Origin of the sequence: Paenibacillus allorhizoplanae, from assembly GCF_927798215.1 — a bacterium.
In the GTDB taxonomy this organism is placed as follows: domain Bacteria; phylum Bacillota; class Bacilli; order Paenibacillales; family NBRC-103111; genus Paenibacillus_E; species Paenibacillus_E allorhizoplanae.
Genome location: NZ_CAKMMW010000017.1, coordinates 121,375 through 179,045, shown reverse-complemented (window position 1 = coordinate 179,045; position 57,671 = coordinate 121,375). Strand labels below are relative to the sequence as shown.

The following is a 57,671-nucleotide window of genomic DNA, read 5'->3' as shown; positions in this document are numbered from 1 at the left end:
TTGGTCGGGGACGGAAGCGCGAATTCCTTTGAGGCCGGTGATGATCGATTGCAGCTCTTCCAAAGACAGAAACTGACGATCCAGCCGGTATTGGTCCATGATTTCATAACCACCGCTGAGTCCCGCATAGGAAACTACCGGAATGCCAGCTTGGTTAATGGCCTCCACATCTCGATAAATGGTGCGCATAGATACCTCGAACCGCTCGGAAAGCTCTTTAGCACTAATACGGCGACGATTGAGCAGCAGCATGGTGATGGCGAGTAAACGATCTATTTTCAAAAGGAACACCTCATAAATTCTGGTCGTATTCTTCATTCTTTATTCGATTATACAGATGAAAATCCTTTGTTGCCCACTTTGCAGAAAGCTGCAAGGAAATCCCTGTTTTCAAAGAAGGTAAACCCGAAAACCTAGGGAATAAGTGTAACATAATAGTTGAGAGGTGGCGGTTGTTGATGGCGCATATTTCGGACGAATGGATGACAAATGCAGATATTATCACACTTCAACTTGCGATGGAACGGCAGGAAATCAACTCTGTAAATTTGGTTGTTTACTATATGGAGCGAATTAAAACCTATAATGGCCAAATTAATGCGGTGCTGGAGCTGAATCCAGATGCCGTAGAGATCGCGGAATCGTTAGATCGAGAACGTGCAGTAAGTGGGAGTCGGGGTCCTCTGCATGGCATTCCGATTTTGCTCAAAGACAATATTCAGACCGCTGACCGGATGCACACGAGTGCTGGGTCGATTTGTTTGGCGGAGCATGTGGCGACAGAGGACGCGTATATCGCTGCCAAGCTGCGTGACGCTGGTGCGGTGCTGCTTGGCAAGGTGAATATGACAGAGTGGGCCAATTTCATGGCAGTTGCGATGCCATCGGGCTATAGCTCAAGAGGCGGACAGGTGGTAAATCCATATGGACCTGGCATTTATGAAGTTGGAGGCTCCAGTTCGGGATCTGGTGCGGCGGTTGCAGCTCATTTTGCAGTAGGAGCCATTGGTACGGAAACGTCCGGATCTATCGTCAATCCAGCGGGGCATAACAGTCTTGTCGGCTTGAAGCCAACGGTTGGCCTGCTAAGTCGCTCTGGCATTATTCCGCTTGCCAGCAGTCAGGATACACCGGGTCCGATGACTCGCTCCGTGAGTGATGCGGCTGTGTTGCTTGGCGTGATGACGGGTGTAGACGCAGCGGATGCACATAGTATAGCTAGCGACGGTCAGGGCCATCGGGATTATACCCCTTTTCTCAATCGTCGAGGGCTCCATCAAGCCAGAATAGGGATTCCACGTTGGTATTATCAGCAGTTGGATGAGGAAGAACGGCAGCTTGCCGAGCAGGCCATTCAAGTTTTGCGCGACGAAGGTGCGATTGTCATTGATGATGTTGTGCTTCCTTGCCAAGATGCTGTTTGGAACTACGATGTGCTGCTCTACGAATTCAAAAGAGATCTAAACGCCTACCTGGCCAAGCTAGATCCGTCCAAGACACCTGTGCATTCCTTATATGAGATTATTGCATTCAATGAACAGCATGCGGAAAAGGCGCTGGTCTATGGGCAGGACACGCTGATTTGGTCAGAGGATGCGAACGGGACGCTTACGGAAGAGACTTATTTGACGAGTCTACATAGATATCAAGAGCTCACACGAGCACAAGGGATCGATCATGCCCTTCACACGTATCAACTCGATGCGTTGTTTTTTCCCAAAGATGAAGGCGAGGATATTGCCGCCAGGGCAGGCTATCCACTGTTGATTGTACCCGCTGGTTACACAAGCAAAGGGCCAATGGGTGTCATGTTTGCAGCCGGAGCATTCAGTGAACCGACGTTGATTAAGCTTGCGTATGCGTTCGAGCAGGCGACGCTTTATCGCAGACCACCTCTTTTTAGTTATTTTCCGCATACCACAATGGGAAATTTGGAATAATAAACCGAATTCAATTCCATGATGGGAAGTGCGAACAATGTCTCGGTTTAGAAATAGTTTTACAATCCCACTGCGCGCAGCAGCGATGGGTATGCTTTTGAGTGGCGCTTTAAGCTTTGGTGGATCGGCAGAGGCCTTTACACAAGCGGTACCTCCGCCATCCTCACAGCTAGCGCCTCCACAGAGTGGGCAAGGTCAGCTCATCCAGACGCGTGAAATTGATGTCACCGGCGATGGCAAATTAGATATGGTCTCCCTTGTCGGTCTGAAATCAGACCTGAACAGCCCCTATTATGACAAGCTGTTTATCTCCGTCACCGGACAAGGTCAGGCGCAGGTCGTGATTCCGCTAGAAGGCGGCTATAATCCGAAGATGGATTTTTGTGATTTTATCCATGACAAGCTGCCTCAGATCTATGTAACCTCTGATACCGGCGGCAGTGGCGGGTTTACCTCGAATTATATCTATTCGCTCAAAAATAACGTGCCCACCGCAATCCCGATGCCGGAACCGCTGCATGTCAAAGCGACCTTTAAGAATAATTATAAGGTGAAGATGAAAATCGAGGAGACCGGCAAATCCTTCACCCTCGATATTGCGGATCGCAAGGAGGCTTACGAGCAATTTGGCATTTACAATCAAGGGAAAATTGTGAAGCCAATCATTGTTAATGTAGATGCATACAGCCTGTTGAAGCCCGTCGATGTGGATCGGGATGGCTACTGTGAACTGAAAGGTGTTCAGCGCATCACAGGTATCGCGAATGCGGACACACTAGGCTATGTCACTTCGTTGTGGAAATGGCACAAAGGCCAATGGAAGCTGAAGAAAGCGGCTGTTACGCAAACCTTGACAACCAGCATGGTGCGTGCACCGAGTCCAGAAGACGAGGACTAGATGCGAGAAAGACCGCCCATACATGGAAATTAGTTTCCACGTAGGAGCGGTCTTTCATTGTTGTACGGGTCTTATGCCCAGTTCCCATTGCGGAATAGGGGCTCACGCGTACCGTCTGCCAAGATCCCGTCAATCGCCATATCTTTGGAACCAATCATGAAATCCACGTGGATTAAGCTTTTGTTATAGCCATTTGCCTCAAGCTCCTCGGCACTCATCGTTGTTCCCCCCTCAATCGTGAACGGGTAGGAATTGCCGAGTGCGACGTGACAGGAAGCATTTTCATCGAAAAGTGTGTTGTAGTAGATGAGGCCTGATTGTGAAATAGGCGAGTCATAGGGCACGAGTGCCACTTCCCCCAAATAACGAGAGCCTTCATCCATATTCAGCATGTTGTTCAATACTTCTTGCCCCACTTCTGCGGTTGCCTCGACGACGCGGCCATCCTTGAAGGTTAGGGAGAAGCCATCAATCAATGAGCCTTGGTAGCTCAGCGGCAGCGTGCTGCGCACTGTACCGTTCGTGCCGTTACGAGCTGGCATCGTGAACACTTCTTCAGTTGGAATGTTCGGTACGAAGAAAATGCCGCTGTCGGTCTCACTGCCTGCAGCAACCCATTGATGCTTAGGTGCTAGTTCTATGTATAAGTCGGTTCCTGGAGACTGGAAATGAAGCTGCTTATATTTCATCTTGTTCAGCATATTCTGCTTCGCGGTCAATGTAGCAATATGCTCTTTCCATGCCGAAACAGGATCTGCTTTGTCTACACGTGTCAGCTTGAAAATTTGCTCCCACAGCTGCGTAATCCGCTCGGATTCGCTCAAATTCGGGAATACCTTCGCTGACCATTCGGCCGTCGGATAAGAGACCATCAACCAGTTGACCTTGTTGTTGCGCATATAGGAAAGGAAGCCTGCACGTGCAGTTGCTGCTGCTTTACTGGACATTGCGACGCGTTCAGGGGCGACTTCCTTGAACAAGTCCGAGTTAGGCGCATAAATGGACAGGAATGCAGCGCCGTCCTTCGCCATTTCCTCCATGCCAGTTGCCCTCCACATAGGGTAAGTCTGCAGGGTGTCTTCGGAAGCGTTCTTAAGGCGGAGCGCCTTCACTTCATCGTCATCCCAATCGACTACAACGTCTTTAGCGCCTGCTTCATAAGCTTTCTTCGTCAGCTTGCGGACGAAATCGGCACAAGCAATCGGCGTTGTGATGACCACGGTTTGATCCTTTTGTACATTTAATCCGACGCGTATGGCAAGCTCTGCATATTGATCTAAGTAATGCTCGAATGATTCCATCTCTATGTCTCCTTTATATTTGAGTACCATATAGTGTATGATAGAAAATAAAACTTTAACCCGTGGGAGAAAGGCTGGGCACATATGGAAACGAAAAACGCTGAAGCTAACGTAAGCGCAATATCAAATTTCATTAAGAACATTGTAAACGAAGATTTGAAATCAGGCAAAGTCAGTCAGGTCGTGACCCGATTTCCCCCGGAGCCGAACGGTTACCTTCATATAGGACATGCAAAGGCGATATGCACGAACTTTGAAATTGCCGATGATTTCAATGGGTTGACGAACCTTCGATTTGATGATACGAATCCAGTCAAGGAAGATGTTGAATATGTGGAGTCCATTAAAGAAGATGTGGCTTGGCTTGGTTTTCAATGGGACGGGCTGTTCTTTGCTTCTGACTATTTTGAAGAAATGTATAGCCGAGCATTAGTCTTGATTCGTAAAGGACTGGCTTATGTAGACGACCAATCTGCGGATGAAATCCGTGAAACTCGTGGAACATTGACACAGGGAGGAACAAATAGTCCGTATCGTGAACGCACGATAGAGGAAAATTTGTCCCTATTTGAGCGTATGCGTGCTGGTGAGTTCAAAGACGGCGAGCGTGTGCTGCGTGCCAAAATTGATATGTCTTCGCCGAATATTAATCTTAGAGATCCGGTTATCTACCGTATTCTTCACGCACATCACCATAACACAGGAGACGCGTGGTGCATCTATCCGATGTATACGTACGCTCACCCACTGGAAGATGCGATTGAAGGTGTCACGCACTCGCTCTGTTCAAGTGAGTTCGAGGACCAACGTCCGTTCTACGACTGGGTGATTCGTGAGTGCGAGATGCCGAATGTGCCGAGACAATATGAATTCGCTCGTATTTCCTTAATGAATACCGTTACGAGCAAAAGAAAGCTGAAACAACTCGTCGACGAGAAAGCCGTTGACGGTTGGGACGATCCACGAATGCCGACCATATCAGGTCTTCGCCGTAGAGGCTTGACGCCGGAGTCGATTCGCAATTTTGTCCGTGAGCTTGGCGTATCGAAAGGCGGCGGTGGCAGTGTTGTTGACACTCGCATGCTGGATCACTTCATCCGCGAGGATTTGAAGTTGAAGGCGCTGCGCACGATGGGCGTGCTGAATCCGCTCAAAGTCGTCATCACCAACTATCCCGAGGATGGCGTGGAGATGCTGGAAGCGGAGAATAATTCCGAGAACCCGGAAATGGGCAATCGTATGATTCCATTCTCTCGCGAGATTTACATCGAGCAAGATGACTTCATGGAAAATCCACCGGCCAAATATTTCCGGTTATTTCCTGGCAATGAAGTTCGTTTGAAAAACGCCTACTTCATCAAATGCAACGACTTCATCAAGGATGCTGATGGCAACGTGGTTGAACTGCACTGTACCTATGATGTTGAGACGAAAAGCGGCAGCGGCTTTACCGGTCGTAAAGTCAAAGGTACGATCCACTGGGTGGATGCGAAAAGCGCTGTACCAGCGGAATTCCGTCTGTATGAGCCACTGATTTTGGACGATGAGGAAGGCGAAGAAGAGACATCGTTCATGGATAAAGTGAACCCGAATTCCTTGCAAATCGTGCAAGGTTTCGTCGAAGACAACATGAAGAGCGTAAGCCCACAGGATAAATTCCAGTTCTTCCGCCACGGCTACTTCAACGTGGATCCGAAGTACACAACACCAGATCATTTGGTGTTTAACTTGATCGTGTCGTTGAAAAGCTCGTTCGTGGTGTAACGAACGGATCTATAGTTGGAACCGAACCCCCTAGCGGATGCTAGGGGGTTTGGTATTTTGGCTTCGTAGTGAGGGCGCATGAGGGTAAGCTCCATGATAAGGCAAAGAACGACCTACTATCAGTCTCACAGCAACCTGCAAAAGTGCTACTATTTGGGCCAAAGTTCCCCGAATTCGGAGCATTCTTGGGAAAAGGATGCCTTTTTGCACGCATGTACTGTTAACTAGGAGATTCGTGGGGAAAAGGATGCCTATTAGCAGTTTTCAGTCGAAGTGCAGGAGATTTAAAGCATTTCGCGAATGCGTATAAGGAAATATTTGTGAAAATGAGGATATAGGGGTCTACGAACTTTCCGCTCACAACTATGAATAAAGTAGCTTAAGGAGGCGCACATGAAGACGACGATTTATATGGTCAGACATGCGGAATCACCTTATACAGAAGGAAATGAAAGAACGAGGGGACTTACCCTCAAGGGGAAATTGAATGCTGACGGCATCACAAGGATATTAAAAGATGAAGGAATCGACGTGCTGATATCCAGCCCTTATGCGCGAGCTATTCTAACCTTGGAGGGGTTGGCTCAAGAATTAGAACAAGAGATTAAGATAGTGGAAGATCTTCGAGAAAGGCATTTTTCTGGAGAAGATGATCTTATTCCTACAGAAAAATTCATGTCTGAGATGAAGCGGATGTTCGACGACTTTGATTATGCCTATCCAGGTGGAGAGTCTAACAGAGCCTGCCAGCAAAGAGCGGTGGTCGTATTGAGAGATATCCTAGAAGAAAATAAAGGGAAGAAGATCGCCATTGGCACACATGGTAACGTTATGACATTAATGATGAATCATTTTGATGCGACATATGGATTCGATTTCTTGAATCAAACCATGAAGCCTGATATTTATAAAATGCAATTTAATGACCTCGAATTAGAGGAAGTGACAAGGCTCTGGGAATACCGCGAATAAAAATGTACGACATATTACGATAAAACAGAGCAATCTCCCAGCCGACGGAAGCTGAAGGACTGTTCTATTTGTATGTGTAGCAGAAAGAGTATACTAGAATACGCTGAAAAGAAATTTTTCCATCACAATTATCCAGTAAAATAAAAGGATAAGGTTTTAAATAGGGAGCGTGACCACACGTGACATTGGTATTAGTCGTAGATGATGATCTGAATATATGCAAAATAACGAAGCTATACCTGGAAAAGAACGGTTTCGAGGTAGCGACGGCGAATGACGGCGAGCAGGCGCTCGAACGGTTTAAAGAGCTGCAGCCCGATTTCATTGTGCTGGATATTATGCTGCCGAAGCGCGACGGGTGGTCCGTCTGTCAGATGGTCCGTGCACAAAGCGATGTGCCGATTCTGATGCTAACGGCGCGAGGCCACGTGGATGAGCGCGTGGAAGGCCTGCGGATGGGAGCTGACGACTATTTGGTGAAGCCTTTTGACCCGAATGAACTGGTCGCACGGGTAACGACAATCCTTCGTCGGACGGGGCTTCGCACCCAAGTAGCGCCTGCGGCCAATGTATACGAGGTCGGCAGCTTGCGTATTGATAGCCTAGCCCATGAGGTAACCGTTGATGGGCAGGTTGTGGCGCTGCCGAAGAAGGAGTATGAGCTGCTGCTGTTTTTCGTACGGAATCCGAATCAAGTGTTCACGCGCGAGGATCTGATCGCTAAGATCTGGGGGTGGGATTTCGAAGGTGAGGACCGTGTGGTCGATTTATATATCAAACGATTAAGACAGAAGCTCACCGCAGGGAAAGAGGACTGGAGTATCCGCACGGTGTGGGGTGTGGGATATAAGTTTGAGGGACCTGGCATATGCTGAGTTCCTTTTATCGCAAGCTATTATTTATATACATAGCTATTACGGTGGTGTCTATTTTAGCGATTTCGGGTGCAATTGGTTACACGATGAAGCAGAAGACGTACGACCGCAGCGAGAAGCTTTTATTGGAAAAAGTGGAGCAAGTGGAGGAGCTAGCGAAGGATTTGTTCGATAATTCGACGGCTCAGAAGGATTTCCGCAAGCAAATTAATGCGATGGAGAAAACCTCAAATGTCCGCGTTTCGGTCATTCGACATCCTCGAGCGACCTTGGATAAAATCCAAGCTGTAGGCGAAGTTCCTGCCAGGCTAGGTTGGGTGGAGAAGGTGCTCTCCGGTAACCCGGTGACGGTGAAGAGTACATTTACACAGAATAGCAATGTCAAAATGCTGATCGTCGGACGTCCAGTCCTACAGGACAACCGAGTGGTTGGGGCGATTTTCCTGTATACGCCTATCGTGAACATTCAAGGTACGATTAATGAGATTAATCGCGCTATTTATATTTCTGCCCTCGTGGTTGCACTACTGGCTATTGCGCTTCTGTACTTTGTGTCGCGGCACTTTGTAAAGCCTCTGCAGCAGATGAGCAAGACAGCGGAGGCGCTGGCACTGGGGGATTTTAGCGGTAGGGTGCCTGTACGCGGAAAAGATGAAATCGCCTCGTTGTCGGGATCGCTCAACCGAATGGCAGGCAAGCTGCAAAAGGTCGAAGAAGGCCGCAAGCGGTTCCTCTCCGAAATTTCTCACGAGCTAAGGACCCCGCTGACGACGATTCGGGCCTCTCTGCAGGGCATCACGGATGGCGTGGTAGAACCTGAAGATGCGAAGGAATTTATCGATATCTCCCTCCAGGAGACATTGCGATTAAGCCATTTGGTAGATGATCTGCTGGAGCTGTCTTCGTTTGAGGAAAAGCAGGTGAAGCTGACGATGCAAGCCGTTGATCTGCCAGAGTTAATTGGACTCGTCGTGACGCAGCTGAAGATGAAGGCGAAAGGCAAGGGAATTGAGATCAGTGCAGATAGTGAGGCCCCCTACACTGTCAAGGCTGACGCGGATCGACTCCGGCAAGTGTTCATCAATTTACTAGATAATGCAATCAATCACATCCCAGAAGGCTCGCAAGCAGGGATCCGCGTGAAGGCGGTCAGGCAGGAGCGATGGATCGAGGTGTGGGATGATGGGCAGGGCATCTCTCCAGAGAAACTGCCACATCTGTTTGATCGGTTTTACAAAGCGGACGAAAGCCGCAATCGCTCCGGCGCAGGGCTGGGTTTAACGATTTGTAAACACATTATCGAGGCGCACGGCGGTTCCATTCGGGTCGAGTCGCAGCTGGGGGCTGGGACGGTGTTCAAAATCTTTTTCCCAACAGTATAAATGTCCTCGCATGACAAACTTATGACATAACTATGGGATAAGATAGGGTTCGTAAGGTATACAGCCATTAAACGAATCGAGGAGTGATTCCACATGTTGAAGAAGAAGTTAGCAGGAATAGTATTGGTAGGTGCGATTGTATGCTCCGTTCCGGTGGCGGCTTTCGCCGAAAATGTACAAGGAGATGCAGCAACGTCGCAGGCAAGCAAGTTGCATCCTATGAAACAACTTTTATTAGAAAAAGCGCAAGCTTATGGCATAGTGACAGACGGTAAAACGAACAAGGAGATTAAGACAGAGTTGAAAGCGGCTGGCACAGCGAAGCATACCGAACGCCTGAATGCAGCGGCAGCTAAATTGGGTATCTCCACAGATGGCAAGACAGCGGAGCAGCTCAAAACGGAGATCAAAGCTGCTGTTGGCGTGAAGTTGCATGAGAAAGCCACCAAGCTAGGCGTGAGCGCGGATGGTCTGACGAACAAGGAGCTGAAAGCAGCCTTGAAAGCAGCCTTGAAAGCAGCTGCTGTAACGAAGTTGCAAGCAAAAGCGACCGAAGCGGGTATCGCGATGGATGGCAAAACAGGCAAGGAAATCCGTACAGCCTTGAAAGCTGCCAAAGAAGCAAAGAAAGCAGCGAAACAAGCGAAGAAATCAGAGGCTGTGAACAAGAAAGCAGCCAAACTAGGCATCTCCACAGATGGTAAAACAACGGAGCAGGTATACACGGAGATCGAAAGTGCGCTGAAAGCCAAATGGGCGAAACAAGCAGCTAAATAAGCGTGGCAGATAAAGAAGCAGCCCTGGGCGAATAACTCAGGGCTGCTTTTCATTACGAGAGGTCAAATACCATTAAATCTCGAGCCATCGTAATTCGTCCCTCGTAGATGTCGCTCATGCCTTCTGTGTAGGCGGCCTCCGCCTCCTCAGTGGCGGCAGGAGCAGGAATGTGATGGGTGAGCACCAGATGAGCCACGTCTGCTTCTCGGGCGATTTCTGCCACTTGGTGCGTCGTTGAATGATACTTGGCTGGATTAGACAGGCCAATGGTCTGCTCTGGAAATTTGGCAATCAGCGCGTCCAACCACGCTTTGTTATAAGATTCGTGTACAAGTAAATCCGCACCGCGACTATGTTTGATCATATTGTCAACCGGGATGGTATCGCCCGAAATGACTACCGACCTCCCGTTGAACTCGAATTTATAGGCAATAGCAGGATCAACAGGTTTATGATCGACTTCGAAAGCGGTGATTTTAATGCCGCCTTGGTCGTAAACAACACCATCGTTGCTTTCAAAATAACGAATGTCCGCTCCTTCACCCGCAGAGAAGTTATAGTTCACTCGGAGATTTACGTCGAAATCGAATGAGGCTCTCATTTTGCCAATAATCTCTTTCGTTGTAGTGGGTCCATAGACATTCATAGGCCCTTTTCGCCCCTCAAAAACCCGATCCGCGATCACATGTGTCCGCCAGCTCGTGATGAAGACATCGAAAAACCCTGAATTATGATCGCTATGATGGTGTGTGAAAAAGACATCCGAAATCCTTTGCGGCATAATCCCCGCCTTAATCAATTGATCAACGGTCGCGCCTCCGCAATCGAATAGAAAGGTTTTATCCCCTGCGAGAATAGCGACGCCTGCCTTCGCCCTGCCATAAAAAGCCCTCGGTGTGCCCGTACCAAGAATGACGACTTTGATGTGCTCATGATAATCAGGTAATAGGTTTTCCTGTGGTTGTATAAACAAGTGAAGGCCTCCTCAGTCACATATGGTTATTTTTCTTTTCGCACTTCATTTAAAAGAGATAAATCGAGGAATTTGCTGAAATCCAACTCTTCCGCTTTCACTTTTAAGTACCCTGCATCAAAAGAGGTTTTAGCCTGCTCATTAATATCCTCTAACGTGATCTCTTCGGTTAATTTCAAGTGGTCGAGAGCGGTTTTGATGAGCGCAGGTTCCATTCCTTTACCCGTTAACTGCTTCAATTCATCGCTAATCAGATCATAAGCTTTGCTCGGGTTTTGCTGAATGAAATCGATCGCTTGTTTGTTGGCTTTCACGGCTTTTTTGGCCAAATCATGGTGATCCTTCAGAAACGTATCGCTGGCTACGAGAATCGTTAACGGATAGTTCCCGTCTTTTGGCGGGATCTTGTTCCAGTCGACTAAAATTGTACCAGAACCCTCTTGGATAATCTGTGTGCCCCAAGGCTCTGCAATCAAGGTCGCGTCCACTTCTTTCTGACGGATCGCAACTAACGTATCTGCCGGGGCACGCGTAACGATTTGTACGCCTGACGTATCGGTCGATACTTTTAATCCTTCCTGTTTGAGCAGCAAACGAAGGGATAGATCTGGCGTGCCTCCTTTAGCAGCAACAGCTACTGTTTTGCCGACGAGATCCTTAACAGAGTTGATGCCTGCGTCCTTGCGTGCAACTAATACGGCACCGCCGTTATTCGCGCCAGCAATGACTCGGATATTTTTGCTTTTCAAATATTGATTGATGACCGGTCCCGGTCCCACGTAGCCAATATCAATTTGATCCGTGGCAATCGCTGTTGCGAAGTCCGCTCCATTGTCAAAAGCCGTGACGTCAATCTTGGCGTTTTTACCAAAAGCGTCCTGAAAATAGTTGTTTTGCAGGGCGATAAATCCCGGAGCATGGGTGACGTTTTTCAAAATACCAATTTTCACAGTCGTACTGACAGCGCTTGAAGCAGTCTCTTTACTCTGGCCGCAAGCAGACAAAACCAAGGGTACGACTAAAACCAAACTCATGATCCAACCTACTTTTTTCACACTAATTCCCCCTTATTTGGTTCTAGGAAACGCCATTTATTTCTTAAGCTGAAAACGAAGCACAATGCGATCCTCTAGTTGTTTAAAGCAGAAATGATCTGAAATGGTACCGATCACAGCGATGATGATGACGACACACAGGATCGTTGCCGTATCGCCAAGTCCGCGTCCATCCTGCAGCATTTGCCCGAGCCCCACGCCTTTGGCAATCAGCTCGCCAGCTACAAGTGCCCGCCATGCGAAGGCCCAAGCTACGCGGATGCCTGTAATCCAATGGGGAAATGCCGCCGGCAGCTGCACTTGAAAGAATAAGCGGTATCCGCTGCCTGTTCCCAGCATTTGCGCAGCTCGTAGATGAATCGGGGAAATGTTCATGATCCCTGTACGGCTTGCCATCGACATTGTCCATGTTGCGCCAATAGTCGTAATGAAAATGACCGAAGTGTCATTGAGTCCGAACCAGATAATTGCAAAGGGAAGCCAAGCGATACTCGGGACGGTCTGGAGGGCAACAACGACAAAGCCAAAGGTTTCGTCAAAATACCGATAGCGAGCAAATAAATAACCTAATAGTGTCCCAATCCCAATGGAAATGGCAAATGAAATGAGTAAGCGACGGAGACTAGCTCCAATGGCACTTAAGAGATGTCCGTTAACAAACCCGTCATAGAAGGCCTGGAAGGTTTGCAGCGGGGAAGGAAACTTCCACCCCCACTGGAAAATTCTAAATCCCAACTCCCATATGATCAGCAGCAGAATTAGAAATAGCGTTCTTCTTAAGGCTGTATGCATGGCCAAGCTCCTCTCTGACTACCTTCTCGAGCTCATCCGTCAGAGCTTCCATAATTTTATTTTCCAAAGCATGAATGAGCGGATCACTGCTTTGATGAGGCCTAGCTGCCTGCACGGCGAATTCCTTCTTAACCCTGCCTGGCTGCGTTGCCATCACGACAACACGATCTGATAACATGACGGCTTCACGAATGTTGTGCGTAATGAACAAGATGGTTTTACCGGTCTTAAGCCAAATCTCTTCCAAATCCTTCAGTAAAATGAAGCGCGTTTGCTCATCCAATGCTGCAAAGGGTTCATCCATTAAGAGGATCTCAGGATCCATAACGAGCGCTCTGGCAATCGCTACTCTTTGTTTCATCCCGCCAGACAGCTCATGCGGATAACGATCGATGAACTTGCTCAAGTGCACAGCTTTAATTTGTTCAGAAGCAAGTGCATAGCGTTCTTTCTTGGATAGCCCTTTTTGCTTCAAACCGAAGGCCACATTATCCAGTACCGTAAGCCAAGGAAACAAGCCGTGTTCTTGGAAAACGACAATGCGATCGGCTCCTGGCGCAGTAACCTTTTGCCCATTGACGGTAATCGTTCCGCTGCTCACTTGTTCGAATCCGGCGATCAGATTCAAGAGGGTGGATTTCCCACAGCCTGAAGGTCCTACGATGGAGACGAATTCTCCCTTTTTAATCGTGAGAGAAACGTGATCTAAAGCCGTATAAGATTTGCCTTTTTTCTGTGAAAAGGATTTATTCACATGATTTATCGTGATCATAGGGTTGGCCTCCAGGCTGATGTTCGTCTAAATGTCGGTGAAGAAACGGTTCGGATGATAGACAACGATCTTCTTTTTGGCATAATCGATAAGTCCTTTATCGCGCCATTTGTTCAATGTTTCCGTGACGGTTTGTCTGCTGCAGCCAATGACATAGGAGATCTCTTCATGACTGAGCGGCACCTGAACTTCGAGCTTCTCATCCGTCGGTTTGCCCAACTGCAGGAGGAACCAAGCGAGCCTCCAGGCGACGGGGCGGGAGATTAAAGTTTCGACCATTCGCTGTGTTTGCAGGAGTCTGCGAGCACCTAGAACGGCGACGGAATAGGAAAACTCTGCATTTTCCTTGGCTAATTCGAGAAACTTCCGACTGTCTAGTGTAAGGATTTGGCTGTCCACGAGACACTTGGCGTAGCGCTTCCGAGCTATGTTCGTCAACACTTCCGCATTGCCGAAAACTTCCCCCTCATAGCGAAGAAACAAGGTAATTCCTTGCCCCTCCTCGGAGGATTGGGAAATCTTAATTAATCCTGAAGCCACATAATAGGCACCGCTTGGCAAGTCATTTTCCTGAAAAACAAACTCATTTTTTCGGTAAGTATGACTAATGCCATGTTTTCGAAAAGCCTCAAGCATGACTTCCTTTGTGGGGTCTTTTTCCTGAATGTCAGCAAACTCATGTAATTGGTCCATAATAGGATCATTCTCCCATTCTTATTTCTTAAAGAGTGCACATCATCGTTTAATACCGAGTATTCCAATCTGTTATATGTATATTATCACATGATTTCACGCTAGAATGTCGGATTCCCGACAAAATGAAAAAAATCGTGAGTTGAAAGAGGCAGATGCGTTACGATTCATTCATCTAAGAGCATTTTTCTTGATATACTAGATGAATAGTTTGGAAATTGTTGGGCCTATGCCTGTCAGGAGGTCATCATGCTTTTCTTCTCGAAATTCTTATTGCGTCTAATCCGATGGAATAACCTCTTTATTTTTGGAGTAGCGGTGGTGTTCATTGGGGGAAGTTCGCTGTTAGCCTATGAGCTAGAGCCGAGCACCTTTGAGACCCGATTTAACGGCTTGTGGTGGGTGATGACGACCGTTACGACAGTGGGCTATGGTGACTTTTATCCACATACAGTTGCAGGCAAATGCTTAGGGATCGTCGTCTATATCTTCGGTATTGGACTTATTTCAATTACGATTAGCAAAGTCGTGGATGCGTTATTTGTTTACCAGCGGAAGAAGGAGGAAGGCAAATTGAGGTATGCGGGTACGAACCATTTTGTGATTATTGATTGGAGCCAGCATGCGGAGAATGCGATTAAAGAGATCCTGAACTCAGACCCCGTTGTGGAGGTTGTTCTTATAGATACGCTGGAAAAAAGCCCGATTCACCATGAGCGGGTGCATTATGTGCTGGGCAATCCGCAGCTCGTGGCGACACTCGAAATGGCCAATACATCGAAGGCGAGGGCGGTGTTCATTTTCGCCGATGAAGTGACTCAGTTCCAGAACACGATTCGCGATCCCGCCTTCGTCGATGGCAAAACCTTACTGGTCGCGACGACCATCGAGCGCAATTATAACCACGTGTACACGATAGTGGAGATCCGTGATAAGCAAAATCTGCCCAACTTCCAGCACATTCGCATCGATGAATTCATCTTTGGCAGTGAGACCATTTCGCAGCTTGCGGTACGCTCCGCCTTCAATCCAGGCAGCTCTAAGATTCTTACGCAGCTGCTAACCCGTACGCCCCAGGGGGAGGACCTCTACGAGATCCCTACACAGGCGAAGTGGGTGACGTTCCATGATGCTTTTCAGGATTTGCTGCAAAAGGGTGCGACACTGATCTCAGATGGCGAGCATCTGAATATCAATAAAAGGCTTCATGAAGAGATTCCGCAGGGAGCTAAGCTTTTCGTCATTTGTGATAAGGAAACGTACGGACGATTGACGCAGAAATAGAAGAAGAGCCGGGAGGGGGGTTGGTCCTCTTGGCTCTTTTTTGTCGTGTCTGTTGAGGGGGATCGTCGACGGTAGCACCATCCCCTTATTTCACCTTCAGTAGCGCAACTAATCGACTCAAGGTCGTCCCTTGAACGAGCAGTGAGAATACGACATTGCTGAACGTCATCGCGAGCAGCAGGTCGCGACCTTCGAAGTCAGGCGACACACCTAGCAGGAGCGCTATGGACAGCGAGCCCTTCAGCCCGCCCCAAGCGATGATGGGCTTCCAAGCCGAAGGCATATCGCGATCCATAGCGAGACTTGCATACACGGCAATGAATCTGGCGAGGAGGACGATGACGATACTGCCGCCGATCTCTAGCCATTTGTCCGTGAAGTTGATGTTCGAAATTTCCAAGCCCACCATAAGGAAAATAAGGGCATTGCCAATGAAGGCGATGACTTCCCAGAAGGAGTCCATTTTCTCCAGTGTGGTATCGGACATGCCGATGTTTTTCCCGTAAGTCCCGAGCAATAGCCCAGCGAAGACGACCGAGATTACCCCCGAAAGATGGAACATCTCAGCGACTTCGAATACGCCATAGAATAAGACGATGGATAGACCAATTTCGACGAGATAGTTATCGATGCGTGAGGTAATTCTGGAAGCTAGGAAGCCGCCCAAGATCCCGATTGCCATGCCGCCGATAACCACTTTAGCAAACTCTAATGTGCCATCAAGGAGACTGGACATGCTGAGCATTGTGGTGACTAGTGCAATTTTGAACAGGACGACGGCGACACCGTCGTTGGCTAAGCTTTCACCCTCGACGATGGTGGATAGCTTTGAGTTAAGTCCTAGCGACTTGAAGATACTGAGCACGGAAACGGGATCTGTAGCGGCCATTAAGGCGCCGAATACGAGTGCCCTTTGCAGGGAGAGACCTAAGAAAACGGAGCAGAGCACGGTTACAAGAACAAAGGTAATCATTGTACCGAGTAAGGAGAGCAGCAGGATAGGCCGCTTGTTTTCCTTCACCTCATGGAAGTGCAGCTTGATCGCGGCATCCCCAATGAGGGCGGATAAGAAGATAAGAATAACTGTAGTTTGAAACACATGGTCGGAAGCAATGTAATCTTTCAACTCATCCATAGCGGGAATGGGGAGAAGTCCAAGGAGTAAACCAGCAATGACGAGCAGTGTAGGGTAGGGTTGCTTCGTTTTATCCGCCAAATAGGCAATGGCTACTGCAATGGCAAGCAGGACTAGCCAGTAGTGAATCATGTCAGTTCCTCCTCGTCTTCTCACCCAAGTGTTTCAATTGTGTAAACAATGTTGCTAACTTGGCTACACCCAAGTGACACTAGTCAAAATGCGATGCTTCATAAGAGATAGAATAAAGGCCTCGTAGTAATCCATGCGGACAATGAATTGGTAGTTATGATCGTGATAAGCGTAGAACAAGACATCGGTCATAACGTGGTTATGGTCAAAATCGAGCTGAACGTCTTTCACCCGTTGATCCATAGTCGCATCCCCGAGAACGTGAATACGAAATTCAATATCTTGGTCGTTAGCTGTTTCACTGAGTTCGATGGCGGTCTCGTCAAACGTGTACGTTAACATGGCACTTACCTCCTTTTTATTACATCAAATACCTGAAATAAATATATAAGCTGGACAGAACGATCGAAATGATCATCAGCGGGAAGCCATATTTCAAATATTTCACAAAGGTGATTGGGTAACCCTCTTTGCCGGCTAGGCCAGCAACAATCAAGTTTGCGCTCGCCCCGATCAATGTGCCATTGCCCCCCAAACAAGCACCCAATGCTAGACTCCACCATAGCGGTTCTAGATTACTGACGCCCATATTGCCCATTTCCTGAATCAATGGAATCATCGTGGCTACGAATGGGATGTTATCGAGGAAAGCCGATGCAATCGCGCTCAGCCATAGGATCAGCATGGAGGTTGCAAGCTCATTGCCACCTGTCAGTTCAATCGCGTGTACAGCTAGTTGGGTTATTACACCTGTTTCTACAAGCCCGGATACGAGCACGAAAAGACCGACAAAGAAGAAGATCGTAGGCCACTCGATACTAGCAAAAGCAGGCTCCAGCATGTGCTCGCCAGTAAGGAGAAGCAGCAGAAACGCGCCGCTCAATGCAACTGTTGCCGATTCCAAATGCAAGCTTTGATGCAAGAAGAAGCCTAGAATGGTAAGTGCCAGAACGATGAGGCATTTCCAGAGCAGCTTACGATCCGTTAGCATTGCGTTCTCATCCATCTCCATAATGCTCTGTTGCAGCTCAGGGGTGGATTTGACTTGTTTCCCGAAAAGCAGCAGGAACAATGGAATATAAGCCAATAGGATGATGATGACGATTGGTGTCAGGTTCGAGATAAATGCCATGAACGTAAGCTCTTTCACTGCGCTGCCAATCATAATATTAGGTGGATCGCCGATCAGCGTGGCTGTCCCCCCAACATTCGAGGCCAAGATTTGTGTGAAAAGGAACGGAAATGGATTCACGCGAAGCTGTCTCGTAATGCTCAGGGTGACAGGGACCATGAGAAGGACGGTCGTTACATTGTCCAAAAAGGCAGAGCATGCCGCTGTGATAATCACGAGCGCGATCAATATCCTTCGCGGTTGTCCCTTGGCGAGCTTAGCTGCCTTCACCGCGACATATTTGAAAAGCCCCGTCTCCGCTGTAATGCCCACGATAATCATCATCCCGATGAGTAGGCCCAGCGTGTTGAAGTCGATGTGATGCAGAGCTGTCTCTTGGCTGACGATGCCAAAAACAACCATCAGCACGGCTCCGATCATCGCGATAATGGTACGGTGAATTTTCTCGGAAATGATAATCGCATAAATAAGTAAGAAAATGCCGATAGCCCAGTAAGCTTGTAATTCCACTAAATTTGCCTCCATTTAACTTTATTTCAGGATTTCCAGTAATGTCCTGAATTATGTGTGATGGACGACCCGCAGTTCCCTGAAAAAGACAAAAAGAGCCCACTTTTGGCAGGCTCCTCCGGGTCAATCCTATATAGCGTAACTATACCTGCTCCCATGGAAGTTGTAAAGATAAAATCATGAGCAACATCGTGGAACAAGTAATAAGTATGACGTTTGATCAACCTCGGACGAGAGGCTCGATGACGTATGTTGTGCTCGCATCAGGCGTAGCTGCCTGTTCGCCACGGACGACCCATCCGTGGGAGAGCACTGCAGTCAGGCGTTTATGCTGCTCCGCGGTAAGACTTGCAACGACCGCTTCGTGACCGGGCTCGAGCTGTAACTCGGCCTCTTGGCCGAAAACGACGAGAATCCAGCTGGCGATGCCGCGCAGCGTATTGTATTTGATCTGGTAGCCGTGACGGAGAGCTTGCTCGAACGTCGCGAGATCCTCACTCGCAAGCTCCGTTAAGCGCTTATAGTCGAATTGGAACTTGCTGTCATCTACTGGAAGCTGACCAGCTTGGACCCGCTGAAGCAGCTCGTCTGCGGAAGATTCATGGGTCTTGAGTGATTCTAGGATGAGTGCATCCCATTGCGACAGTTTAACTGGGTTGGCTTCGGGAGTTGGCATTTGGTTTCGCTCCTGTCTGTGCGATGTGGTTTGTATGAAAGAGACTGCCCAACCGTCGTATCGACGATGAGGCAGTCTTCTTAGCATGTTCAGCTGATCAACTATTTGGTGGATTTGCTAGCGTTATATTTGCTCAAGAAATCCTTCACTTTAGCAGAATCTGCTTTGAGCTCTAAACCCGTTTTGACAAGTGGGCTTAGAGTCGAGATCGCTTTAAACTTGTTGTTCTTGTAGTAAGCAAGGAATTCGTCTTGATTGATCGAGTATAGTATAGCTTTTCTCAAGTCAGCGCTCTTAGCAACCTCGCGGTTCTTGGTGTTGAACAGCAAGTAGGAGACAGCGTTACTTGGGATGGTTTGGAGCGAAAGTTTCGTATCCGCTTTGACAACGTCAAACTTAACTTCGGACACGCCGTAGTACAAGTGGATCTCACCGCTTCTTAGTGCTGACAGGGAGGCTTCAGCATCTTTGATGAAACGAATTTTGATGGAGTCTACTTTCGGCTCGTACTTCGTACCCTTCATATACCCAGGGTTTTTGTAGAAGACAGCCTCATAATCATTCTTGTAGGAAAGAATGTAAGGACCGCTTGTAGCCAATGTATTGTTGTATTTAGCACCTTCAGTAATGGTTGCTTGGTCGCCGTAAGCAACGTCTTTATTTACATCATATTTAGCTACGTCGTACGTATTGATGCTTTCAACTTGTTTCTTGGAGACGATACCCGCCGACTGGTGAGCGAGATAGTTCAAAACTTGCGGGAACGGTTCCGTCGTTGTCAACTTGACAACTTGATATTTACCTTCTTTATTGCTTGCTTGCTTTTTATCAGATACGAGGGAAGAGATTTTGGTGCCAAGGCCTTTTTCCAAACTCGATTTGATCGTGTCGGAGCCACCGGAAACTTTAACCGATTCAAGTACCGCGGGGTCTGTCACGAGTTCTACATTTTTAATATGCTCATGCAATGTAAATGTACGGTGATTTGGCACGGAATTTTTGTCTTTGGCGCGATTTAACGAGAAAATAACATCTTCAGCACCAACCCGTTCGCCAGAGTCAGCGGCTAGTTTGTTCTTAATTTGTGCAAAGTCGATATCGTCACGAAGTAAGAAGTAGTAGTCGGAATTGCCATTGGCGATTGCAAAGTTGTGCGAAAGTGAGCCTTCAGCCGTTAATTTATCGTCATCTGTCAAGTTGAGTAGGCGCACGTACATGTTCGTGTTGATAATATTAATCGAACCATCATTACCTTTGATCGGATCGAGCGATGTTAAGGAAGGAAGCGTGGATTGCAGAATGATCGGGTCTTTGGCACGTTTGGCCGTATCCTTGAAGTCTAGCTCTTCCCAAGGCAGGGAACGTGACTTCGAGAGACGTACAGACTCTTTCTTCAGAACATCTTGATTGAACGCTTGTGCTTTAAGTGAGTTGTAAAGCGGTGCGATGTAAGCCTTGTCTAGCACTAATTTTTGTTCGAATGTCTTGTATGTTTCTGTGTACTGCTCTGGTGTCTGACCTGCGGCTTGATCAATCAGCTTGTCGATCTCTGGATCGGACATAATGCTGTAGTCACCACCTGTTTTGAAAAGGGAACGTACCGCATAGTCTGGGTTACCTGTAACAGTGGTCCAACTGGACAAGGCAGCATCGAAGTTGCCTGCATCTTGTTGCGCTTTGAACGTACCGTAATCCGGTTGGATGTTCAACTTAACGTTAAAACCATTCTTCGTAAGCTGGTCGCGAACGATGTTAAGGTCTGTTTCATTTGAGCTCATACCCAACAGTTCGATATCGACAGGGGTAGTGTTCGCTGCAGCAGTTGCTCCTGCTGATGGTGTTGGTGACGCAGCAGCGTCATCCTTCGTTGTGAAATTGCATCCGCTTAGCATCAAAGAGGCACCGAGGATGACGGGAATGACGACCTTGCTTTTCTTAATCATAGATTGACCCTCCTAGTAAAAGTAAGTGTGTATGAACGCACATTCATTCCATATTCCTTCAAGTGTATGTGTAACGATGAGGTCCATGGAGTAAGAATGAATATTCCAAGATGAGATGATTAGCTTGTTTTAGTCCAGCTTCGGATCAAGCGCGTCGCGTAGTCCGTCTCCAAGGAAGTTGAAGGACAGTACGAGTGCGATGATAGCCAAGCCAGGATAGATGGCCGTGTAGGCATGAGTCTCGAGATAGGAGCTTCCGACCTTCAGAATATTACCCCACTCGGGAATATGCGGTTCGACACCAAGTCCGAGGTAGCTTAAGCTGCTTGTTGAGATGATGGCGCCGCCGACGGTTAACGTAGACTTAACGATCATCGGTGCAATGGAGTTCGGGATGATATGTCTGAGCAAAATGATAAAATCGCCAGCCCCGAAAGCGCGCGCTGCTTGCACATATTCAAGTGTAGAGACGAGCAGCACGTTAGCTCGCATCGTCCGAGCATACGTAGGAATGGACCCGACGCTCAGTGCGATGATGAGATTGACCGTGCTGGCACCGAATGCCGCGATGATAGCAATAGCGAGCAGGATGCCTGGAATTGCGTACAAGATATCAAGTGCTCGCATGATGAGATTGTCCGTACTGCGTCCGTAGTAGCCAGATATCGCTCCCAGTGAGCCTCCGATAATGACGGGGATCAAGGTCGAGAGAATACCGACAAAGAGCGAGATACGTGCACCAAATACGATTCGAGAGAACAAGCATCGACCGAAGTTGTCCGTACCAAGCGGATAGGTAAGACTTGGCGATTGCAGGATAGCTCCATAATTATTGTCGATCGCCATCCCGTAGTCGAACGTCAAGTAGCTGCACAACGAGATTGAAATGAGAAAGCCGATGAACCACAGACCCAGCATGGAAGTAGAACTGCGGGACAGCCGGTCAACAACCTCATTCAATTTCGTGCCGGTCGAAACATCGCTGTTCTTAAGTTTGGATAACAACAAGATGCCAAGCGCCAGGGCGAACACATTGCCCGTTAGAGCAGTTACAAGCAGCAGTACCGCGACGACCCAGAACCACTTGGGCAGAAACTGGTTATCTGCATATCGGGAGATCAGAAGAAGAGCAAGTAATTGAACGGCTCCCGCGGCTAAAATAAGACCCATACCCGGTACGAATAAGTTAGATACATACGGCTTGAAGACGTTTAGAGCTGAGACAGCGAAAACGAACAAGGTCGTCAACAATGCGTAGAACGAGAGGATATACGCTGCGCTCTTCTTGCGTTTGATGAGTTGAAAGGCAGCTGTAACGATGAAAATATTAGCAGTCAGCAAGCTGAGCAATAGCAGGTAGCCTAACCAACGAGTGGTGCGGCGTATCTCGCCATGCTGGAGCAGATCTCTGCGGATCAAAGCCATTGTTCCCAATTGAAGAAGCGCAAAGACCAAATAAGAGACAAAGGCAGCGAACACGGCGGAATGCACAGCCAGTTGAGATCCTTCGAAGCTGTTGATTAACAATACCAGCGCCAAGCTTAAGGAAGCGATCCCCGCAAAGCTAGCCTGTCCGTATTCGGAGCAGGTACGTAATCTGAAATGAGTGTCCTGTTTAGTAAGTATCGGTTTGGTCACGTTGTCACCTGCTAGTATTGTTTCATTTTGGAACGGATTCTTGGATCAAAAAAGGCGTATAAAATGTCAATGACGACATTGACGATAGAGATTGTGATGGCTGTATAGACGACGCCACCCATAATTGCGGGAATATCGGGAATGAACTGCTTGTCCACGATATAGCTACCAATTCCGTTGATATTGAAAACTTTCTCCGTCACAGCCGCTCCGCCGAGCATCGCACCGAATTGAAGTCCGATGACCGTAATAATCGGGATTAGTGCATTACCCACGGCGTGCTTCCAAAGCACCTGCCTGCGAGATAACCCTTTGGCTCGGGCTGTCGTAATATAATCCTCGTGGATGACTTCCAGTGTAGAAGAACGCGTCATCCGAGCAACTGCCGCGGTAAGACCTGTTCCTAATACAACAATCGGCATGATCATCGTCAGTGCATTCTGCGGATTATATGTAGCGGGAAGCCAGTGCAGCTTGATCGAGAAATTCAAGATAAGGACGAGCCCTTGCCAGAAGTTAGGGATCGATAACCCAATCAATGCAATTAGCATGAACGTATAGTCAAAGAAAGAATTCGGCCGAGTGGCAGATACCAACCCGATCGGCAGGGCGATCAGTACGGCTACGATTGTGGAGATGACGGTTAGCGTCAGCGTCACGGGAAACTTCGCAGCGATGGAGGTGGTGACTACTTCGTTGCCTGCGAAGGATTTGCCTAAATCGAAAGTCAGGATACCGCGGAACGTATGCCAAAGCTGAGTCAGATAAGGTTGATCAAGACCGTAGAGCTGATTAAACTTGGCAATCTGCTCTGCTGTTGCTGTTTCCCCGATGATGTTAGCAGCAGGATTCAAAGGCGACAGATAGAGAATGGTAAAGACTAGAAAAGCGACGCCAAAAATGACGAAAACGGTCATCACGAGCCGTTCAGCGATATATTTGAAATAGGCGTTGTTATAGATCAACATAAGAATGTACATAAGAACACCGGGAATAATGGATATAGTCAGAAACGCCGGGTGTCGGATCAACTGGATAAATGTATCGGCATAGGTCGTCTGCGACTTGCCGTTTCCATCTTGCTCAGTATCAAGGTGACGTAATAACGCTTCCTTGAACTTGATCGCCGCAATTTGGTTAGCTTCGCGATCCAGTTTCTCTGGGGTGACGGTCTGTCCGAAGAATCGATGCTTGCGTTGGAGTTGTTCTTTCGCCTCCTTGAACAGTTGCTCTCGATATCCGGAGGAAATCCATTGCTGTTCTAACTTCTCCAACTTAGCCTTATGCATACTCTTCTTCTTGTTGGACAGGTAGACCACATAGACGATTAGATGCAAGGGAGCCCCCGCCAGTAGTAGCAGAAAGCGATAAGTTGGATGCAATAGCATTTTGGAAAAAATGTTCCCGAGTCGGTCGACTAGAGGTGAATCCATAGCTGAAGTATGCCCGGTCAAGTTCGTATGCTCCTTTGTCGGTCGTTTATATTGCATTATTCCGATCGATATAGTAGATTTTAAGAGTGGTAGCTGAAAATGTCAATAATGGTCGGAAAATAGTTTATTTTATTTGAATTATATAATTTTTTTATGGTTGCGATATAATTAACTTATATTTTAACATGTATTTACGAATGATAGAAACTTTCTTTTCAAGTTTATCCCAACTCAAAGGTGATTATATGACATCGATTTTAGAAGTGAAGCAATTGTCTGTCTCTTTCTACACACGAGATAAGGAGGTTGAAGCGGTTCGTAACGTAAGCTTCTCTGTTCGTGAGGGAGAGACGCTGGGGATCGTGGGCGAATCCGGCAGCGGGAAGAGCGTTACAGCACGTACGATCATGAGGTTATTGCCATCGCCTCCTTCGATGGTGAAGGGGGGAGAGGTTCTCTTCCATGGACAGAACCTCGCTGATAAGTCAGATCTCGAAATGGAGCATATTCGCGGTCGCGATATCGGCATGATCTTCCAAGATCCGATGTCCTCGCTGAACCCGACGATGCGCATCGGTCGACAGATTGAGGAGAGTCTGATTAAGCATCGGAGACTTGGCAAAGAAGAAGCACAGCGGGAAGCGATTGAGATGCTGAAGCTAGTTGGGATCCCCCACGCAGAAGCACGCTACTATCAGTATCCCCATGAGTTTTCCGGTGGTATGCGTCAACGGGTAATGATTGCTATCGCGCTTGCTTGTCGACCGTCGCTGCTTATTGCGGACGAGCCGACGACTTCGCTTGACGTCACCATTCAGGCGCAAATTTTGCACCAGATGAAGGAGATTCAGCGTAAGCTCGGCACATCCATCATCTTGATCACGCATGATCTAGGTGTCGTAGCCGGCATGTGCGATCGGGTCGTGGTCATGAAGGATGGCGAAGTCGTTGAAACGGGCACGACGGAGGAAATTTTCTCTGCTCCGAAGCATCCCTACACGGTGCGTCTACTGAACGCACTGCCAAGGCTTGACGAGAAGAAGAAACCTAAACTGGTTTCCTCTGTTACTCGTTCAGCAGATGATCGCCCATTGCTGGAGGTGCGGTCGCTCAGACAGCATTTCAATCTAGGCAAAGGCCAGATCATCAAAGCAGTCAACGATGTCAGCTTCGATATCCGTGCCGGGGAGACGTTAGGCGTTGTAGGAGAATCAGGCTGCGGTAAATCCACCACAGGCCGGACCATCTTGCGGTTAAACGAAGCGACGGGCGGAGAGGTGTTGTACAAGGGCATCTCGCTGAACCGATTATCCCGCAGGGAAATGAAGACGATGCGTCGCTATATGCAGATGATCTTCCAAGATCCGTATGCTTCCCTGAACCCGCGTATGCGCGTTGCTGATATCATTGGGGAGGCGTTAGATCTCCATCGCATGACGAGCAGCAAAGGGGAACGGCAGCATCGGATTGAGGAACTGCTTGAGATGGTCGGTCTCAGCCCATCTCACGCTATGCGCTATCCGCATGAGTTCTCTGGCGGACAGCGGCAGCGGATCGGCATCGCTAGAACACTGGCGGTCGAGCCGGAGTTTATCGTTTGCGACGAGCCATTGTCGGCTCTGGATGTTTCCATCCAAGCGCAGATCGTCAAGCTGTTGGAGGAGTTACAACAGAGGCTGGGGCTGACGTATCTATTTATCGCTCACGACCTTTCGATGGTCAAGCATATCAGTGACCGCGTAGCCGTGATGTACAAGGGCAAGATCGTTGAACTCGCAGAGAGCGAAGAGTTGTATGCGAACCCGATGCACGCGTATACCAAGTCGCTGCTCGCGGCGATTCCAGTTCCTGATCCGGCGGTAGAGTCGCGTAAGGCGTTCGTGCCGCTCATTGACTCGACGATACAGGATCCGTACGGGCTGGAGCGGTCGCGGTTTATCGAAGTGACGCCAGGTCATTGGTTGGCTGTAAACGAATAATAGATGTAAAGCGCGTCCCTTCATGGAGGGGGCGCGCTTTTTTGCACGATAATGAGCGCGTATTTCTTGGGTATGGTGCACGAGGATGTTATGATAGATGAACGAATACTTTTATCATAGCGATTGTGCACGGGGTGATGATAGTGATTAATATCGGTTTGGCTGGTTGGGGTGACCACGACTTGGGCGGGGGCAAAGGGAAGCTCATGACGTACGGCGCTCATTTCCCGATCGTGGAGGTAGATACCTCCTTCTACGCCGTACAGCCTGAACGTAATTATGTGAAGTGGGTCCAAGAGACACCTGAGAATTTTGGGTTTATTATCAAGGCCTACCAAGGGATGACAGGTCACCTGCGGGGAGAAAATCCTTTTGCCGGTGGGGAAGACCAGATGTACGAGGCGTTCTTACAGTCGATTCGACCCGTTCAGGAAGCGGGGAAGTTGAAGGCGGTGCTGTTTCAGTATCCGCCTTGGTTTGCGTGCAACAAGGCGAATGTGGATGTGATTCGGGAGGCGAAGGCGAGAATGGGCGATGTGCCACTAGCGCTGGAGTTCCGCCATCAGAGCTGGTTCACGGAGGACATGCGGGACAAGACGCTGGCCTTCATGAAGCGCGAGGGCTGGATGCATAGCATCTGCGATGAGCCGCAGGCAGGGATTGGATCTGTTCCGATCGTCTTGGAGGCCACGCATCCTGACATGACGATGGTTCGCTTCCACGGACGGAATGTCGGGGGATGGGTGCAGACGAACGAGGCCAACTGGCGCGATGTGCGGTACTTGTACGACTACAATCCGCAGGAATTGTTGGAGTGGAAGGTGAGGTTGCTCCGCTTGCAGGAGCAGACACGGGAGATTTGCATCATTTTCAACAACAACTCAGGTGGACATGCAGCAGGCAATGCGAAAACGTTGATGAGCATGCTAGACCTGGACTACGAGGGGTTGGCGCCGAGGCAGTTGGATTTGTTCTGAAAGGGTTGGAGGTTAGGATTCTATTGCGGAATTGTCGAAGTGGATGCTGTTTGGCTGGGCGAGTTTTGATACAATGGGATATAAGAGTAGATATAAGGGGCGTGTGCTAGGTGGTTGGTGCAGTTATTGGAAGTGTCATCGCGATTATTATCGTGATTGGGCTAACGATTTGGATAACGAAGAAGGCTTATTCGCGTAAATGGGAAGATGATGAATAGAAGTTTTATTGATGCACAAATGCCCCTGTGGGAAGCACATGACTGTAGCGTGCTTACCAGCAGGGGCATTTTAATTGTAGGGTATACGACCGCCTGCTGCCCAAAGCGCAGGCAATCGAAGAACTATCTTTTTGCCGGGGATATGCATAGTGAGGATGTCATCATTAAATCAAAGTAGTGCTATAGGGCTGTCAGCGGATGCTGGCGGCTTTTTGTGCTGGATAGGAGGGGGATAACTAAGACAGGAGCTAGGAGTTACAGAGTAGTTAAGTCGCACGACTAGGATCTAGCGATGTTGTCAGGTAAGGGCTTTCTTGCTATGATAAAAGGAGATAGTAGCTAGTAAACATAAAGGTGGCTGACCAATGAATCGTATGGAGGCCGAGTTTAGTAATCTGGTAAAAGCTTATCGCAAGAAGCACATGGGCAAAGGGCCGGAACGCGTAACGACGACCTTCTGCAAAAGCTGGGCGATCTGCGAAATGGCAGGAAACCTCTCTCCAGTAGAGAAGTTTATGGCGAAGACGGGCGATGGCAGGCAAATGCTCCGCACGGCACGCACAGAAATGGTCAAAGAAATCTACAAGGATCACCCGCCTGTAGAGATGGAAGCGCTGCTTGGCGCGAAGTTCATTCAACTGTTCGTTGATATCGATATTGCGCAGGATATAGGGATGTCGGTATTCGTCTTTGATGAAGATTTGGAAAAGAAGTTCGGTACAAGACACGGATAACTAACTGCTCGTACATCTACATATACATAAGTAAGGTGCTTGGCACTTGGTAGCGAACCTGCCGGAGACTAACCACTGTGAGACAACCCGAGACTCTTCTCGCAAAGAGGGGCTTGGGGTTGTTTTGCGGTGGTTTTTTGCTTCTAAGTAGCTATGGGCGCACAAGAGGAGAGAATTCAAGGTGGGCAGGACAAAGAAATAACATACATAGACATAATGGGAGGCGTTCAATTTGGGGAAAACGAAGCACACAGGGCCGATCAAGCTGCCTGCGAAACCAGACCCTAAGCTATGGGTAAGTAAGATACCGTTCGGTCTCGGTAAAGTGAAGCCGAAGCATATTCGAGAGACGGCTAAAATTGCGTGGCAAAATCGCGATAATCTGCCCTACGCGGTGAGGATTCTAACACAAGGGGTGTGCGATGGATGTGCACTTGGCGTGTCTGGCCTTTACGATCAGACGCTGGTAGGGCCGCACATTTGCACGACAAGGCTGAACGTCCTGCGGCTGAATACGATGCCAGCTATTCGCGAGGAGCTGCTCCATGCGGACATCGACGAGCTCAGCCGTATGAGTTCCACCGAGCTTCGTCAACTCGGACGCATTCCGTATCCGCTCATCCGCAAGAAGGGTGAGCGACGTTTCCGCCGCGCCACGTGGGATGAGGCGCTGGATACGGTTGCTTCGAAGATGCGCGGGTTGAACCCGAAGCAGATGGCGTTCTACTTAACGGCGAGAGGGATTACGAACGAGTCGTACTATGTGGCAGCGAAGGTAGCGAGATTGCTCGGGACGAACAATATCGACAATGCCTCACGCATCTGCCACTCGCCGTCGAAGACGGCACTGAAGCGCTCCGTAGGCGTGGGTGCATCGACTTGCAATTACAAGGACTGGATCGGCACGGACGTCCTTGTATTCTGGGGTAGTGTGGCCGCGAACAATCAGCCGGTCTCGACGAAGTATATGTATGCGGCCAAACGCAAAGGGACGAAGATCATTGTCATTAACCCGTACTACGAGCCGTCGATGGAGCAGTACTGGATTCCTTCCATTGCCGAATCAGCGCTATTCGGCACCAAGCTGGCTGACGATGTGTACCAAGTGAACATTGGTGGGGATATTGCCTTCATGAACGGCATCATGAAGGTGTGGTTCGAGATGGAGGCGCGCGAGCCCGGCTCCGCGATTGACCATGCGTTCGTGGCTGCGCACACGAACGGCATCGAAGAGCTGCGCGCCCACGTGGCGCAGCAGGACTGGACGACGCTCACGCAGTCGTCCGGGCTCACCCGCGAGCGCATCAGTGAGCTCGCTGCAATTCTGGCGCGTGCCGCTAGCGCGGTTTTCGTGTGGAGCATGGGGCTCACACAGCACCGCTTCGGCACGGACAACATCTCGCAGGTGGCGAATCTCGCCCTCCTGCGGGGCTTTCTCGGCCGCGAGTACTGCGGGCTGATGCCCATCCGCGGCCACAGCGGCGTGCAGGGATCCGGCGAAATGGGCGCCGATCCCTTCTCCCTGCCGGGCGGCGAGATCAGCAGCGCCGCCGACCGCAAACGCATCGAGCAGCTCTGGGGCTTCGAGCTGCCGAGCTGGCAGGGTGACATCGTCGGTGTCACCCTCGAGAATGCGCTCCTGCCCGAGGAGCAGGAGCGGAAGCTCCGGTTGTTCTACACATCCGGAGGCAACTTCCTCGAGACGATGCCGGACCCGGAGTTCGTCCGACAATCACTTACCAACATCGACGTCCGTGTCCACCAGGACATCATTCTCAACACCTCCACGCTGCTCGACGCACGGGAGGCCGTAGTGGTGCTGCCCGCGATGACGCGCTACGAGCAGCCGGGGGGAGGCACATCCACCTCGACGGAGCGGATGGTGTATTTCTCACCCGAGATCGCAGGTCCCCGCATCGGTGAAGCCCGAGCGGAGTGGGACATCTACGTCGATCTCGCCCGCCGGGTGAAGCCCGAAGCCACAGCGTTGCTAGGCTGCGGCACAGCGGAGGCGATCCGCGCGGAGATTGCGCAAGCCGCGCCGAGCTACGACGGCATCCAGCACCTGCGGGAGCGCGGGGATGTGTTCCAGTCCGGCGGCGCGTGGCTGTGCGAAGACGGCGTCTGTCCGACGCCGGATGGCCGCGGCCGGCTGCTGCCGATCGAGCTTCCGGAGCTGCGGAAGCCGGAGGGGCATTTCGCGGTGACGACGCGCCGCGGCAAGCAGTTCAACTCGATGATCTACAGCGACGTTGATCCGTTCAATGAAGCGGATCGCTACGATGTGCTCATTCATAAAGAAGATGCGAAGGGACTCGCCTTAAACGAAGGGGAAGCCATCGTGGTCTATAATGGTTACGGAAGCATGCATGGCAGAGTGAAGCAGGCAGATGTTAAGCAGGGCAACATTGAGGTGCATTGGCCAGAGGGCAACAGCTTAATACCCAAGGGGGTATATGAGCCTTTTGCAGGCATTCCGGAGTATAACACGGCTGTCATCGTTGAAAAGGCAGAAACGTACCACGCACACAAAGACACTCGTTATGTAGAGAAACGCATTTTAGAGCTGGAAACCGAAATGGAGGGGTAAGACGTGGATGATGTAGAGCTTCCATCGCCTGCGACCACAACATGGTCGATTCACCGTTATAACGGTTCGGAGGTGCTTCCTGCGGAGGATACGATTGCGGTCGAGGCCCCTCTGACGATCCTGCTCGATGGTGAGGAGTTTGCCACACTCGTCTACACACCAAGCGACACGATGGATTTGGTTACGGGTTTTCTTGCTTCCGAAGGGATGATCCGTTTCGCCGATCAGATTGAATCCCTATCCCTCGAGGAGGACCGTGGCTTCGCCCATGTGAAGCTGCGTCATCTTCATCAGTTGAGCCGTCAGATGGTGTCCAAGCGATTCATCGGATCTTGCTGCGGGAAAAGCCGTCAGTTTTATTTTCACAATGATATGCGCACAGCCAAAACGGTAACTACAAAGCTCAGTCTGACGATCCCCCAATGCTTTCATCTGATGAGTGAACTTCAGGAGCAATCGGCGGAATTTCGGGCGACAGGAGGGTTGCATAACGCAGCGCTGTGCACCGTCAGTGAGCTTCGAGTTACCCGAGCAGATATCGGCAGACACAACGCGCTTGATAAAATATATGGACACATCCTTCGGGAGCGGATTTCGGTTCGGGATAAGGTTCTCGCATTCAGTGGAAGAGTCTCTTCCGAAGTTGTTTTGAAGACGTCGAAAATCGGGGTCGGCCTTCTTTTGTCCAAATCAGCACCAACCGATCTCGCACTCCGACTCGCTCACGATCTTGGCATTACGGTAGTTGGCTTCATTCGGAAGGACCATTTAACCGTGTATACGCATCCGGAACGTATTGCAGAATGTCGATAAAGTTACCTTTTTGTGGAAATATTTATATTGTCTCTCTACCAGAATTGTGCTAGATTCTAGCTATTGCCAACTTTTGTTAAGAGAGGAACGACATAATGGGGAATTGGAAAGTTTGGATGAAAAAAGGGAGCATTTCGCTGGTCGCAGCTTTGGTACTTGTGACGTTTGTACAGCCGATGTCTTCGCCTGCTTATGCAGCTGAAATTAATGCAGAGATTCCGCAGGTTATCGAGAAAGCTTCGCCTTCTGTAGTCGCCATTATAGGAAAACCATCCTCAGAGATGGACAAATCATTAGAGAAGAATCGCTTTAACCTTGCACATGGGACGGGTGTCATTGTGGCCTCGAACGGTGTGATTGTTACGAATGCTCATGTGGTGAAAAATATGAAAAATATCGTCGTCGTGACTTCCGAAGGGACAACCTATCGCGGGCATGCCTCGAATATTGATGAGGAGAGCGATCTGGCGCTTGTCAAAATCGACGCCTCTGGCCTCAAGCCAGCCACCTTCGCCTCCTCCTCGGACATCAAAGTTGGTGAGACGGTAGCGGCGATTGGTACGCCGATTTCGTTCGCTTTACGTAACTCTGTGACAGTGGGTATTGTCAGTGGTCTAGACCGCTCGGTGAGCTCGCAATACCAGTTGATTCAAACAGACGCAGCTATTAACCCAGGCAACAGCGGGGGCGCTTTGATCAATATGAAGGGCGAAGTCATTGGGATTAATACGATGAAATACGCCGATATTGGCGTGGAAAACCTCGGATTTGCCATACCTGTTGATACGGTAAAGTATGTTTTGAAGCATTTTGAACTGTATGGCAAAGTGAAACGCGCCTATACAGGGCTGGAATTAGAAGAAAGCTGGGAAGCTGTTGTTGGTTTGCCGAGTTCGACGGGGCTCCGAGTGACCTATGTGGACGCGGATTCACCAGCGGCAGAAGCGGGAATTGAACAAGACGAAATTTTAGTTTCTGTAGGCCCTAACTCGGTCAAAACACTCGTAGATTACAATGAGGCGATTAAAAAGTATTTGCCAGGCCAATCGGTGGATATTAAGCTTCAGGCTGGAAGCTCGACGTTGACCAAAACTGTGAAGCTTGGTGAATTGCACAGCGCAGAAGCGACGTTAACAGAGGATTCCGAGGGAAGCTCTTTGGACGCGGACAGCGGTAAAACGAAGATTGGTGACAGCCACTTCGGCTGGTCCATGAAATACCCAGCTGGTCTTGTTAAAAGACAACAATCCGACGACGGTGATTCTGTAAGCTTCGTTGATGCTAAAGGCGAATTCGCGCTTTCCATTCACGTAGACAGCGACCAAAGTGATGAGCTGTCGGCAGCGGCTCTTTTGAACAAAATCGCAGGTGATGATAGCAGTGAATATTCGGGTTATGGGGATAGTGCGACGATTCTGGAACGTCAATATGTGAAGCGGGCAGAAAGTCCTTATGCCAAAATCGTGAGCCGATCCGGTGAAGATGGCTATATCCAGACGCGAGGCTACCTGCATGGTGGTCGTTTGTATACGGTGAAGCTCTTCGTAACCAAAGAACAATACACCAATCGTTCCAAACAAAATAGCTATAATGATTTGTTGGATAGCTTTAAGCTTGCTTTTAATTCGGCAGATAACTCTCTGAAAGATATCTCCGTGTTTAATTCTGATGATGTGACCTATACGAGTGAGTATGGGCTATCGATCGATTTGCCTGCGGACTGGGAGCAGGATCATGGTGGAAGCAACTCCTTTTACAGTGAGGATTATTCACAAACTCTCCATGTATATGTAACCTCAGCGTCTTCAGGTGATACCCTGTCTGATTGGGTTGGCCGGAAGATTAAAGAGTTTGAAGCCCAATACAAGGCGGATTATCGCCGTGTAGACAAGCCAGTAGAGGTAACCGTAGACGGTGTGCCAGCATGGAAAGTAGGTTTTGCGAGTTCCTTGGGGGACGAGTGGGATGCGGGAAGTTCGCTCTTTTTCATCAAGGACAAGTATAAATATGAAGTGCAAATGACCTATCCGCAAGATGATCAAGGTGATGAGCTGAAGAAGATCTGGGATAACGTGGTGGCGTCGATCTCCGTGGATAAAGAAGCGATGGATGGGGAGCTTGGCATCATTCAGGATTTAGACGAGCTTGCCGATCCGGATCGTACAACGCTATATAAGAACGAGAAGTTTAACTATACGGTGCGTATTCCTGAAAATTGGACAACGAACCGCTCTTACGAGGGTAACGATCAGGCGACGAAGTCATTTACCTTCACAGGTGGTTACTTACGTGTAGAGGCAGACAGCAAGAAGGCCTACGCCGAAGTCTTGAAGGATGCCGAAGAGGAGCACAAGGTAAGTCACACCAATGATAGTGACTACACATACTCGACTGAGGATGTTACGCTTTACGGTGATGTGAAAGCGAAGAAGTACACGGTGAGCTATTCAAAAGCGCACATTCCGTACGCCGAGACGGTATATGTGTTTAATCGCAAGCAAGTCACGTATACGGTGACGCTTCGTATTGATGCTGCGGTGAGCACAGATGCGAATACGGCGCGGCTGAACAAGACGTTTGCTTCGTTCACCTTTGTGAACGGTACGAGCGGGAAGTAGGGCCTCGCTCGAGCGAGTGGAGTAGGAAAAAAGCAGCGGGAATCCGCTGCTTTTTCTGTTGCGTGGGCATGTGCCTACCGCTGTGATACGGTGGTGCTAGGTGGCGCTAGGTGGCGCGCTTGACGATCTTCTCTCGTAAGGCTCCCCATCTCATGCGGAACGTCAGTTCGCTATTTGTTGAGAGAGCAGCTGTTTTCGGAGCTTGAGGGAACGTAGATCCGCTATTTTCCACTTTTGGTGGGTGTAGCAACGCTTTTTGAACAAATAAGGTACTGACGTTCCGTTTCGTGTAGTGGGAGCCTGTGTTTAAGAACCTATTGGCTGTCTTTGGTACAAAATCTAGATTGATTACTCTACTCTACTCTACCCGCGCTCGCGCCATTATCAGCTCCATCAACAACAGCACACCAACATCAACATCAACACCAACACCAACACCAACACTAGCAGTCCCCCCCCCCCAACGCAACCGATTGATGCAGATTGATAGGGATGATGGGGGATTCCTCTCTGAGAAATGCAAATAGGCAACCTTTTCTCCCCATTTATCATCCAAATAAGCAAATGTGTGCAAATAGGCAACCTTTCTATCTAATTCTAAGGAAATCTTCTCGAATCACACGAAATTGATGCCTTATCGCATCACTTCCTAATAAATGAGGGGAAACTTATGTCAAAACTGCACTTTTGCAGTTTTGACACCCCAATCCAACCCCAAATGTCCTCCAACTAGCTTAACAAACCAAAACCCCTGAGGGAATTCCCTCAGGGGTTATGAGCATTCGTCTTATCCAGCAGTAGCTGTGCTCGCTTGCTTGCTTTTGATCTCAATGAACATTTCCTCGCGCTGCGAGTCCTTGAGGATCGGGCAATTGAAGCACTTTGTTCCTTCTTCACGGCGGTAGTACATGCAACAGGAGGAGCGCATCAGAATTTTTTTGCCTTCTTGATAAGGGCTATCTATGTACTTCGGCTCATGGACGAACGGATTTACTTTGCGACCAAAAACATCAGCCGTCAACTCTTTCGTCAACACCTCATAATCGGCAGAGAACTGTTCGCGGACCTGGGGACGTGGGTCATTTTCCAACACATAGTCACGTACGAATGTCATGCGCGCAGCGAATTGATTCCAGATCATAGCCTGATTCACTTTCGCTTGCTCTGCGATGACCGTAATCACTGGCGTGATGAGGGTTGAGAACAGCTTGCGCATTTCCAACTCAATGAATAGGTCACGATCTTCTGTCGGAACTTCCTTCCATTGTACGTTTACAATCTTATATCCGACGTGTGCATGGTCGCCATGATTCTCAACTTCAAGTGCGAGATGATCTAACTCCAAATCCAACCATTGATTGTACTGAGCAAGAAACAGGTGGATCGTAGCCACTAGATTGAAAAGTGTAAGTCCCAAGTACGACGCAGAAATGTCCAATCCTTTGCCGCGGAGCAACGTTTGTCCTTGCTGCAGGACGTCCAACATCACTGGTCCCTCTAAGAGCTGCCTCGCCGGAATGTGCAGGAGGGGTTCTTCCATTCCTTTTGGCGAAATATGAAAGTACATCTCAACTAGCGAAAAATCGACGTTTGTTTCGATGGGCATCGTCAGCACGCTCCAAATGTAAGAATGATTATCGTTATCATAATAATTCCTTTGATCATACAAGATGCGTGACGAAAGTGTCAATTTGATTTCTTCCAAAAAAGGAAGGTGAATCCTAGAAATACATGGAAAAAGTCCATGTAATTTAGTCCGATTTTTCTGATTTCCGAGGTTAGATGGAAAAGGTACAGCTAATGTAGTGGATTTGGGTGTTTCGGGCGGATAGGAGTGATATTAGCTGCATGTTTCCCATCTATTTGTGAAAAAGAAGCGGAAATGCTCAAAATAGCGGGAGTAAATCCAGTTATTTTGGTTGGGAGTACCGGCTAGTTGGAGCTCGTGTTGGACTTGGAGAAATGAAGTAGTTGCTAGCGGTCGTGTTGGAGTTATAGAAATGAAGTAAATAAGAGAAGTAAATAGGAAGAACAGGAGACTGGATATTTGCTGCGAAGTAAAGCCCCCAAACACAAAACCTCCCCATCCTTACGGACGAGGAGGTGCCCAGAGAACTACTTACTTCCGATACAAGGCATAGCCTGGATCTTCCGGTACGTCGATAGCAATGATTCGCAGTCCTTGCTCGCTATCCGCTACCAGGTGAAGAGCTTGGGCTTCACCCACCGCTTGCGCTACCACAAAATCTTTGTGGGATAGGGTCTTCCGATCTTGCTCTTGATTTTGGGCTTGCTCTTGCCCTCGCCCCACAACGTTACCCACACCTTCCCCGCGAATCACGAGGAACGCCGTGCTGCGGCCCAGTTCCAAGTCGTAGCTGAACGCGGCGCCAGGCTCAATCGCCCAATCATACATCCTCACATCCGTATCTAACTGTATGGGAGCATCTCCGCCGATCACCTTTTTCACGGTTGCCCCAGCAGCTTGGCTAAGGGGGAATAGCTCATGCTCGTATTGGTGATAGGTAGCCGGCTTTTTCACAGTCTCGCTCAGATGAGGCTCGAACCAAATCTGCATCGCCTCGCTGCCTGCTCTGCGGAAGGCCTCGGAGTGATAAACACCAGATCCCGCTTGAATCACTTGCGCGCCGCCGTTCGTCACAGTTTCCAAGGATCCGAGGGAATCCCGGTGCTCAACAAGTCCGTCGATCACGTACGTGACGATTTCGAACGCTTTGTGCGGGTGCATGCCGATTTCCGATACATCGGATGCTTTGCCCCATGCCCAGTAGAATAAAGGACCGACACGATCTACCGCTGTCTTCTCGCCGGGGAAGCTGATAGCCCGTTGTTCGACGAATTTGCCGCCATCGAATGCGCCTACACCTTGTTCATTTACCGAATATATGTCAATGCTCATCAGAATCACCCCTTAACTAACTTATATTTAATAACTAACTTTATGTAAGTATTATACCGCGAATGCAAGGAGATGTCAAAGTAATTTCAAAGCATGTGCCTCACGCAGCAGGTGCTTCTTGACTTCCGCACTATGATCACACTACAATCTATAGTGTAAGGAGTGTGGCCTAACGTGAAAATGCAAAACTTTAAATTAAAGGAAAGCGGACTTAACCGATTTTTCGGTCCGCTAGAGTCCAAGATTATGGAAATTCTCTGGACCAGCCCCTCAGAAATGACGATCAAAGACGTCCAACTGAAGCTGGACGAGGACAAAGCGATCAATTTCAATACCGTGATGACGGTGATGAACCGCCTTGTGGACAAAAAGATTTTACAAAAGCGTTCTGTTGCAAGGTCGTTTCACTATAAGCCTGTTATAACGATTGAAGAGTTCATGGACACGCAATCCAAAGAGTTGACGTATGACCTTATCGAACAATTTGGCTCGTTGGCAGTTACCCATATGGTTGATGCGCTCGATAAAGTGGACCCTGAGCTACTTGACCAGTTGGAGCAGCATATTCTACTTCTGAAAAGGGATCGATAACGATGAAGGAATCGCGATTCAAATGGCTGTACGCGGCTGCGTTAGTGGTTGGAGGCTCGATCCTATGGCAAATGGTGGCCTTCCTCCTAGGGCATATGTTCCACTGGAGACCCTCTCGAAATCTATTTGATTTGTGTATGATTCTCCTTCACTATCTGCATCTGCCAGGGCACGTGCCTATGACCTTAGTCAATCTATTGATTCTCTATACAATGGGAACGATGGTTTGGTTTATCGTTAAGCACAGCTATGATGTGGTCAAGGCGAATAGGCTCGTGAAGAAATACCATGATATTGCTCTTTCCGAAGTGTATGCTGCGAATTTCGATCTTGCACGGGAGCAACTCCAAATCGTTCGCTACAAACCGCCACTTGCCATGACCATCGGGTTATGGAAGCCGCGTATACTGGTCTCAACGGGGCTGATGGACATGCTGGAGCTGGGTGAGCTTCGTGCAGTGATTGAGCATGAGAAATGCCATGTACAACACCGGGATCCTGCGGCGATATTCCTGCTGGCGCTAATCTCGAAATCGATGCGGTATATCCCTATTTTTACATGGATTGCCCACAAATATCCGATGATGATCGAGCTCCGCGCGGATAAGTACGCCATCGAACGGATGGAGCAAGCGACAGACCTAGGCAGTGCGTTGCTGAAGCTGCTCAAACAAACCGCGAAACCGCGCTTTCCACTCTCACACGCTTCCTTTGCGGAGACTTCGATGAATGTGCGTATTCAGCATATTTTGGATCCCGAGAGGGAGGTTGCCATGCGCTGGCCGCTAATTCGAATGGCGATTTCTGTAATTATCTTTATAGTCGTTATGGGGCTTATCTAAAAAATAAGCCCTTTTTTCACTTTTTAGCGTTCAGATATGCTTGGAAATGGGCTTGTCAGAAAAAGAATTGACAATTCCAACCTTTTACACTACGCTTTGTAGTGTAATCTATTTTCCGGTATATGAAGGAGCGAATCGCATGGACTACATAATGAAAAATCTACATTTTATATTCACTCACGTTCCAATTGCGCTATTAATTTTCAGCTTTGTTTTTGATGTTGTGGCTCTTATTTTTAAAAAGAAGGAATGGCACTCAGCCGGTATGCTTTGCCTTGTCGTTGGTGCGCTCGGTGCGATTGCCAGCGTTCTTACAGGGCCTGAATCACGGAATACGCTCGTTGGATCGCATGAATTCTACGCGAGGTTAACGATGATCCTTGCTATTGTACTAGCTGTAGTACGTGTAGGCTTGCTAGTTTGGAAAAAGCTCGAACTAGGCCGCAACCCAATCTTTCTCGTTGCTTCCCTTGTCGCGGTGCTGCTCGTTAGCTACACGGGGCATCTTGGTGGCAAAATGGTACATCGCGACATGCAAGGCGGCCCGGGCATGATACAGGGTGGACCTGGCGGCGCTGGGCCAGGTATGCAAGGAGGCCCCGGCCAGAATGGCCAGGGTGGACAAGGTCAAATGCAGGGAGGCCAGCGTCAAGGTGGTCAAGGGCAAGGTCAGCAGCAACCAGGCGGTCAGGGCGGTCAAACGTCATCTGCACCAGCTAAATAATAATAGAGGGATGTCCGCGGTGATTAGCTGCTGGATATCCCTTTTTTTTGATGATAGCTAAAGGCACGTTTTGCATGCATATGTCTAGGGCATTAATATGTACTCCCGGGGAAGCCCGCGAATAAAATTCCCTCATATACCTCATCCTAGCAAAGGTAATACATATCCTTATGAGGAGGTAATAAGCACAATATGACCAAAGTTGATTCAAGTTTACAATCGCAAAATCCGATCTCATCTGCACAAAATTCCGTCGATAACGTTCACCAAGCCGTGAATCATGCCCTATCTCACCCGACAGCCCAAACGGTTGAAGAGGCTAACAATGCCATCTCCAAAGCAGAAAATGCTGTAGCCCAGGCAAGTCTTCAATCAGACAGCCCAGCGGTGCAGCAAGCCATGGATTCTTTGGACGAAGATAAGGCGCGACTTGAGAATTTGGAATAAACACATTTTCCAAGGAAGACAAGGAAGAAAGCCGTATCCCGTAGTGCACAACTACAGTGGAAACGGCTTTTTTGCTTTTTGCGTTTTCCATCGCTTTCAGCTTGTAAACAGACCTCATGATGAAACGGCACTTCCGTGCTACACTAAAGAGACAAACAGCTTGTCAGTCTTGTCTTCATAATTTCTTAAGAATTATGGTAACTATTTTGTAAATAGTATCTACTAATATTAGGCTAGTACGGTGGGTTGAAGTGAGATAAAGAAAAAGGGTGCGTGGACGTGACGAAATACCAAGTGCTGGTCGTCGATGACGATATCGACATTCAGGAAGCGATTGAGATTTATTTGAGGGGCGAAGGGATGGAAGTCAGCAAAGCGAGCAACGGTTTGGAAGCACTGCTTTTGCTGGAAGTAAAGGAGTTTCATCTAGTCATCCTCGATATCATGATGCCGAAGATGGATGGGATTCAGGCGACATTCAAGATTAGAGAGAGCTGCAATGTTCCGATTCTGATGCTTTCGGCCAAAACGGAGGATATGGACAAAATTATGGGCCTGAATGTGGGTGCTGACGATTATTTAACGAAGCCTTTCAATCCGCTGGAACTGATCGCCAGAGTGAAGTCGCAGTTAAGGCGCTACACAACGCTAGGGCCATTTGGAACGGAAAAAACGGCAAATGAGGAGTTAAGCGTCCGCGGTCTCGTGCTCAATCCTGTCACCAAGGAAGTCACAGTCGATGGCGAGGAAGTGCGTATGACGCCAACAGAATTCAAAATTTTGGAGTTGCTGATGGTGAATAAGGGACGAGTATTTTCTATCGATGATATTTATGAAAAGGTGTGGAAAGATCCCGCTTTTAACGCTGAGAATACTGTGGCTGTGCATGTGCGCAGAATTCGCGAGAAAATCGAAATCAATCCGAAGGATCCTAAATATTTGAAGGTGGTGTGGGGTGTTGGCTATAAAATGGAGAAGTAGATCAATCTCCCTGGTGTTGCTGGTCGGTGTTGTCATCATGTGGACACTGACGTTATTCGCGGCAACGAATGCCTATAAGAACAGCGTGTATTTCGGTGAGGATGCTTATTTCAAAAGCGGGGCATTCGAGAGGGAGATAAATTCCGTCTATGAGAATATTCAATTGTATCATCTGGAGGCTCCGCATTTCAGTGAGAAAACACCAGAAGAGCAGCTCGGCAATAATGACTATTATAATGTGAAGCGTGACGCGGAACGGACCGTACAGGATCGCTTGAACAATTTGCAGGAGAAGTACAGATCGCGTATAGATAATGCTCGAAGTCGTGATGACAATGTAGAAGTAGATCGACTGGAAGCTGAAAGAGATACGAAAATTGCGGAGTTGAATAAGGAGATGGAAGCGAGTTTTCAACAAAATCTGAAGACCGCAATCACGGCAAAACAAAAGCAATTCATGGCGGCCAAGACGAGTCTGGATAACCGTGTGAAATCGCTTTACTACGTCGTGAAAAACTTGAAAACCGGCGAAACCTATAGCAATATCTCGTCTGAAGCGCTGCAAAAAAAGATAGATCAGCAAGCGTTCATGTATACACTGACATTGCCCAAGATAGATGAACCGAATCGATTTTCGTACCAAATGAATGTTGATCAGGTCAAAGCTACGTACTACATTTTAAACCCATCACAAGGCTCGGGCATTATTCAAGCGGATTATCTCACTTATGAATCTCAAAAGCAGCAAGCAACAGCAACGGTTTACTGGTTAGCAGCGCTTGTGGTTCTCACAATCGGGCTAACCTACTTGGCAAGAAAACATCGGGGAGATAACCCATCGCTGATCGATATCCAAACGGTGGTAAGGGAACGATTGCCGATCGATGTTCGGGCTTGGACAACTTTTATTGCGGCTGCTGCACTGTTCGGTATCCTCTTCGATGCTGAGCTATATTACTGGTCTCCGACCTATGTAAGCTTATATCAAATAAGCATTGTCCTCATCGCTTCCGCATTACTTGTTATTGTATATAACGGTCTTCGTGGTGCAGTCGCACTGCTTAGATATCCTGGAAATCTCGCCATGGAATGGAGAAGCAGCTTAACGGCATCATTCTGGCAAACCCTGAAAGACATGCTGGAGCAAAGAGGATTGCTGTTCAAGCTGCTAGTCTTTATGGCGATCATCGGGATCATGGGCTTCTTGCCCGTGTGTGTAGTTGCTTCTAGCGGAGAAGAGGCTGTTATCGTCTTTACGTTCATTTGGTACATTATGTTCCTGCTCGTGGTACTGCCTTATATGATGCGGAAGATCAAGCAGCTTCGCGCCATTATCAAAGGCGTGGAACAAATGTCGCAAGGTAACTTTGATGTGACCCTTCCTGCCAAAGGAAAAGGCCAATTGTCCCGGATGGCGATGAACATTAACAATTTGAAGTACGGTCTGCAGCTTTCGCTGGAGAAACAACGCGTCAGTGATCGTCTCAAAACAGAGCTGATTACGAATGTTTCCCATGATTTGAAAACACCGTTAACCTCCATTATCAATTATGTCGATTTGCTCAAAAAAGAAGGTTTGTCTGCCGACCAATCTACCCACTATCTCGAGGTGCTCGATCGGAAAACGCAGCGACTCAAGGTGCTCATCGAAGATCTCTTCGAGGCGTCGAAGATGGCAAGCGGAGCAACAGAGCTTCATTGGGAAAAAGTCGATGTTTCCGCCTTACTAACCCAAGCATTGGCGGAATTTAGCGACAAAATCGAGGCGTCCACGCTGACTTTCCGCGTAAACGTGCAAAGCCCGCATATGTATGCCGTGCTGGATGGCAAAAAAACATGGCGCGTCTTCGAGAATCTCATCGGCAACGCCTTGAAATATGCCTTGCCGGGAACTCGTGTCTACGTTACGTTGACAGAAAATATAGAGCGCGTTATCCTGATCATTCAAAACATCTCCCTCCACGAGCTGAATTATGGCGTAGAGGAGCTGTTCGAACGCTTCAAGCGCGGAGACCAGTCTCGCGGAACGGAAGGCTCCGGTCTCGGCCTCGCCATTGCTAAGAGCATTGTCGAGCTGCAAGGCGGCACGCTCACGATTGATCTTGATGGTGACCAATTCAAAGTAATTGCCGAATTTGAAAAACGTGATGTGCTGGCTTCGCAGCAGGTGTAGTTGTAGATTATGTTGCTTTAGTTAGTTTGATGTTTGCTCAAGCTATATAAGAACGCCGTCCGATAAGGACGGCGTTCTTTATCATTTTAGCTCCAACTCCTCCAACGTATACCGGTTGTCCCACAAAAAAACCATGTCATACGCTGTTGAGTCCTTCGAGACAAACCTTGCTGTAGCTGTAATAACGCCACCGATGATCGTTCCGAATCCCACAATCCATCCCATTAATGCAAACACTTGATCGACCATGTGCATTCACTCCTTTGAGGCGTGATGAACTCCTAATCTATCCATATGCCCGATGAATTTGAAACATGTGTGACATTTGAAAGCCTTCTCATCACGAGTATAGACATCGGAAATGTCGGGCTGGGAGAGTTGCGTTTTAATCTTTTTCTCCGATTGACACGTTCAGAAGAGGGATGGTAAGATCACCCTGTAAGGTTCGAATAGACAGCTTTTGGAAATGTTAACAGGCACCTAACGTGCCAGGCTCATCAAACGAAACAGGGGGGTTCACTATGGATAACATGGTTATTGTATTTAACGTACATCATAAACGGACACACGTCCGACCTAATTTCATAGATGGTAACCCGCTGGTTAGCCCGAGCGACTGCATACGCATGTTCGGCTGTTAGCACCCCTTCCCATACGTTAATTTGTGAAGCGCGGGTTACGAAGTTCGTAACGAGCGCTTTTCTGTTTCTATAGAAGGCATATCGCTGCGTGCGGTATGTCTTTTTGCGTCTTTAGGTGTCTATGCGCCATTTGAGAGGAGTGATAAGATCGTATGTTTACTGTATTAAAGAAATTAGCTTGGTTTTTTAAAATGAACTGGAAACGCTATAGCCTCGCGATTGGGCTTCTGATCATCGTCGGCATCATCGATGTTTTACCGCCGAAGCTGATTGGTTACGCGATTGATGGGATACACATGGGCACTTTAACGGGAGCCAAATTAGCGCAACTACTCGCTTTTTGGGGCGCACTCATCGTCGTGAGCTACGGGCTGTCTTACATTTGGCTGTACCAGCTGTTCGGCGGTGCCTTCGTACTTGAACGTGTGCTGCGCTCCCGATTCATGCGGCAGCTGCTGCGGATGACGCCTACCTTCTATGAGCGCAATCGTACGGGCGATCTGATGGCTAGAGCGACGAACGATTTGCAATCGGTTTCGACAACCGCAGGCTTTGGGATTTTGACCTTCGTCGATTCGACGCTGTTTATGTTAACGATTCTGAGCATGATGGGCTTCTTCATTAGCTGGAAGCTGACGCTTGCCTCGATTGTACCCCTGCCGATTATGGCTGTTGCGATTACGATTTTCGGGAGCCGTATCCACGAAAGATTCATCCTCGCACAGGATGCTTTCGGTCAAATGAATGACCGTGTTCTGGAAACCATCGCAGGTGTTCGGGTGATTCGGGCATTCGTGCAGGAGAAGGCGAGTGAGCACAATTTTGAGACGATGACGGACGACGTCTATCGCAAAAATATCGCAGTAGCGGTTATTGACGCTCTTTTTGAACCAACGGTCAAAATTCTAGTCGGTATTTCCTACCTAATCGGACTTTGTTACGGTGGTTATCTCGTGTTCCACAGTGAGCTGACGCTCGGAGAGCTAGTGTCTTTCAATACCTTCCTAGGTATGCTGATCTGGCCGATGTTTGCGATTGGTGAGCTGATGAACATTATGCAGCGTGGAAATGCATCGTTAGATCGTGTCAATGAGATACTCGGCTACAAGCCGGATGTCAATGAAGTGCCGAACGCTGCGACGCAGCTGAAGCCGGATTCTATCCATTTTGAAAAAGTAACCTTCCGTTACCCGTCCTCATCCATCGATAATTTGGTTAACATGACGTTCCGCTTAGAACGCGGACAGACGCTCGGGATCGTCGGCCGAACAGGCAGCGGCAAAACAACCCTGCTGAAGCAGCTGCTTCGCGAGTATCCTATCGGTCAAGGCGCGATCACGATTACAGATACGCCAATCGAACAGATCGCGATCGATACGCTCCATGGTTGGATCGGGTATGTACCGCAGGAGCCAATTCTTTTCTCCAAAAGCGTGCGCGAAAACATTATGTTCGGCAAGGGGCAAGGCACCGAAGCCGAATTACATCGCGCGCTTGATCTAGCTGCGTTCCGCAAGGACGTCGAGTTCCTGCCGGAAGGTCTGCAGACACTCGTCGGGGAAAAAGGCGTCGCCTTATCCGGCGGTCAGAAGCAGCGCGTATCCATTGCGCGGGCGTTGTACGTCGATCCGGAGATTCTCCTGCTCGACGACGCCCTCTCTGCGGTCGATGCGAAGACAGAGGCTGAGATCATTAGCGGCATTCGTACGGAACGCGCAGGCAAAACAACCCTAATCACCACGCACCGACTCTCCGCCGTACAGCATGCCGATTGGATTGTCGTGCTCGATGAGGGTTATATCATCGAAGAAGGCACACATGAGCAGCTTCTCGCGCTCGGCGGTTGGTATAAAGAGCAGTATGATCGTCAACAGCTCGAAGAGCAGACGGTTGGGATGGAATAGATGATGGGGGGAAACTTGCACCCAACGATATGAGACAAAAGAAGAAAAGTAGGTGAGACTCCTGATGACACAAACGCAACACAATAAACAAACAACATCAACGAAACAAACCGGAAAACGGTTGTTCCAATATGCGGCCAAATTCAAGCTAACCTTGCTCATCGCGCTGCTATTCTTATCCTTGGCTGTCGCTACTGAGCTGGCGGGACCTTTCATTGCCAAGCATATGATCGACACCCACATTCTCGGAATCGAGAAGCCGTGGTTTGAGACACAGTCGGCGAAGAAGGGTGAGAAGGCTGTTGCTTTTGAGCAGACGTTCTATAAGCGGGGGGACAACTACGCAGAGGGCGAGCCGAAGGGCAAAGAGGTCCGAATCCTACAAGTCGGCAGCAAGTTCGTGTGGCTGGATCAAGCTCTTCCTTGGGATGGCGTCCGCAAGCTGACGGACGACGGCAAGCTGCTGGTTACGCAAGGCACGGAGCAGGCGGAGTATGCCGTTCGGAAGCTGAGTGTGCAGGAGCTATATAGCTTTTATCAACCGCAATTTGCAGAGTTAATGAAGCTGGCGGGGTTCTATGTGATCTTGATTTTCGTGGGAGCCGGCTTTACTTACGGGCAGAGGTATTTGCTGCAAGCGGCAGCGAATCGCATCATTCAGCGTATGCGCAGGGATGTGTTCGCCCAAATCCAACGATTGCCGATCAACTATTTTGATAATCAGCCTGCAGGCAAAATTGTTTCACGTATCACAAACGACACAGAGTCGGTTCGGGATCTGTATGTGCAGGTGTTGGCGAACTTTTTTACAGGCACCATCTACATCCTGGGAATTATCGCGGCCATCTTCATTCTCGACGTTCGTCTGGCTCTCTTCACGCTGCCGATCATTCCCCTGCTCATTGCTTGGATTATCGTGTACCGCAAGTATGCGTCGACGATTAATCATGAAATTCGCGAACGGATTAGCAGCATCAACGGGATGATCAATGAAGCGATCCAAGGGATGACAATCATTCGAGCTTTTCGCCGGCAAAAGGAAACGATTGAGGAATTTGAGGTTTTGAATGAAGAGTACACGCACTATCAAAACAAGCTGCTCAGCTTGAATTCCCTGACCTCTCATAACTTGATGAACGTGGTGCGAAACCTGTTCTTCTTCGGGTTGATCTGGTATGTGGGCGGCAGTGCGCTTAATGCGGCGATTACGGTTGGCGTGCTCTATGCCTTCGTCGATTACCTCAACCGGATGTTCCATCCGATGGTAGGTATCGTGAATCAGCTGCCGAATTTGGAGCGAGCGCTTGTGTCGGCTGACCGCGTGTTCGAGCTACTGGATGAACAGGGCATAGACGTTGTCGCTGAAAAAGCAGACCGCTACAAAGGCCACGTGAGCTTCGAGCACGTTCGCTTCGCCTACAAAGAAGGGGAGGATGTGCTGAAAGACATCTCTTTCGAGGCTAAACAAGGGCAGACGGTTGCCTTAGTTGGGCATACCGGTTCAGGCAAAAGCTCAATCCTTAACCTCCTCTTCCGCTTCTATGAGGTCAGCGAAGGCCGCATCACGGTGGATGGCAGTGATATCCGCGAGCTATCGAAGCAGCAGCTTCGGCAGCACATGGGCATCGTGCTGCAGGATCCGTTCCTCTTCACGGGGACGATTGCGTCCAATGTCTCCTTGGACGATCCGTCCATCACCCGGGAACGGGTGGAGGCGGCGCTGCGCGAGGTTGGCGCAGCGGATATGCTTGGTGCGCTGCCGCACGGCCTCGATGAACCGGTCATCGAGAAGGGCAGCACGCTGTCTGCTGGGCAGCGGCAGCTGATTTCATTCGCCCGGGCGCTGGCGTTCGACCCGGCGATCTTGATCCTCGATGAGGCGACGGCCTCCATCGATACGGAGACCGAGGCCATCATTCAGGCCGCGCTCGAAGTGCTTGCGAAGGGGCGGACCACCTTCATCATTGCCCATAGACTGTCGACGATTCGCAGCGCCGACTTGATTCTTGTGCTCGACCACGGCGAGATTGTCGAGCGTGGCACGCATGAGGAGCTCATGGGGCTCCTCGGGCGATACTACCAGATGTACCAGCTGCAAGCTGGACATCCGGAAATTGCCGCCGCTGCGGAGAGCGGCGAACCAAGCAGCGAGCCGGTAGCTGGCGAATCGATTGGGCATAAGATCTAGGTCGCGAGTCGTAGACGAATCTCGACAAAAGGCTAACGACGCTGACTTTCCAATATGCTACAATAGAGCAAATTGATGCTTATGGGAAGTGGAGGAGAAATTATGCGCTCAGATACAATTCGTTTGCTTAACCTTTTGCAGATATTATCCGAAGTAGCTATTGCAGTAGGGTATTTACTTGGGTTAATCCCATTCGTGTATGCATGGTCATGCGCTTGGGTCATTCCATTGGTCTTCGTGAATTTGGTGTTTGCCATCCTCACGGGCAATGGAACTACGCTGAAAACCATCATCAACATCGCATTGGCCTTCTTAAGTCTCATTCCTTTGCTTGGTTATGTATTCCGCTTTGGCGGCATCGTCGTGTCGGGTTTGAATATGAGAGAGTTGTCCAAGAGAAGAAACAACTAGTAGACGTAGTGAAAAACGGATGGCGCCGAAGTGGCGCGCATCCGTTTTTTTTATTAAACAGGAAATATAGCTAATTTGTATAGCTGAGAAGTCGATTTTGGCAGTCTCGGAGACAACTTAGTGTGGATGAGCTGCTGAGCCTGCGATTTGGGACGTCTCACGAGTGGGATTCGCCATATAGCTAATTTGTATAGCTGAGAAGTGATTTTGGCAGTCTCGGGGAGAATTTGGTGCGGATGAGCTGCTGAGCCTGCGATTTGGGACGTCTCACGCGTGAGATTCGCCAAAAAGCTAATTTGTATGGTTGAGAAGTCGATTTAGGCAGTCTACTTTAGCTCGCTCCCACGATCTGTGTAATTCTAACGGACACCAGCGCCGCTATTTCGAAAAAAGCAGACAGTTTCCTCGTGTAACGGACATCAGTGCCGTTATTTACTATTTGAGAGGCAATATAACGCCCGAAACACGAGAATAACGGCCGTGTTGTCCGATAGAACAGGCGAAACCAGTTAAATGACTGATTAACGTCATCTGTGTCCGTTAGACGAGGGTGGAACACAGGGCGGTTCGGCGTTATTCGTCCCCCTCACTAATAAGCCAACCCCACGCGGCAGCCGATATACGCGTCCTCCACCGCGACGCGGTAGGTGAACGCCGCAGTGTCGCCGACGGAGATGGACGTGCCGCCGTCCGGCAAGAAATCGCGCTCCGCGCGGAACTGACCCTGCGCTTCGCCGTCGGGCAAATACGTTGGACACACGACCGTCCAACGTAGGCCCGATGCGGCGAGCAGCGCCCACGCCTGGCGGTGCTCCTCGGCTGCGCGTGTCGACGAGCGCCGCGTGTCCGGCGCTTCAAAACGCAGCAGACCCGGATGTTCCCGGCTCTGCAAGATGCCGGCCGTGCCGACGGTGACCACGCGGCTCACTCCGGCGGCTTTCATCGCCGCGATGAGCAGGGGCGTCGCCTCGGTTAGCACGGTGCCGCCATCGGTGCCAAGGCAGCTCACGACGGCGTCTACGCCAGTCATGGCGCCCGCAAGATCCTCTGCGGAACAGGCATTGCCTTGCAGCAAGGTTAGGCGGTCGGAACGCAGTGATATTTTATCCATACTCCGCACGACTGCGGTTATCTCATGACCATCCTGCAGAGCTTGAGCTAGAACTCGCTGCCCCACACGGCCAGTTGCTCCTAATAGTAGAAAGTGCATCATTGTACTCCTTCGGTATGTAAACTGTTCTCCTAGTATAACAAACTTGAACCGTCGCTTCGAATCCAGCATAATAGAAGGTATTGAATTCAAATGAAGGCGGAATAGAAGGGAATTTCAGGGGCATGAGAATTAATAAGTTTATAAGTGAAACCGGCGTGTGCTCCAGACGTGAGGCGGACAAATGGGTCGAAGCTAGGCGTGTAACGATCAATGGAGAAATTGCAGGGCTTGGCAGCGTTGTAGGTCCTGGTGATGAAGTGAAGGTCGATGGGCGGGCAATTGGAGAGAAGAAAGAACACGTATACATTGCACTTAATAAGCCAGTGGGCATTACCTCAACAACGGAGGCGCATATTCGCGGGAATATCGTTGATTTCGTGGGGCATTCGGAGCGAATTTTCCCTATCGGCAGATTGGACAAAGACTCAGAAGGGCTTATCCTACTGACGAATAACGGGGATATTGTGAATCAGATCCTCCGTGCGGAGAACAATCACGATAAAGAATACATCGTAACGGTGAATCGGCCGATTACGCAGATGTTTTTGCGGGGAATGGCTAGTGGGGTGCGGATTCTGGGCACGATGACGAAACCATGTGAAATCATTCAAGTCAATGAACGTGTATTTCGAATCATTCTCACACAAGGGCTGAACCGGCAAATTCGTAGGATGTGCGAAGCATTCGGATATCGTGTAGTGCGTCTGCAGCGTGTTCGGATCATGCATATTCATTTGGGTGCTTTGAAAGTAGGGAAATGGCGGGATTTAACGCAAGGTGAGTTAAAGGATTTGATGCAAATGCTTAGCCAGGAGAAGTCGCAGACGAATCCGTAACCGTATATGAATCACAAGATAAGGCTTGAATATTCCGTATGGGATGCTCAAGCCTTTTTCTAATTTTGCTGGGTGAAATAGATATAAATATTGGTATTATTTTCTCGTGTAATTGCAACCTTTTTCCAGCGCCCACCGTCAAGTATAATATGGCAGTTGGACGCGTCCAAGCATGTGGGTCCACATGTCGTATGGAGATCTACTTGAGGAGGAAGATGACTTTGAAATTATTAAAACAAGCAGGCACAATGGTACTCGCTTCGACATTGTTGCTGACAGTTGCTCCGATGGGGGCATGGGCGGCGGAAAGTGTATCTGGTACAGCTACATCCGCGATGTCATCCCCTGCCTACCCAGGGCAAGCCGACGTCTCGGCGGAAGATGCCAAAATTACGAAAGAACAGGCGCTTGAGTATGCCAAAGCTTACATAACACTACCTACGGATTATGTTCTCCAATCGATAAGTTTAAACGCTTTTTATGGCCAGAATGGTCAGAATATCCCGACTTGGAACATCAGTTATTCGAAGAAAGTGAAAGATCGTTTCTATGGATCGGCTAATATCGCCATCAATGGCTTGGATGGAACGCTTACGTCTTACAATATGAATGACAATGATCCTGAACATAAACCGTCGTATCCGCCTAAGGTGGATTTCCAAGCTGCGAAGGAGCTGGCTGCAGCATTTGTTGCTAAAGTAAACCCATCGAAGCAGAAGGAACTGCTGTATGATGACTCGGTAGAGAAAGCGTTCCGTACCCCGCTTGACGGCAATTATCAATATAACATTCGCTATGATCGATCCGTTGGGGGAGTTCCATTCTCCGGGAATGGACTTAATGTCAACGTCAATGGTGAGGGTCAGGTTACGAGCTATTGGTACAATTGGGACGATAAGGTGATTTTTGATAAGGTGAGCACACCGATTTCCAAAGAGAAGGCAGATCAGCTATTCCGTGAGAAGATGGAGCTTGCCTTACAATATCAAATCCCGTATAACACGCAAGGGAAAAGAGCACCGATTATTTCCTACTTTATGAACAGTTTTACTTTGGATGCGGCAACAGGCGAGGTTTGGCAACCATTTCCTAGCTTGAACGGTAACAATAAGCCATTAACAGATAAGCCACTGGGAATGAAACCGCCAGCTACCTTGAATTTGACGAAGGAAGAAGCCGTTAAGAAAGTGGCAACGACGTTTAATCTATCCTCTGAGTACAAGCTGCAAGAAGCTTCCTACAATGAATCGAAGAATGCTGAAACGGGTGAGACCTTATCGAGCTGGAACATGAGCTGGACCAAGGCAACGTCGGATGCAGCAGCTACTGGAAAAATTGTTGCAGGTAATAACGTTTGGGCATCCGTGAATAGTAAAACTGGTGTCATTACTAATTTCAACTATTATGTTCCATATAGCAGTGAGAATGATAAGCCTATCGAAGGCAAAGTTTCATTAGATGATGCGATTGCGAAAAGCACGGAATTTGTCAAAGCGCAGCTTCCTGCTTCCACGGATCAACTCGTGTTGAATGTTCAGAAAGAGTATTCCCAGGACATGCTGAAGCAAATGCGTACATGGGAAATTAGCTACAAGCGCGTCATTGACGGCGTTGCTGTGGCGAATGAAGAGGTACGGGTAAGCATTGACCGCGTAACGGGAGCCATCTCGAACTATTATGTATCCCTAAGTGATAATATCGCGTATCCTGCTCAAAAGCCTGAGGTTATTTCCGTTGATAAGGCCAAGGCTCTGTGGCTGGCACAGTTCGACGTGAAGCTTGGCTACGTATTGGAGAGCAATGGATATACAGGCGCTATACCGATTGAGAAATACCGCGTAATGATGGCGGCAGGGGAGATACCTCCGTCAGTAGCAACGGATGCAAAAGCGCAGCCAAAGGCGAAGCTTGTGTATTCCCTTGTTCCGAAAAGTGTGAATCGCGATAGCTTTCTTCTGGATGCCGAATCAGGTCAATGGCGCAGTGCGCAAACCGGTGAGGTTATCTCTTTGGATAAAGTGATTGTTAGTGATATTGATAAGCACTGGGCACAAAATGAACTTCAACTGATGCTTGATTATCAAGCTTTGGATGTGAAGGACGGTAAAGTGAATCCTGACCAAACGATTAAACGCGGTGAGTTGGTCAAAATGCTTGTCATCGCCATGAATGGCGGCAACGGCGGCATCTATTACGGAGCTGAGCGTGCTGCATCTTTCGCGGATGTGGGCAATGGCTCCAAATATTTTGCCTATGTGGAGAATGCTGTTGATCGCGGGCTGCTTGATGTAGGGAAAGAGTTCAATCCGGAAGCTACGATGAATCGTGAAGAAATGGCGCAATTGATCGTGAAAGCGCTGGGTTATCACAGCCTAACGAAGTTTGACGGTGTATTTAACAAGGATTTCTTGGATGCTGGGAAAGTGTCTAACGTTGGCGATGCTGCAATCGTGTTAGGGCTGAATATTATGACGCTCAGCGATGGCTACTTTGCCCCGCAGAATGAAGTGACGAAAGCACAGGCGGCTAGCGCGTTCTATCGTTTCTTGCAAACGAGAGCAGAATTGCAAGATAAGCCGCGATACTACTATTAATCTTTCTACCGTAAGTTGTATAAGTGAAACGACAAAAGACCTCTCAATGCATCAATGAGAGGTCTTTATTCAGTCGTTAGCTGACGAGGCATTTGTGGCAAGAGAATTAGTCTCTTTTGAAAAGAAAGCAGAATAACTGACGGTAATGTGCCTTCATATGCTCTTTCGTATAGGCTTTCTCATTTTTGATGTGAAAATAGCCGATCGGTGACATCGAGCAAATGATCGTATGGGCTGCAAAATCAGGCTCCGCTTGTGGCTCTTGATTGGGGCCAAGGGATTCAAGAATAAGCTCCGACAATTTATCGCGTATGAAATGGTAAATAGGGGAGAGGAAGAAGTTGCCGCGGCCATCCTCGCAGTTGATATCAATCTTGGTTGACATCGCAACGATTAGCTCGGCTTTTTCCTCAATTTCATCAATCCATAAATCCAAAATGCCAGTCAGTCGATCAATAGGCGCAGCTTGGTTATGTTTATCGAGATACATCATAATGTCATTTATAAATTGCTTCCCATAATGCTGAAGGACATCGAAGCAAAGGTCTCCTTTATCCGCATATCTGCGATAGAGGGTTGCTTGTCCAATGCCCGCTGTTTTGGCAATTTGATGCATGCTGACCGATTGAACGCCATAATCATGAAAGAGTTGTTTGGCGGTTTGGAGTATTAATTGGCGATTTTCCATGGCGTCCTTGCGTTCATGACGAATGGACATCTGCAACCACCTCTTTAGATGTGAATTTATTGTGTTCGTATTGACAAGGAAACGGAAGTTCTGTTAGCATCAGAAATGTAAACGGACATTTGTCCGTTTACAACGAGAGTTATTGATGTTCGTGTATGTCTGCCACTATTGTATTGTACAGGGTATACTATATACGGTCAACGATAGACAAAAGAGAGAAATTAATCGGATGGAGGGATTACATGTCTTCACAAGCAACATCGAAAGAAGCAGAAGCTCCGTTTTCAATGCGCAGCATATTGGGACCGCTGATAGCGATTGTCGTAGGTATTTTTATGGTTATTTTGGACGGAACAGCGGTCAACGTTGCGCTTCCTAAGCTGCAAGAAGAATTCAATCTGCTCAATTTATCACTCGTTCAATGGACGGTCATTGGTTATGCCTTAGCACAAGCCGCGGTTATTCCATTGGCAGGTTGGTTATCGGATCGTTTCGGTGCCAAGAAGATTTTCCTGATTTCAGTAGGTCTCTTCACAATAGGCTCTGGTCTATGTGCGCTTGCGAATTCGGTTGAAATGTTGATTACTTACCGTATCATTCAAGGCCTAGGCGGCGGTGTCGTCGTGCCGATTGCGATGGCATTCATTTATCGTCTATCTCCTCCGGGTAAAGTAGGGGCTGTTATGGGGATGATGGGGATTCCGATCCTACTGGGTCCTGCTCTTGGTCCTGTCGTTGCAGGTTGGTTAGTTGAGTATCACAGCTGGCAGTGGATTTTCCTTATTAATTTGCCTATTGGTGTTATTGGTATTATTTTAGGTATTCGTACATTGCCAAATATGCAGCGTCAAAGCGTTGCTTCTCTAGATTTGTTGGGTATGTTGTTAGGGCCTTTAGCTTTCGCGGCACTGGTTTATGGTGTTTCCAATGGTGGTATTGATCCAATTACGGGGAAATCCACATGGACAGATGCAGATACGCTGATCGGTTCTGGTGTTGGTGTCATTGCACTAATCCTCTTCATTATTGTTGAATTGAAACAGAAGAATCCACTTTTGGAGCTTCGCGTATTCCGTTCAGGGAACTTCACGAAAGGGATTATCGTGCAGTGGATTTCACAGATTGCGATGTTCGGTACGATGTTCCTTGTCCCTCTATTCCTGCAACAAGCACATGGTTACAGCCCATTGAAAACAGGATTGATCATGCTTCCTCAAGCTTTGGCTTCCGGGTTGTTCATGCCAATCGGTGGAAAGCTGTCCGACCGTTTCGGTGCTCGTCCGCTCGTTATTGCGGGGATGGTTCTTACAACGATTTCGGCCTTGTTGCTTTCCAATATTTCTGGTGATTCTGGTGTAGGCACGGTTATGCTGCCGCTTACGCTTCTGGGCGCGGGTATGGGACTCTTCATGATGCCGCTGAACAATCACTTAATTCAATCGGCACCTCAGAATTTGGTTGGTCGTGTGACGTCCTTGACGAACGCGGCGCAGCAAGTCATGATGTCCTTCGCTATTGCCATCTTGATGACGATTTTCAGTACGAAATTCAAGGATCTAATGGTTGAGTCAGGCGCACAAAAGCCAGATGTAGGCTTATATGCCTCCGCGTTTGGATATACGTTCCTCATTTTGCTTGGTATCGCCATTCTTGGAGGTCTGCTTGGTTTGATGCTGCAGAAGCCTAAGAAGATTGAAGGCGAGTCCGGGAATGCGGCTGAAATTCCAATGATGGTCGGTCATTAATCACTTCGGGTTAGACGTATAAATGAGCCGCTCCTCAAGGTCAATTGACTACGAGGGGCGGCTTTTGTTGTTTAAGCTTGCTGCCTACGATATTTGCGTACAGAACGCACCACATATGTTACAATACATGTTAAAACTTAATGGAAGCTTCAACAAAGAAAGGGTGTTCGAGAAGATGGTTGTATCTGGTAAAGTGGGTTTGGAAGATATTATTAGAGCCAATCATGTGCTCAGCAAGGTGATCGAACCATCCCCGCTGCAACGCAATGAGCTGCTCTCTAGCCAGTATGAATGTAACGTTTATCTCAAACGTGAAGATATGCAAATTGTCCGTTCGTTCAAGATTCGCGGAGCTTACAATGTGATCCAAAGCTTAACGGAAGCGGAACGCGCAGCAGGGGTTGTGTGTGCGAGTGCAGGCAACCATGCACAGGGTGTAGCTTATTCTTGTAAGCAGCTAGGCATTGAGGGCAAGATCTTCATGCCGACTACGACACCGCGTCAGAAGATTTCGCAAGTAAAGCTGTTCGGAGGCTCGTTCGTGGAAGTCATCCTTGTTGGCGATTCCTTCGATGATTCTTCGACCCAAGCCAAGGCCTACTGCCTGAAGGAGAATAAAGTGTTCATCCACCCGTTCGATGATGTGCGTACGATTGCGGGCCAAGGGACTGTTGGCTTGGAAATCATGAATCAAATGCCGGAAACACCGGATTTCATCTTCGCGACGATTGGCGGAGGTGGACTAGCTGCCGGAGTTGCGACCTATGTGGCGAGCGTTTCACCGCGGACGCGCATTATTGGCGCAGAACCAGAAGGCGCAGCCAGCATGACGGAAGCACTGAAACAAGGCGCGGTCGTTAAGTTACCTTCTATTGAGAAGTTTGTTGACGGTGCAGCCGTAGCTCAAGTGGGTGAGATGACTTTTGACATTTGCAAAGAGAAGCTAGAGGATATCGTCATCATTCCTTCCGGCAAAGAGTGTACAACCATTCTGGAGCTCTACAATAGCAACGCGATTGTTATTGAGCCTGCAGGGGCGCTTCCAGTGGCAGCGCTGGATGCGTACCGCGAACAAATTCGTGGCAAGAACGTTGTCTGTATCATCAGCGGTGGAAACAATGATATTGATCGGATGCAGCAAATCAAAGAGAGATCCCTTGTATACGAGGGTTTGAAGCATTACTTCATCTTGAACTTCCCGCAACGTGCAGGGGCTTTGCGTGAATTTTTGGAGGAAGTGCTAGGACCGTCCGATGACATCACGCGTTTTGAGTATACGAAGAAGAATAATCGTGACGATGCACCGGCACTGGTAGGAATTGAGCTCAAAAACAAAGACGACTATGAAGGTCTGATTGAACGCCTTTCCCGTAAAGATTATGGCTATATCGAAATTAATAAGGATCCTAAGTTATTTAACCTTCTCATCTAGAGGAGGCTTTTTTTTGCGGAAGATGTTCAAAAAATTAACATAGAGCAATCTAGATTTTATTAACCACTGGTTGTATAATCAATAATTGGGGCTTAGAACCTATATTGTCGGCAAAAACAAAATGGACATGTTAACTTGTGTGACATGACGAATTACGTGAATCGTTGATAGATTTGCTTCTCTGTTTGGAATCAAAATGATACACTTAATTTGAAGTCAACTTACATAATTTAACTGAATTTGGTCAACCTACAGTGTGGGCTTCATAGTTTCAATTAAAAGATGATACGATGGGGGTAAAATCGATGAAGAAGATTTTTTCAACAGTTCTGATGACTGTAACCGTTTCTGCATTAGTGATTTCCGGTTGTGCCAAAAAAGAAGAAACAAAAACGGGTTCATCCGCATCACCAGCAGCAAGTGCTGTAGCTAGCGACAATACAGGCAAAGACTTCAAAATCGGTATGGTTACAGATATCGGCGGGGTTAACGACAAGTCCTTTAACCAAAGTGCTTGGGAAGGCTTGACGCTTCTGAAAAAACAAACAAGTGCTAACGTAAAAAACCTTGAGAGCAAGAGCGACGCTGACTACACGCCGAACTTGAATCAATTCGTTAAAGACGGCTACAACCTGACTTGGGGTATTGGTTTCTTGATGGGTGATGCACTTAAAACAGTAGCAACTCAAAACCCGAACGCGAAACTTGCGATCATTGATAACGTTGTAGAAGCTCCTAACGTAGAATCCGTTACTTTCTCCGAACAAGAAGGTGCTTACCTTGTTGGTGTGGTAGCAGGTCTTACAACAAAAACAAATAAAATTGGTTTCGTTGGTGGGATCGACATCCCGGTTATCAAACGTTTCGAAGCTGGTTTCGTAGCTGGCGTTAAAGCAGTAAAACCTGATGCTAAGATTCAAATCAACTATACGGGTGCTTTCGACAAGCCTGATCTTGGTAAAGCAGCAGCAGCAACGATCTATAACGATGGCGCTGATATCATTTTCCACGCAGCTGGATCCACAGGTAACGGTGTATTCAACGAAGCGAAAGATCGCGCGAAAAACGGTAAAAAAGTATGGGTTATCGGTGTAGATAAAGACCAATCCCTTGAGTTTGGCGACGAAGTTACATTGACGTCCATGTTGAAACGTGTTGACTCTGCGGTGCTTCGTGTATCCAAAGATGTTATTTCAGGTAAATTCCAAGGTGGTAAAGTTGTTACGTTGGGTCTGAAAGACGATGGTGTAGGCCTTCCGGAAACATCCAAGAAAAACGTTTCTGCTGACATCTTGAAAAAAGTTGACGAGTACAAAGCCAAAATTATTAGCGGCG

At 48.5% G+C, this 57,671-nt stretch carries 49 protein-coding genes (2 of these 49 only partly in view); 29 read left to right on the top strand and 20 right to left on the bottom strand.

All coding sequences use genetic code 11. The annotated features are described in order from the left end of the window. On the bottom strand, positions 1 to 318 hold the 5' end (the start) of the coding sequence (locus L6I86_RS24270; RefSeq protein ID WP_236290995.1) for a helix-turn-helix transcriptional regulator. Its footprint begins 660 nt before the window's first position; only the first 318 of its 978 coding nucleotides appear in the window; the start codon lies at positions 316 to 318; the stop codon falls past the left edge of the window. Between the two features lie 140 nt (positions 319 to 458). Here L6I86_RS24270 and L6I86_RS24265 point away from each other — a divergent pair, with 140 nt between their 5' ends. Further along, positions 459 to 1,940: an amidase family protein gene (locus L6I86_RS24265; protein WP_236290994.1), complete on the top strand. Its 1,482-nt coding sequence runs from the start codon at positions 459 to 461 to the stop codon at positions 1,938 to 1,940. A 37-nt stretch (positions 1,941 to 1,977) separates the two neighbouring features. Continuing rightward, complete coding sequence (locus L6I86_RS24260; RefSeq protein ID WP_236290993.1) at positions 1,978 to 2,838, top strand: hypothetical protein; 861 nt, start codon at positions 1,978 to 1,980, stop codon at positions 2,836 to 2,838. A 71-nt stretch (positions 2,839 to 2,909) separates the two neighbouring features. Here L6I86_RS24260 and L6I86_RS24255 read toward each other — a convergent pair whose 3' ends face one another. Next, the gene (locus L6I86_RS24255) at positions 2,910 to 4,139 is read right to left on the bottom strand and encodes an aminopeptidase (protein WP_236290992.1); all 1,230 of its coding nucleotides are present in this window, start codon (positions 4,137 to 4,139) and stop codon (positions 2,910 to 2,912) included. Positions 4,140 to 4,223: 84 nt separating this feature from the next. On the opposite strand from L6I86_RS24255, the gene L6I86_RS24250 reads away from it, so the two are divergent. The 5 genes from L6I86_RS24250 to L6I86_RS24230 all read left to right on the top strand — a co-directional run bounded on the left by L6I86_RS24250 (position 4,224) and on the right by L6I86_RS24230 (position 9,909). Continuing rightward, positions 4,224 to 5,903 (top strand): glutamine--tRNA ligase/YqeY domain fusion protein, encoded by a 1,680-nt coding sequence (locus L6I86_RS24250; protein WP_236290991.1) that lies wholly within the window; start codon positions 4,224 to 4,226, stop codon positions 5,901 to 5,903. A 393-nt stretch (positions 5,904 to 6,296) separates the two neighbouring features. After that, positions 6,297 to 6,875 (top strand): histidine phosphatase family protein, encoded by a 579-nt coding sequence (locus L6I86_RS24245; protein ID WP_236290990.1) that lies wholly within the window; start codon positions 6,297 to 6,299, stop codon positions 6,873 to 6,875. 179 nt (positions 6,876 to 7,054) lie between these two features. Next, the gene (locus L6I86_RS24240; RefSeq protein WP_236290989.1) at positions 7,055 to 7,750 is read left to right on the top strand and encodes a response regulator transcription factor; all 696 of its coding nucleotides are present in this window, start codon (positions 7,055 to 7,057) and stop codon (positions 7,748 to 7,750) included. Next, entirely contained in the window at positions 7,744 to 9,132 is a 1,389-nt protein-coding gene (locus tag L6I86_RS24235) for a sensor histidine kinase (protein ID WP_236290988.1), read from the top strand. The genes L6I86_RS24240 and L6I86_RS24235 overlap by 7 nt, the downstream gene beginning before the upstream one ends. A 93-nt stretch (positions 9,133 to 9,225) precedes the next feature. Then, entirely contained in the window at positions 9,226 to 9,909 is a 684-nt protein-coding gene (locus tag L6I86_RS24230) for a hypothetical protein (protein ID WP_236290987.1), read from the top strand. Positions 9,910 to 9,961: 52 nt separating this feature from the next. On the opposite strand, the gene L6I86_RS24225 is transcribed toward L6I86_RS24230, so the two are convergent. The 5 genes from L6I86_RS24225 to L6I86_RS24205 are packed head-to-tail and all read right to left on the bottom strand — an operon-like array spanning position 9,962 to position 14,194. Beyond that, on the bottom strand, positions 9,962 to 10,882 hold the full coding sequence (locus L6I86_RS24225) for an MBL fold metallo-hydrolase (RefSeq protein WP_236290986.1): 921 nt from the start codon (positions 10,880 to 10,882) through the stop codon (positions 9,962 to 9,964). 26 nt (positions 10,883 to 10,908) lie between these two features. Beyond that, positions 10,909 to 11,937 carry an ABC transporter substrate-binding protein gene (locus L6I86_RS24220; protein ID WP_236290985.1) on the bottom strand — a complete coding sequence of 343 codons (1,029 nt, stop codon included), beginning with the start codon at positions 11,935 to 11,937 and terminating at the stop codon, positions 10,909 to 10,911. 36 nt (positions 11,938 to 11,973) lie between these two features. Next, positions 11,974 to 12,729, bottom strand: coding sequence for an ABC transporter permease (locus L6I86_RS24215; RefSeq protein WP_236290984.1), 756 nt, complete (start codon positions 12,727 to 12,729; stop codon positions 11,974 to 11,976). After that, on the bottom strand, positions 12,662 to 13,501 hold the full coding sequence (locus L6I86_RS24210) for an ABC transporter ATP-binding protein (protein ID WP_236290983.1): 840 nt from the start codon (positions 13,499 to 13,501) through the stop codon (positions 12,662 to 12,664). The genes L6I86_RS24215 and L6I86_RS24210 overlap by 68 nt, the downstream gene beginning before the upstream one ends. 27 nt (positions 13,502 to 13,528) lie before the next feature. Beyond that, positions 13,529 to 14,194 carry a Crp/Fnr family transcriptional regulator gene (locus tag L6I86_RS24205; RefSeq protein ID WP_236290982.1) on the bottom strand — a complete coding sequence of 222 codons (666 nt, stop codon included), beginning with the start codon at positions 14,192 to 14,194 and terminating at the stop codon, positions 13,529 to 13,531. Positions 14,195 to 14,443: 249 nt separating this feature from the next. Between L6I86_RS24205 and L6I86_RS24200 the strand changes: the two genes are divergently transcribed. Continuing rightward, on the top strand, positions 14,444 to 15,478 hold the full coding sequence (locus tag L6I86_RS24200) for a potassium channel family protein (protein ID WP_236290981.1): 1,035 nt from the start codon (positions 14,444 to 14,446) through the stop codon (positions 15,476 to 15,478). A gap of 85 nt (positions 15,479 to 15,563) precedes the next feature. Here the strand turns inward: L6I86_RS24200 and L6I86_RS24195 are convergent, their stop codons facing one another. From L6I86_RS24195 to L6I86_RS24165, 7 genes are all read right to left on the bottom strand, one after another. After that, positions 15,564 to 16,745 carry a cation:proton antiporter gene (locus L6I86_RS24195; protein ID WP_236290980.1) on the bottom strand — a complete coding sequence of 394 codons (1,182 nt, stop codon included), beginning with the start codon at positions 16,743 to 16,745 and terminating at the stop codon, positions 15,564 to 15,566. Between the two features lie 63 nt (positions 16,746 to 16,808). Then, complete coding sequence (locus tag L6I86_RS24190; RefSeq protein WP_236290979.1) at positions 16,809 to 17,087, bottom strand: hypothetical protein; 279 nt, start codon at positions 17,085 to 17,087, stop codon at positions 16,809 to 16,811. Positions 17,088 to 17,106: 19 nt separating this feature from the next. Next, on the bottom strand, positions 17,107 to 18,387 hold the full coding sequence (locus L6I86_RS24185; protein ID WP_236290978.1) for an ArsB/NhaD family transporter: 1,281 nt from the start codon (positions 18,385 to 18,387) through the stop codon (positions 17,107 to 17,109). A gap of 220 nt (positions 18,388 to 18,607) precedes the next feature. Beyond that, positions 18,608 to 19,063, bottom strand: a complete 456-nt coding sequence (locus tag L6I86_RS24180) for a hypothetical protein (RefSeq protein WP_236290977.1) — start codon at positions 19,061 to 19,063, stop codon at positions 18,608 to 18,610. 101 nt (positions 19,064 to 19,164) lie between these two features. Beyond that, a complete protein-coding gene (locus tag L6I86_RS24175) occupies positions 19,165 to 21,006 on the bottom strand; it encodes an ABC transporter substrate-binding protein (RefSeq protein WP_236290976.1) in 1,842 nt (613 codons plus the stop codon). 129 nt (positions 21,007 to 21,135) lie between these two features. Then, complete coding sequence (locus L6I86_RS24170; protein WP_236290975.1) at positions 21,136 to 22,644, bottom strand: ABC transporter permease; 1,509 nt, start codon at positions 22,642 to 22,644, stop codon at positions 21,136 to 21,138. A gap of 11 nt (positions 22,645 to 22,655) precedes the next feature. Beyond that, complete coding sequence (locus L6I86_RS24165; RefSeq protein WP_236290974.1) at positions 22,656 to 24,098, bottom strand: ABC transporter permease; 1,443 nt, start codon at positions 24,096 to 24,098, stop codon at positions 22,656 to 22,658. Between the two features lie 224 nt (positions 24,099 to 24,322). Between L6I86_RS24165 and L6I86_RS24160 the strand changes: the two genes are divergently transcribed. The 7 genes from L6I86_RS24160 (at position 24,323) to L6I86_RS24130 (ending at position 34,006) form a co-directional block, all read left to right on the top strand. Continuing rightward, the gene (locus L6I86_RS24160) at positions 24,323 to 26,056 is read left to right on the top strand and encodes an ABC transporter ATP-binding protein (RefSeq protein WP_236290973.1); all 1,734 of its coding nucleotides are present in this window, start codon (positions 24,323 to 24,325) and stop codon (positions 26,054 to 26,056) included. 143 nt (positions 26,057 to 26,199) lie between these two features. Beyond that, complete coding sequence (locus L6I86_RS24155) at positions 26,200 to 27,033, top strand: DUF72 domain-containing protein (RefSeq protein WP_236291006.1); 834 nt, start codon at positions 26,200 to 26,202, stop codon at positions 27,031 to 27,033. A 31-nt stretch (positions 27,034 to 27,064) separates the two neighbouring features. Then, a complete protein-coding gene (locus L6I86_RS24150) occupies positions 27,065 to 27,232 on the top strand; it encodes a hypothetical protein (protein ID WP_236290972.1) in 168 nt (55 codons plus the stop codon). Positions 27,233 to 27,616: 384 nt separating this feature from the next. Next, on the top strand, positions 27,617 to 27,985 hold the full coding sequence (locus L6I86_RS24145; protein ID WP_236290971.1) for a Na-translocating system protein MpsC family protein: 369 nt from the start codon (positions 27,617 to 27,619) through the stop codon (positions 27,983 to 27,985). 232 nt (positions 27,986 to 28,217) lie between these two features. Next, a complete protein-coding gene (locus L6I86_RS24140; RefSeq protein WP_236290970.1) occupies positions 28,218 to 30,575 on the top strand; it encodes an FdhF/YdeP family oxidoreductase in 2,358 nt (785 codons plus the stop codon). A gap of 3 nt (positions 30,576 to 30,578) precedes the next feature. After that, entirely contained in the window at positions 30,579 to 31,388 is an 810-nt protein-coding gene (gene fdhD, locus L6I86_RS24135) for a formate dehydrogenase accessory sulfurtransferase FdhD (RefSeq protein WP_236290969.1), read from the top strand. Positions 31,389 to 31,483: 95 nt separating this feature from the next. Beyond that, positions 31,484 to 34,006, top strand: coding sequence for a S1C family serine protease (locus L6I86_RS24130; protein WP_236290968.1), 2,523 nt, complete (start codon positions 31,484 to 31,486; stop codon positions 34,004 to 34,006). A 358-nt stretch (positions 34,007 to 34,364) separates the two neighbouring features. Here the strand turns inward: L6I86_RS24130 and L6I86_RS24125 are convergent, their stop codons facing one another. From L6I86_RS24125 to L6I86_RS24115, 3 genes are all read right to left on the bottom strand, one after another. Continuing rightward, positions 34,365 to 34,580 carry a hypothetical protein gene (locus tag L6I86_RS24125; protein ID WP_236290967.1) on the bottom strand — a complete coding sequence of 72 codons (216 nt, stop codon included), beginning with the start codon at positions 34,578 to 34,580 and terminating at the stop codon, positions 34,365 to 34,367. 213 nt (positions 34,581 to 34,793) lie between these two features. Beyond that, complete coding sequence (locus L6I86_RS24120) at positions 34,794 to 35,675, bottom strand: (2Fe-2S)-binding protein (protein ID WP_236290966.1); 882 nt, start codon at positions 35,673 to 35,675, stop codon at positions 34,794 to 34,796. Between the two features lie 450 nt (positions 35,676 to 36,125). After that, positions 36,126 to 36,926, bottom strand: coding sequence for a pirin family protein (locus L6I86_RS24115; RefSeq protein ID WP_236290965.1), 801 nt, complete (start codon positions 36,924 to 36,926; stop codon positions 36,126 to 36,128). 174 nt (positions 36,927 to 37,100) lie between these two features. Here L6I86_RS24115 and L6I86_RS24110 point away from each other — a divergent pair, with 174 nt between their 5' ends. From L6I86_RS24110 to L6I86_RS24085, 6 genes are all read left to right on the top strand, one after another. Beyond that, the gene (locus tag L6I86_RS24110; RefSeq protein ID WP_236290964.1) at positions 37,101 to 37,517 is read left to right on the top strand and encodes a BlaI/MecI/CopY family transcriptional regulator; all 417 of its coding nucleotides are present in this window, start codon (positions 37,101 to 37,103) and stop codon (positions 37,515 to 37,517) included. A 2-nt stretch (positions 37,518 to 37,519) separates the two neighbouring features. Next, on the top strand, positions 37,520 to 38,359 hold the full coding sequence (locus L6I86_RS24105; protein WP_236290963.1) for a M56 family metallopeptidase: 840 nt from the start codon (positions 37,520 to 37,522) through the stop codon (positions 38,357 to 38,359). A gap of 139 nt (positions 38,360 to 38,498) precedes the next feature. Continuing rightward, the gene (locus L6I86_RS24100; protein WP_236290962.1) at positions 38,499 to 39,083 is read left to right on the top strand and encodes a DUF2231 domain-containing protein; all 585 of its coding nucleotides are present in this window, start codon (positions 38,499 to 38,501) and stop codon (positions 39,081 to 39,083) included. A gap of 192 nt (positions 39,084 to 39,275) precedes the next feature. Next, entirely contained in the window at positions 39,276 to 39,530 is a 255-nt protein-coding gene (locus L6I86_RS24095) for a hypothetical protein (RefSeq protein ID WP_056622187.1), read from the top strand. A gap of 279 nt (positions 39,531 to 39,809) precedes the next feature. Beyond that, positions 39,810 to 40,511, top strand: coding sequence for a response regulator transcription factor (locus tag L6I86_RS24090; RefSeq protein WP_236290961.1), 702 nt, complete (start codon positions 39,810 to 39,812; stop codon positions 40,509 to 40,511). Beyond that, a complete protein-coding gene (locus L6I86_RS24085; protein WP_236290960.1) occupies positions 40,489 to 42,684 on the top strand; it encodes a sensor histidine kinase in 2,196 nt (731 codons plus the stop codon). The genes L6I86_RS24090 and L6I86_RS24085 overlap by 23 nt, the downstream gene beginning before the upstream one ends. Positions 42,685 to 42,765: 81 nt before the next feature. Here the strand turns inward: L6I86_RS24085 and L6I86_RS24080 are convergent, their stop codons facing one another. Then, the gene (locus L6I86_RS24080; RefSeq protein WP_236290959.1) at positions 42,766 to 42,933 is read right to left on the bottom strand and encodes a hypothetical protein; all 168 of its coding nucleotides are present in this window, start codon (positions 42,931 to 42,933) and stop codon (positions 42,766 to 42,768) included. A gap of 544 nt (positions 42,934 to 43,477) precedes the next feature. Here L6I86_RS24080 and L6I86_RS24075 point away from each other — a divergent pair. The 3 genes from L6I86_RS24075 (at position 43,478) to L6I86_RS24065 (ending at position 47,828) form a co-directional block, all read left to right on the top strand. Then, positions 43,478 to 45,229 (top strand): ABC transporter ATP-binding protein, encoded by a 1,752-nt coding sequence (locus tag L6I86_RS24075; protein ID WP_236290958.1) that lies wholly within the window; start codon positions 43,478 to 43,480, stop codon positions 45,227 to 45,229. Between the two features lie 64 nt (positions 45,230 to 45,293). Continuing rightward, complete coding sequence (locus L6I86_RS24070; protein ID WP_236290957.1) at positions 45,294 to 47,417, top strand: ABC transporter ATP-binding protein; 2,124 nt, start codon at positions 45,294 to 45,296, stop codon at positions 47,415 to 47,417. Between the two features lie 102 nt (positions 47,418 to 47,519). After that, positions 47,520 to 47,828, top strand: coding sequence for a hypothetical protein (locus tag L6I86_RS24065; RefSeq protein ID WP_236290956.1), 309 nt, complete (start codon positions 47,520 to 47,522; stop codon positions 47,826 to 47,828). Between the two features lie 589 nt (positions 47,829 to 48,417). On the opposite strand, the gene L6I86_RS24060 is transcribed toward L6I86_RS24065, so the two are convergent. Next, positions 48,418 to 49,038, bottom strand: coding sequence for an NAD(P)-dependent oxidoreductase (locus L6I86_RS24060; protein ID WP_236290955.1), 621 nt, complete (start codon positions 49,036 to 49,038; stop codon positions 48,418 to 48,420). A gap of 125 nt (positions 49,039 to 49,163) precedes the next feature. Here L6I86_RS24060 and rluF point away from each other — a divergent pair, with 125 nt between their 5' ends. Together rluF and L6I86_RS24050 are read left to right on the top strand one after the other, a co-directional pair. Next, positions 49,164 to 49,877, top strand: a complete 714-nt coding sequence (gene rluF, locus L6I86_RS24055) for a 23S rRNA pseudouridine(2604) synthase RluF (RefSeq protein ID WP_056622176.1) — start codon at positions 49,164 to 49,166, stop codon at positions 49,875 to 49,877. A gap of 221 nt (positions 49,878 to 50,098) precedes the next feature. Continuing rightward, complete coding sequence (locus L6I86_RS24050; RefSeq protein WP_236290954.1) at positions 50,099 to 52,471, top strand: YcdB/YcdC domain-containing protein; 2,373 nt, start codon at positions 50,099 to 50,101, stop codon at positions 52,469 to 52,471. Between the two features lie 106 nt (positions 52,472 to 52,577). On the opposite strand, the gene L6I86_RS24045 is transcribed toward L6I86_RS24050, so the two are convergent. Next, complete coding sequence (locus tag L6I86_RS24045; protein WP_236290953.1) at positions 52,578 to 53,189, bottom strand: TetR/AcrR family transcriptional regulator; 612 nt, start codon at positions 53,187 to 53,189, stop codon at positions 52,578 to 52,580. Positions 53,190 to 53,401: 212 nt separating this feature from the next. On the opposite strand from L6I86_RS24045, the gene L6I86_RS24040 reads away from it, so the two are divergent. The 3 genes from L6I86_RS24040 to L6I86_RS24030 form a co-directional block, all read left to right on the top strand. Continuing rightward, entirely contained in the window at positions 53,402 to 54,904 is a 1,503-nt protein-coding gene (locus tag L6I86_RS24040; RefSeq protein WP_236290952.1) for a DHA2 family efflux MFS transporter permease subunit, read from the top strand. A 175-nt stretch (positions 54,905 to 55,079) separates the two neighbouring features. After that, entirely contained in the window at positions 55,080 to 56,336 is a 1,257-nt protein-coding gene (ilvA, locus tag L6I86_RS24035; protein ID WP_056622168.1) for a threonine ammonia-lyase IlvA, read from the top strand. 305 nt (positions 56,337 to 56,641) lie between these two features. After that, a protein-coding gene (locus L6I86_RS24030) for a BMP family lipoprotein (RefSeq protein ID WP_236290951.1) crosses the window boundary here: on the top strand, positions 56,642 to 57,671 show its 5' portion. 26 nt of this gene lie beyond the right edge of the window; the window shows 1,030 of its 1,056 coding nt (coding positions 1–1,030); it begins with the start codon at positions 56,642 to 56,644; its stop codon lies off the right edge, out of view.

Coding starts and splice junctions, on each gene's coding strand:
- L6I86_RS24265 (WP_236290994.1), top strand. CDS start 459: ATGGCGCATATTTCGGACGAATGGATGACAAATGCAGATATTATCACA.
- L6I86_RS24260 (WP_236290993.1), top strand. CDS start 1,978: ATGTCTCGGTTTAGAAATAGTTTTACAATCCCACTGCGCGCAGCAGCG.
- L6I86_RS24255 (WP_236290992.1), bottom strand. CDS start 4,139: ATGGAATCATTCGAGCATTACTTAGATCAATATGCAGAGCTTGCCATA.
- L6I86_RS24250 (WP_236290991.1), top strand. CDS start 4,224: ATGGAAACGAAAAACGCTGAAGCTAACGTAAGCGCAATATCAAATTTC.
- L6I86_RS24245 (WP_236290990.1), top strand. CDS start 6,297: ATGAAGACGACGATTTATATGGTCAGACATGCGGAATCACCTTATACA.
- L6I86_RS24235 (WP_236290988.1), top strand. CDS start 7,744: ATGCTGAGTTCCTTTTATCGCAAGCTATTATTTATATACATAGCTATT.
- L6I86_RS24230 (WP_236290987.1), top strand. CDS start 9,226: ATGTTGAAGAAGAAGTTAGCAGGAATAGTATTGGTAGGTGCGATTGTA.
- L6I86_RS24215 (WP_236290984.1), bottom strand. CDS start 12,729: ATGCATACAGCCTTAAGAAGAACGCTATTTCTAATTCTGCTGCTGATC.
- L6I86_RS24210 (WP_236290983.1), bottom strand. CDS start 13,501: ATGATCACGATAAATCATGTGAATAAATCCTTTTCACAGAAAAAAGGC.
- L6I86_RS24205 (WP_236290982.1), bottom strand. CDS start 14,194: ATGGACCAATTACATGAGTTTGCTGACATTCAGGAAAAAGACCCCACA.
- L6I86_RS24200 (WP_236290981.1), top strand. CDS start 14,444: ATGCTTTTCTTCTCGAAATTCTTATTGCGTCTAATCCGATGGAATAAC.
- L6I86_RS24195 (WP_236290980.1), bottom strand. CDS start 16,745: ATGATTCACTACTGGCTAGTCCTGCTTGCCATTGCAGTAGCCATTGCC.
- L6I86_RS24190 (WP_236290979.1), bottom strand. CDS start 17,087: ATGTTAACGTACACGTTTGACGAGACCGCCATCGAACTCAGTGAAACA.
- L6I86_RS24180 (WP_236290977.1), bottom strand. CDS start 19,063: ATGCCAACTCCCGAAGCCAACCCAGTTAAACTGTCGCAATGGGATGCA.
- L6I86_RS24175 (WP_236290976.1), bottom strand. CDS start 21,006: ATGATTAAGAAAAGCAAGGTCGTCATTCCCGTCATCCTCGGTGCCTCT.
- L6I86_RS24160 (WP_236290973.1), top strand. CDS start 24,323: ATGACATCGATTTTAGAAGTGAAGCAATTGTCTGTCTCTTTCTACACA.
- L6I86_RS24145 (WP_236290971.1), top strand. CDS start 27,617: ATGAATCGTATGGAGGCCGAGTTTAGTAATCTGGTAAAAGCTTATCGC.
- L6I86_RS24130 (WP_236290968.1), top strand. CDS start 31,484: ATGGGGAATTGGAAAGTTTGGATGAAAAAAGGGAGCATTTCGCTGGTC.
- L6I86_RS24115 (WP_236290965.1), bottom strand. CDS start 36,926: ATGAGCATTGACATATATTCGGTAAATGAACAAGGTGTAGGCGCATTC.
- L6I86_RS24105 (WP_236290963.1), top strand. CDS start 37,520: ATGAAGGAATCGCGATTCAAATGGCTGTACGCGGCTGCGTTAGTGGTT.
- L6I86_RS24100 (WP_236290962.1), top strand. CDS start 38,499: ATGGACTACATAATGAAAAATCTACATTTTATATTCACTCACGTTCCA.
- L6I86_RS24095 (WP_056622187.1), top strand. CDS start 39,276: ATGACCAAAGTTGATTCAAGTTTACAATCGCAAAATCCGATCTCATCT.
- L6I86_RS24080 (WP_236290959.1), bottom strand. CDS start 42,933: ATGGTCGATCAAGTGTTTGCATTAATGGGATGGATTGTGGGATTCGGA.
- L6I86_RS24075 (WP_236290958.1), top strand. CDS start 43,478: ATGTTTACTGTATTAAAGAAATTAGCTTGGTTTTTTAAAATGAACTGG.
- L6I86_RS24070 (WP_236290957.1), top strand. CDS start 45,294: ATGACACAAACGCAACACAATAAACAAACAACATCAACGAAACAAACC.
- L6I86_RS24065 (WP_236290956.1), top strand. CDS start 47,520: ATGCGCTCAGATACAATTCGTTTGCTTAACCTTTTGCAGATATTATCC.
- L6I86_RS24060 (WP_236290955.1), bottom strand. CDS start 49,038: ATGCACTTTCTACTATTAGGAGCAACTGGCCGTGTGGGGCAGCGAGTT.
- rluF (WP_056622176.1), top strand. CDS start 49,164: ATGAGAATTAATAAGTTTATAAGTGAAACCGGCGTGTGCTCCAGACGT.
- L6I86_RS24045 (WP_236290953.1), bottom strand. CDS start 53,189: ATGTCCATTCGTCATGAACGCAAGGACGCCATGGAAAATCGCCAATTA.
- L6I86_RS24040 (WP_236290952.1), top strand. CDS start 53,402: ATGTCTTCACAAGCAACATCGAAAGAAGCAGAAGCTCCGTTTTCAATG.
- ilvA (WP_056622168.1), top strand. CDS start 55,080: ATGGTTGTATCTGGTAAAGTGGGTTTGGAAGATATTATTAGAGCCAAT.